The sequence below is a fragment of the Legionella parisiensis genome (genome assembly GCF_001467945.1).
In the GTDB taxonomy this organism is placed as follows: Bacteria; Pseudomonadota; Gammaproteobacteria; order Legionellales; family Legionellaceae; genus Legionella; species Legionella parisiensis.
In genome coordinates, this window is sequence record NZ_LNYQ01000013.1 from 1218847 (window position 1) to 1276517 (window position 57671).

The following is a 57671-nucleotide window of genomic DNA, read 5'->3' on the forward strand; positions in this document are numbered from 1 at the left end:
TGAAACTCATTCAGCGTAGAGCTTATGGTTTTAGGAATTTTGAAAATTACAGGGTGCGTGTTAAGGTGCTCTGCGGGTGATTATAGCTGCCCCCTTAAATGGGAAAGAGCCGATTTTTTAAGGGTTTGGTAAATTGATTGTAACTTATTGATTATACTCGGGTTCTCATGGTGGCCAGAGGCAGAATCGAACTGCCGACACGAGGATTTTCAGTCCTCTGCTCTACCGACTGAGCTATCTGGCCCCGAGGGTTGCTATTAGACTCCGAGAAGCGTTTTGAGTCAAGTGTTGAATGCATTTTTTTTAAAAAAAAATTGTTTTTTATCTCAAGGGGATTTATTTCTTGAATACATACGTTATGTGTTTTTTAAAATCATAGTGTTTTTTTGAATAAGTTATTAATTTTTATCATGACTTTTGTATCTAATAATAGCATCTTGAGTCCATCAAATTCAAAATGATAGGATATCATCCTACTGTATCAAGTTTGTTTCAGGTTCTGAGAAAAGAGAGAAAAAAAAGAAAATTTTTTGCGTCTTATATGTTGTCCAAGGGATTTTGATTTTACGAAAACCTAGAGGTTCTTAGACGCAGTTCATAGAAACAAAAGCAATGCATAAACCCGCAGCACATATTGGGGCCATAAAATTGAATTTTTTACAAACGATTTTAAATTTTATGACCTTCTTTCAGAATTTTGTACACGGGCTTATTGCGTACTAATTTCTAAGCTACTGTAAGTTCTAGTTTTATTATTCAGGACTGTATCCTGCTGGTTTTTCAGAACCATCACCAAAAAAATATTTTTGCATTTCTTCTTTTAAAAATTCGCGAGCTTTAGTTTCCATTAAATTCAGGCGGTATTCATTGATGAGCATGGTTTGATGGCTTAGCCACATATTCCAGGCTTGTTTTGATACCTCATTATAAATCCGCTCACCTAATGCTCCAGGGAAGGGTGGTTTTAATAAGCCTTCGGCGTCTTGGTTTAATTTACTGCAATGTACTATTCTGGTCATGTCTGCCTCTTATTTTCAACATCATAAACTTAGCATAGTTTACGTGTTATTCGGCAAATTTGTACTTAAAATTACTTTTATTTTAGTCTGAACGATGTTTAGCCTGAGCCAACAAAATATGTTGAGACAGAATTTGCTCCTGTTCATTTGTTAATCCGTTAAACTGAACCGCTGTTCGGTAATTATGTTCACTTTGGTATTGGCTGTAGACTACAGTACCTTCAACAATTATGGGAATCATTTTGGGTTTAGTATAGATTACCAATTTTATCTGGGTTTTTTCTTTAATGAGGTCAGGTGTTTTAAATGCCATTCCACCCAGACTAATATTGACCTTACGCAACTGAATGGTATTCGTCATTAGCATTTGTCGTGATAAATAGTCTATTTTTGCATTCAATAAGTTCAGATAATGGGCAATTGTTGGTTCTTTAAGGGCAATAACTTGGGTGAGTTCAGCAAGTTCATAATCAATTTCTTGAAAATAATGTGCCGCTTCAAGATATCGTTGTCCATTTTTGCCTAAAAGTTGATCTACAACTGCGCGATCAGGACACAGCTCTCCAGGTTCCATTGTTCGGTAGTTAAAATAGATATGATCTTCTACCCGAAAATGTTGACGTCTCTCATGTATAGGCATAGTAGCTCCATTAACTGCATTTAGTGAACAAGTCCCATAGACTTGCATGATGTTCCTACTTGTTCCTCTTGCATTATGTCCAATATCGATGAATTAGGTGATGATTTTACTACCCACTCATCTTCTTCCCTTCCTTGTATTGTTTCAGTGATGACTATTGTCTCGGTTTGGCTCAACCCTTTTTGTCGCATACTCGCTGTTAGAAATTGACTCCATGACGTTGAGAACGTTCCTAATTGATGTATTACCTTTTTTGTAATATCGGATAGCTCCTGGCTTTTTTCTAGTGCTTCCAGGTAATTTGTTGCTTCGGCTGCTTTCAGTATGCACTCATCAAGAAAGTTAGTGAATTGTTGATCGGCGATTTTATCGTGTTTTATTGCTTCGCGTACTACGGCATTAAATTCAGATACTCTATCAAGCTTTAAAGCAGCGGTAAAAGCATCATTTAACCTCATTGGAACTTTCGAAGGAGAAATCATTTTTTGTACTTGTTGTTGTGCATCAAAAAGGAATTTTTTAAAGACATGCATGCCAAAACCTCTATCATGGGCTGTGATAATAAACTCTCTAAGTCGATCTTCAGTTTCAATGATGCATTGCAATTTCTCATCAATAGAGGTTGTATCGCACTTCATTTTTTTAGAATAGATTGAAATCGTACTCATAATATTAGTTCTATTGCCCATATTATAAGCATCCTTGATTAGTCCCAAATCAGCAGGATCCAAATAGTTTGTATTGGGATCCAGAACTAATTGATGTTCAGGATGGAGTGCATCTTCTCGTAATGCTGCAAAGTGTACTTTACTTAAGGTTACAGTCTTGGTCGATGTATTGGTAATTGAATCAGCTCCGGTACGCCGTTTAATAAAATCAAGCATGGGTGCAGAAACTTTGTCACTAAAGGTTAGTTGTATCAAGCCATTGCCAAGCTCTTCTACTTTTTTAATTTTATTTTGCTGTCTATGAGTCCAAGGATATTTAAAGGCGCGACCGTCGTCGCTAAATAATATGGGATTATGCAGGAGTTTTTCAAAAATCAAAGCTTGCCTTATTCCGAAAGAATCAATGTCACCTACTGTTTGGGGAAGCATATTATCAATTGCTTCAAGCCGTTCTAGGACTCTTGTTTGCAGTGTTTCTGCATCTTTTTCAAGAACCATTAGATCACTTAGCTCGGAAGTTAATTGGCTTTGTTTTTCTGTACTTAGTGGTTTTTTAAATTGTCGTTTAATTCGGGATGCTTGTTGGTGATGTTGCCATGCGATGTGATTGATATACTGGATAATTTTATCACCAATAGACCGCAATTGCATGATACTTTCAAATTTAGAATGCATGGATGAATCTTCAATAATCGTGCGATTACGTCCCAAGCCATGGCGAGTATGCCTTCTAAGAAAATCACCTGGAATAAGACACATTCTTGAATCAAGAATAAACTTATCAGTATCCATGAGTGATTGGTCAAAGATAAAAAGTGATTTTGCTTTTCTTAATGCCTTATTTTGGCAATTGCCTCCAATTGCATCGGTATCACTACATAGATAAAGTAAACCGAGTACTTTACCAAAATCTTCGATAAAATAATCCGCTTGTATTCCTTCACCTAGAGCTTTGATTGTTGAATAATGTGTATAGGTTTTTCCTGCAAGCCATGCATAAAATGTCTTTCCTGAAGAAAATTCATTCAGTAAACGTATCTCTTCAAAGGGTATAAATAACGCTGGATGTCCATTATGGGAAATTGTAGTCGCGGCAGCTGTATCTAATCCTAATAATCGAGAAATATTGAGTGCCATAGCTTCATGTTGCACTTCTTTGATATTGCCATGTTTGGGTAATTTAATAATGGCTTGTGTGCTGAGTTTATAGTGTTCTCTCTCAGCATGGTAAGCCTCTATACTCAAACCTTCCTCACGTTTAGATAAGCGATGCAACTGTTTTTTTACCGTCTCCAGACTGATTAATGAGATTTTTTCTGTCACCCCACCTACATTTTCTTGTAACATGCAATAGGCGAGAGTTGAGCTATTGTCTAGGGGGATATTGATTCGTTTTAATTCATTGATTTTATTGAGATCCAATAAGATAATTAATCTCTTTTCTAAGTTTTCTCTTTCCGAATCGCCATTGCTTACTCCTGCTATCTCTTCTTGTAGGCGTTGAATCTGTGCGGTGACTTGTAGTGAATTGGATGCATCAAAAACTGCAGCTTCCGGAAAGGTTTGTGCCAGTGCATACAGTTTTTTTCTACTTTTAACTATCAAATCTTCTAGCTGGGTATCAATATCCAGGGGTATATTGGTAGGGCGTTCATAGTAATCATCTTTAGGTAATCGAATAATTTCATGTGCATTTAAGGTATATCGTATGCCTTCCTCTACTTTTTCAAAATCGACACTCTTAAGCAAAGGAGGGGAACTTCCTTTTTCAAAAGCAGAAGCATATTTAATGATGCCACATAATTCTCGCCACTGGTTTGGATCCGTTTCCAGAGTCCCCAAGTCAAACAAGCCATTTTTATGAAGATCAATATGATCTAATAACTTATCAAGATCAGCATAGCTCTCCAGATCATTATCCTTCAGTTCCACTGCAACAGGATTTTTACTTTTTTCTTTTAAAAAACGTTTAATAATCCTGTTTTTTTGCTCCAACTCCATTGGTTATGTCCTTATAAAACCAATTCGACCTGTTTATAAATATAGACAATTTTTATGCTTTTGGTCAAAAAGTACATTAGGGGTTTCCGTATAATAATCAATGCGAGTACTGATGAAAACCAATGAAATTTCAATCTTTTGATTTTAATAATGGTTTGCGCAGCAAATAAGGCAAAAGTTTCTGAGACGATTTAATTGGGTAGTAGTCTCAATAAAAGAGCATAATAATTTCTTTTAAGAGATCGGATACTTCAATTTATTGAAAAGAGGGCGTAGTTATAGAGTTATTATCTTCTGGTAGCTTAAATGCTCCACTCTTAAGATCGCTTTCGAAGTTTTGAAAATCAAAGCAGTATTCTTTGCAAAGTTCTTTTAAATTTTTACGCACTTCTTGGGGCATACTCTGGTTTTGATCAATCGCTTCCCAAGCTTGCTGATAAGGCATTTCAAAATACTTCTTCCAGCCATTGTCATCTAGCTGAGTTGTTATTTTTCCTGCTTGGACTTTCATGGATTTCATTTCATTACCAATATACTCCTCTTTTATACCGCCATTATGAGTTCTGATTTGATTTTTTGCACCATTATAAATTTGGAAATCTGTTCTAATTGTAGCGATGGCATCTAATAAAGTGGATTTACGAGATTTTCCCGTTTTATTTTGGCTCTCAGCAAGAATTAACCCCATTTTACCGTATGAATCTTTTATAGGGTCCATCGGATCGCTTATTTTTTCAGGGGTGATTGGTGTTGATGTTTCCTTTTCGCTTCCTGATAATTTTTTATAAACACGATTGGCAAAATTAGCGAAATCTTTCAATCTGCTCATTTTAAACTCTTTTTAAGTCTCTATTAATATATTTAGCCTATGACAGATATTTGAGTATTAATTAATTGACCGTGTTGGTTTCTTTTACAAAAAATTTACAAATTTTTCTTATTAAAATATAAAAATAAAGTAATTTTAATCTTCTCATAAATGTATAGATTTTTAGAAAGAATTTATTAAATCGAGAGGAGAAATAGGCAATAACTTAAGATTCTTGATTTTTTTTAATTAAGATCATAAATAATTTTTGAGTTTTGGGTCTTCCCTGAGCCCATTACTTTTATTGTATTAACCCTGTAGTTAAGTGTTCCTGGGTACTGATTTTTTCTTGGACTGCTTGAGGTTGTCTAAAAATATCCTGAGCTTTGGGGTAATGCGAGTTTTTCTCACCTCTAAAGAGTGTACTGCCGACTCGACGTATCGATCTTTTTTTAACCTGTGGATCGTCATCTTTGGCACCCTTGGCAAGTTTTGCGAAAAATCTGTAGTTTTCCTTAAGATCAACAGACGTTCTTTTCTTATGCTTTGGTTTATCAGTTTGAGAAGCGGTTTTTTGTTGCCCAGCGGGTGATTCCTCAGAAGCATGGGGTTTTACATCAGCAGATGTTTTGGTGGGAGATGTTGCTCCATCTGATTTTTCAGTACTGTTATTTTTAACCACTATCGTCTCTGTTGACAGAAGCTCTTCATCTTTTTTTTCTGTGGGAGAAGGAACGCTGGCTTCCTCTTCTGTAGGATCTTTCTGTGTTTCTAATACATCAACCTCTTCTTCTTCACTATTGGAGTTTGTGTCGTTTAGAGCTCTTATCTCATCCAAATGTGCTTGGAAATAATCATTAAAGTTATTTGCTTCTGTGGCACCTAGACTATCCAGAATTGTTGCAGGTAAAAACTCCAGTTGAATAAAATGAGTCCGGAACTCTTGATCATTAAAGTTTAATGAAATGTCTATATTATCCGCGGTAGTTACTCTTTTTACTCTGAAAAAACCAAAAGATAGGGTATGGATTATTTGTCTCCACCAACTTGCAGAATCCCAATCTTTTGCTAAAAGTGAGGCTTCAATATCTTGGGAAATTTGGGAAAAATAACTTTCCGAATATTCTTGATAACTTTTTATTGCTAATTTTTCTGCCATTCGATTGAGGCGAGGTTCTTTAGGATCTTGTTCGGAAATGGCAACAAAAACTATGTTCGCTTGTTCCAAAAAAGTTATATCTTCACATTCATTTTTGTTCAATAATTGCTCGATTTCATCTAGTTCGCGCTCAATCCCTAAATGTTTTGCCGGTAATTCCATTTCAAGTTGTTTATAGAAATCATCGATATTATGATTAACAAAGGGAAGTAATCTTTTGAACTGTTCTATTGTAAGCCTTTTACCTTCCTGATAACGCGTCAGCTCGTCAACAAGTATGGATAAGTTAGTAATGGCTCGATTAGGCTTTTCAAAATGGGCGAGTACGCTTCTATGTTTCTCATCCGATTTTTCGGTTATATCACCCAGTTGCGTTACGATGAGGAATTCTTTGAGCGCTTTACCTATTTGATAGGACATCAGTTGTTCTATGTCAATTTGAGTGGTTTTTGCTTTAGGTAGGTAATCCTCACATGCTTCATCAAGGCAGGCGAGATATTGAGGTGGAGCATAGCGTGGACTACTTCGTAGTATACTGGCAAGTGGTTTTGGGGAACGTACGAATGTTTTTCGGTCACTTACCAGTAATTTTTGGTTATGCACCAAAAAATTACTTAATTTAATATCAGGATGATAGGCATTTGCTTCTTTGAGTTTAAGGCAAAAATCATTAATCTGATTGAAGTAATATTTTGTTACGGCTGCAATTTTTTGGTGTGGCTGACCTTTTAGTCTTTTTGCAATATCTAATAAGCTTCCCTGATTTGCAAATTGACTTAAAACTACAGGTTTAAATTCAATTTCCTTCTGGTCTTCACTTTTGAATTGCATCATAAATAAAGCAACGTCATTAGCGAAATATTTGGATACTGGGTAAGTGTGGAGATCTTGTTCAAAGCTCAAATCATTTCGGTCTTCTACCCGAAAAACAAGAGATTCTTTCCAACCCTTCATTCTGAATTTGAAGTTAAAATTATTGACTTGTTTTTCGCCTAAAATTTCGGTCTTATAGTCAGAACTACTTAAATCATTCTCACCTTTAATTGCACTGATTTTATCTTTGGCCAAACTTAGAATTTGCGCATGATCATCGAGATTCTTTTTTAGAATATTCTCTTTTTCAGCTATTACACTAAGATGAGCGCTTATAGCCAAGAATCGTTCTTTTATTTCACTAAAAGGTCTTGCACTTTTTAATAATGCATCTCGTTCTTGCATTAATTCATAAATATCTTTTCCTTCTATTTCTTCTTTTAATCCAGGTGATATGAGGGGTGCGGTTACTTGCGATGCAACAGCTTTTGCAAATTGGATCCCTTTAAAAAAGAACGAACCATCCGGATTTACTCCAAACCTTTCTTGATGAGCTCGCCAACTTTCAGGACCTCTTGCTGCTAGCCATTTAAATTCTCCTTCAAATATAGGTATTGAATTAATATGATAATTGATCTTCTGTAAGTAGAATAAACGCTGGACTACATCTTCTTCAGGTATTTTATTAAATTCATGTATTTGGCGTATTAGCCTCCGGTGCTTTGCGTTAATAGGTTTTACTGTTAATCCCATGTTACTACTCCAACGTCAAAATCAGAAAATAGGTATCGATGTCATTTTAAAAGTGGACAATTATTTTCACTACTGAGATTTCATTTCCTTTGATAAGCTGGAAGCAAAAGCTATTAGTGAGATTTTAAAAACCACTAACATCAGCAATTTTAAAAATTGCGTAAAATTAAAACATAGACCTATGTATCTTTCAATAAGTGTATTTGAATAAAAAGTGAATGAATGCATCGTTCGAATCATTTTCTTTTTTTAGCAAATTTACGAACTGTTTTAAATATAAGAGGACAGTGTGGGATGATGTAATTACTAAGAAAACTACTATCTTAAGTGGTCTATTTTATGATTTAATATTTACTATTTCCAGCGTAAGAAAGGTTTATCATGACTTTTGTAGTAACAGAAAGTTGTATCAAGTGTAAGTATACTGATTGTGTTGAAGTATGTCCTGTTGATTGTTTTTATGAAGGGCCAAATTTTCTGGTGATTCACCCTGAGGAATGCATCGATTGTGCATTGTGTGAGCCGGAATGTCCTGTTAATGCCATTGTTTCTGAAGATGATTTAACTCCTGAGCAGCAGCAATTTAAAGAATTAAATGCTGAGCTTGCAAAAACATGGCCTAATATTACCGCAAAAAAAGATGCTCCGTCTGATGCTAAAGATTGGGAAGAGGTTAAGGATAAACTTCAATATTTACAAAAAGAGTGGTAGAAATCACTTCATTAGCTGAATCATGTCAGCGAATTCTTGGCGAAAAAGGGCGGCTTTCGACTGCTATACCGGGATTTGTAGCACGTAAGCCGCAGTCCGATTTAGCCCTGGCTATTGCTGAAGCAATCGAAGAAAAATCAATTTTAGTTGCAGAAGCAGGTACAGGAACAGGCAAGACTTTTGCCTATTTACTTCCTTGTTTATTAAGTGGGAAAAAAGCCCTGATTTCTACAGCAACCAAAACGTTACAAGATCAGCTTTATCAGAAAGATTTACCAACTTTAGTCAGGGCTTTAGGATTATCTGCCCGCATACAAAATCTCAAAGGAAGATCCAACTATATTTGTCAATATCGTGTTTTATTACATTCCGAGGAAGGGCATTTTCAAAGTCCGCAATGTGCACATGAAGTAGCTCACGTACGCAGTAAATTGTCACAAATGAAAAATGGTGACCGCTCGGAGTTGCCGGAACTAAATGAAGATTCTCCGGTTTGGCATTATGTGACTTCAACAGTAGAGAATTGCTTGGGTATTGAATGTCCAGAGCATGAAACATGCTTTTTACTCAAGGCTCGCAAACGTGCGTTAGATGCTGATGTAGTCGTCATTAATCATCATCTGTTTTTTGCTGACTCACGGTTGAAAGAAGAGGGATTTGGAGAATTATTACCTGGTGTTGACGTGGTTATTTTTGATGAGGCTCACCAACTTGCTGAAACAGCAACTCACTTTAATGGAGAACGAATTGGAACGCGGCAGTTTTGTGACTTATTGGATGATCTCATTAAAGAATGGCCTGTTGTAGACCTTGCAAATCAACCTTTAAAAGCTTTAAGCCATAAAGCAGACAGGTTGATAGATGAGTTATTAAGTACTTTACCAGAAGTTGATGATCGATTTAGTTGGGAGGAAATGAAGCGTAAGAAGTCCTTTCTACGTGTTTGGGGGGATTGGTTGACATTAAAAGACGAGGTCATGGCATGCTTCAATGAATTATCGCTTGCTGAATTTCCTGGGCTTGCGCGCTGCAAAGAACGATTGATGGAGTTTGCCAGAGTTTTATTATTTTTTACTCAAGAAAACAATCATAAAATACTTTGGCTAGAGCGCTTTAAACATACTTTAGTTTTTCATGTTACACCGTATGATATTGCTGAAACATTCAGTGGATTACTCAAACGTCAAGAGTGTACTTATGTTTTTACTTCTGCAACCTTAACTATAGCAGACTCTTTTGATTGTTTTTGTAAGCCATTAGGATTGTATGAGGCAAAAACTTTATTATTACCAAGTCCTTTTGATTATCGGCAACAAGCATTGCTGTATTTACCCAGAGGCTTACCTGATCCCAAAAATTCTACTTATTATGAATTATTAGTATCTCGAGCTGTTCCTTTAATTGAAGCTTTAGGAGGACGTTGTTTTTTCCTATTTACTAGCCATAAAGCGTTAAAACAAGTTGCTCAAATGATGGTCAGTATTTTAAACTATCCGTTATTGATTCAGGGAGCTGAGGCAAAACCCATTTTACTTGAGCGTTTTAGACAATTAGGCAATGCTGTTTTATTGGGAACTGCAACTTTTTGGGAAGGGGTGGATGTTAAAGGGGAAGCTCTTTCTTGTGTTATTATTGATAAATTGCCTTTTTCCAGTCCAGTTGACCCCGTAATTCGCGGTAGAATGGCTTACTTAAAAGAAAGAGGCTTATCGGGTTTTGATGAATTATCTTTACCTGGGGCAGTGATTGCTTTAAAACAAGGAGTAGGGCGGTTAATTCGGGATAATTCGGATAAAGGTGTTTTAATGATCGCCGATCCCCGTCTAACCAGCAGAGATTATGGTGGACGTATCTTAGCCAGCTTGCCTCAGTTACCAAAAACTCGTGATGAGCACAAGGTGCTTCAATTTATTAGAGAATTAGAGCTGGATTATGAAACTGTTAGCGATTGATACATCTACAGAAATAGCCAGTTTGGCTTTGCTTACTGGAGAAGAATTATTTTGTGAAGAACAAAGTAATCAAAAAACACATGCCCAATTTATTTTACCTATGATTGATAGATTGATGGTACATGCTGATTTAAAAATGAGTCAGCTGGATGCCATAGTATTCGGTCGCGGACCAGGTAGTTTTACCGGTTTGCGAATTACGTGCAGCATTGCAAAAGGTCTCGCCCATGCCAATGATTTGCCTTTAATTCCAGTAAGTAGCTTGGTTGCTATTGCTTGGTCTGTTCGCCAGCAGAAGCAGATGCGCAGTTCGCCTGTATTGGCTGTATTGGATGCGCGGATGCGTGAGATGTATTGGGCTTATTTTGCTGAAAATCAATGGACAGCAGAAGAATACGTTACGCCAGTACATGCACTGAGCCTTCCTGAAAAGCAATCAGTAATTCTTGGAGGAGTAGGTATAGACTCATATTGGGATGACTTTACTCCACAAGTTAAAGCACAAATAAGTGATAAATTAACAGTATATCCTTCTGCAGCAGCTATGATCCAGTTTGCCCGGTTTTCTGAGCAAAAGCCTATTACAGCTGCTCAAGCACAACCTGTATATGTACGAAATAAAGTGACTTAGGATTATAGGAGAATTTTGTGGATAAAAAACTATTGGAAATATTGGTATGTCCTTTATGTAAAGGGAAGTTATTGCTAAAGAAGCAAGAACTTATTTGTAAATTTGACCGATTGGCATTTCCTGTTCATGATGATATTCCTGTGATGTTGGAACATGAAGCTCGAGTGATTTCATTAGAGGAAAAGGATAAGTTGTAATCATGGCATCGTAACCTGGGTAAAAGCGTAGCGAAACCTGGAAATCTAACGCCTCGCAATGCTTTTACCTAAACAACAGATTATGATTTTGTAATATATTTTTTACGCCAATACAGTAAAAATGCAGGGAGCATCATGATTAAAATTCCTATAGAGAAGACCAGACGAAAATGCCCGGCACTACCGAAATTCATAAATTCGACGGGTGGTATGAAGCCTACAACTAAAGTCATAGTACATCCGAATAAACCCAGGATACAGGTTAAATAGTAGCCTATTTTTTTTCCTGGTATTGCAAAAGGCCTCTTAAGATGCGCGTATTTGCTTTTTAATCTCCACGCTGCAATAAACATCAAGACATACATCATAATGTAGAGTTCTGTACTTAAAGCAGTAAATAACCAATATATAGCGTTAACACTAGGAAACAAGAGAAAACCACTACACAAAAAAGTAACTAAAATTGCTTGGGTGATTAAAATTCGCGAAGCGACTCCGTGATTGTTCAACTGGCACATGAATTTTGGCAAGAAGTTATGATTGGCAGCCATGAGCAAACCTTTGGCGGGTGAGATAATCCAATTAATCATACTGCCTAAACTTCCTAATAGGAGTAATGCAATAAGTAAAGGTAAGAGCCATTCAAGGTTGTATGCGTGGAAAAAGTTATTAAACGCTTGAAGTACTCCGTCAATTAAACTGATTTTTTCTTTTGGCAGAACAAAAGCAATAGCCAAAGAGCCAAAAATCATTGTGGTTAAAATTAGCAGTACTGAAAAAAACATCGCTCGAGGAAAATTGACTTGTGGATTGTGTACATTGCGGACATGAACTGCTGCGAGCTCCATGCCTAGAAATGAAGTCATAATTGCAGTGAGTGATACCCAGGATTGGCTGTCTTTCCAGTGAGGCAGCAAATGCGATACGCTCAAATCAATTGCTATAGGATTCCCTTTAATAACCCAAACCAGTGCAAGAAAAATAATAAATCCCATAGGAAGAATCATTCCTAATATGGCGCACAGACCCGCAAAATATGCTGAGGCACGTAAACCAGATAAAGCAATAAGAGTTAATGACCAAAATATGACTAGAATTACAGAAATTAAATAATACTTATTCTGGGCGAGTTCGGGATTGATTAAGTAAGCCAAAACTCCTGCAATAAAGGATAAAATAGTTGGATACCAGACTAAGGTATTGATCCATTGCAACCAAATAGTAAAAAAAGCTAAATTTTCACCATATGCATGCTTTACCCAGCTATAAATTCCACCTTCTTCATCAGACCAAGTTGATGATAGCTCCGCTGATACCAAAGCTACAGGAATCAAAAAAACAATTGCAGAAAAGATAAAGAAAAAAATTAATGAAGAGCCGAATAGAGCTGTTGCCGGTAAATTCCTGATGCTGTCAATTGCACCTGTAATCAATAAAACCAAGGCAAATACGGATATTTTTTCAGAAGACCAATTGTTCATTAATTAAAAAGACTTATTAAAAATGCCAGGCATTATATAGGAAGTTGGCGATGGACGTTACTTTTATTTTATCACATAGTGTTAAGTTTGTTGCGTTTATGTAAAAAATTACCGTGAAACACGAATTATATATTCGGCTTGCACGCGGGGAAACTGATTTTTCACTGCATCACTTGTGGTTAATCTTGCCTGGCTTTGGATTAACTCCCGGGCTATTAAATGGCTAAATATGCGACTAACTTCTTAAAATCATGGAGTTACTGAGTTATCCAAAAAAAGTTTAGTGTCATATAAATGAGATTGTTTTATTTGTTTCGTATTCGTAAAGAGAAATTTTCTTTTTTCTCGTATGATTGAGTTTGAAAGTATTTTCTTACAGATTTTAAGAGCATTATCCAATTTGAGAAAAATATCTATTGTTAACTGAAATCAGATTTACACAAAGTTATAACTCTTTTTTTTCTTTATTAAAACCGCCTTTACAAATAGGAGATTGCAAAACAATTTTGCTCCTATCTCCCCACTCCTCTGGAGTAAATAGATGCATGCTTAAGGCATGTAATCCAAGTTCAAATTCTTCTTTGAGCAACTGATTTAATAATCTATGCCGCGCAATTCGCGATAAATCAATAAATCGTGATGAGACCACAGTAATTTTAAAGTGTGTTTGTGCACCTTCAGGAACATGGTGATTAGCTGATTCATCCTCGACATTTAAATAAAAAGGAACTAATTCTTGACTTACTAATTTTTCAATACGATTTTTTCGTGACATATTAAACTCTTACTAAAATTCATAATAAAAAAGCCGCCATGAAGCGGCTTTTAGGAGACGTATAATTAAATTCTGCAGTTTGCAGGTACGTATCGGTTGTTAGCCGCATTATTTACGGCACAAGTCCAGGTAATTGGCGCAGTTGGTGGTGTTCCAGCAACAAGAGCCACTCCATTAGCTTGCGGAGTTAAAGTAAGAACCACGTTTTGTGCAAGTGCTGTATAGGTAATTGTGATTACACCGGTAGCTGGTGTAACAACAACACTTGCCACGTTAGCTGTTGCTGGAGGTGCGGCCCAACCTAAGTCCAAGGTGGCAGCACCAGTTGTAGCATTTTCAGAAATTGTAGTCTTTGCTGAAGAGGCGAGACTTAATCCTTCTGTCACACGAGCTCTAACGACATAATCCTGATAAGCTGGGATAGCAATTGCGGCAAGAATACCAACGATTGCTATTACAATCATTAATTCAATTAAAGTAAACCCTTTCTCTTTCATCATTTGCTCCTAATGATTGGTACAGCGATAAATATGCAAATAAAATGCCATTTATCAAAAATTACAACTCCAGTAGGCCAAAACAATGATACAACCTGCCATGGCTAGAAAAGGAAGTCCTGAAATCCTCTTTACTCTCTTTTCCTTTATAATATTGTAGCAGATGATAGTAGGGTTGCCTAACTTGTAAATCGACTAATCTGATATTTGATCCTGCATTTTTTGTTTTTTTCAAGATGGTTGTATGTTTTAATCACATGAAAAAACGCTTCTAAGAAATTCCAGAAGGTGTTGTAGCCAGGGTGGTATGAGTAGAATCCGGAGTTCTCTACGCTTCACCCAGGCTGAAGTGATGATCGTTTATTTGAGTACCTTGGGTACAAGTTGATTCTTTAAACGAACATAATCAGGTAGTCCGTTCATATAGTCAGGGTAGGCTTCACCTTGAATCAATGGTAGTAAATACTGCTTACAGGCAGCAGTAATGCCCATTCCATCCGCAGAAATGTATTCTGCCGGCATGGCCTTTTCTTGATTAGCTACATCGGCTAATGGGACATGTCCAATAGACCATTGATAAGGTTCATCTTGTTCACGAATGATAATAGGCATGATGGCATTATGGCCTTTTATGGCATATTCTACTGCAGCCTTACCCAAAGCATAAGCTTGATCCAGATCTACTCTTGAGGCGATATGGCGAGCGGCACGTTGTAAATAATCTGCGACTGCCCAATGGTATTTATAATTCAGTTCAGTTTTGATTAACTGAGCAATAATTGGCGCAACACCACCTAATTGGGCATGACCAAATGCATCACGAATTCCTGCTTCACTTATAAATTTACCTTCTGTAGTGCGAATACCCTCTGAAACTACAACAACGCAATAGCCATAAGTTTTAACGCATTCATCCACTTTACTCAGAAACTTTGCTTGTTGAAAAGGAACCTCAGGTAATAAAATAATATGGGGTGGTTCATCCGGTTGTTGGCTGGCTAAGCCGCTTGCTGCTGCAATCCATCCTGCATGGCGTCCCATCACTTCAAGGATAAATACTTTTGTCGATGATGCGGCCATAGAGGCAACATCAAAACCTGCTTCTTTGGTTGAAATCGCTACATATTTAGCCACTGAACCGAATCCTGGGCAGGCATCGGTAAAGGGTAGATCATTATCTACTGTTTTTGGGATTCCAATACATGTAATTGGGTAACCCATTTTTGCGCCTAGTTGCGATACTTTATGTGCTGTATCTTGAGAGTCCCCACCACCATTATAGAAAAAATAACCTATGTTATGTGCTTTGAAAACCTCAATAAGACGTTCGTATTCTTCACCATCGTTTTTGAGTTTGTATCGGCATGAACCAAATGCTCCAGAGGGAGTTTGCAGTAATTTGGCAATATCCGCATCACTTTCAAGTGATGTATCAATTAGTTCTTCACTTAAAGCACCAATAATTCCATTTTTGGCTGCATATACTTTGCCAATGTACTGCGGATATAACTTGGCAGTTTGAAGCACAGCACAAGCTGACGCATTAATTACAGCGGTTACCCCACCTGATTGAGCATATATCGCATTTTTTATAGTCATTCTTTCTCCTGGTTAAAGGTGGCTACTCATCTCCGTAAATCTCTTGCAAGTCTTGCAAAAAAGGATAGGTAATCACTAAATTCTTATTTTTTGATTTTCATACTCATTAATTACTGCATCAATACTTTGAATTAATTCTGCAAAAGGAGTGGCCAATTCTTCAATTGAAGCGGCATGTACAGCCAGTTTTTCTACATGAACTACTTTTTTTTGTAACGTGGGTACACCGGAAAAACAACATGCTCCATGAAGTTTATGTGCTGCCTCCCCTAATTTTTTAATGTTTTTATCATGCATTAACTGGATGAACTCTTCGCGATTTTTATGCAACTCTTCAACAAAGCGTGCGAGAAACTCTTCTGCAAGAGCTTGATTTCCCGATACTTTTTGCACACATAATTGCCAGTCGATTGCCGCATGTTTTGCTTTATCTGTAATACGAAGGATTTGTGTGAGTAATTGTTTTTCATCTATAGGCTTTTGTAAGCAATAATCCACGCCTGCTTTTTTCAGATCAATACTATTCACATCACTGCCATTTGCACTAATTAAAACTATGGGGGTATGGCGGTTAAGTTGTGATTCTTTACGAATGAGTCGCGCTGCTTCTAAACCATTTATTTTCGGCATTTGTAAGTCAAGTAAAATTAAATCATATTTTTTGTCATGACACTCAGATACAGCCATCTCGCCATCATCAACTGAAGTCATGTTTGCATGGGTTCCTAATAAAGAGTTTAAAAGCATTTTATTAACGGGATTATCTTCGGCAATAAGCAAATCTGGGTGCATAAAACGTAATTGTTCCCTCAAGCTATCCAATTCATGATTGACCGGCTTTTCAATATTTTCCAGGCTAGTGAGTGATTCAATAACATCTTGGAGTTTTTGAATGCTAATTGGTTTATATAAAAAGCCTTGACCACCGAGCGCGGTGTAATCATTAATGAGCCATTTGGAAATCAGTACATAAGGAAAATAACTATGTTTAGAGATGATATTTGCGATCTTTTGATCATAGCCTTTATTAATATTAAGAAAAGCAATTTTGCAGTCTTTGTTATTCTCCAGGGCTTTTTCAAGATGGTTCAGTGAATTTACAGAAACGCATTGTATTCCCCAATAGCCTAAGCCATTGCATAGCGCTTCCAAGTGTAGGGAATTATCATCAAAACACAACATTTTGAAATGGGCAAAGGGGTGTATCTGGTTTTTTTCTATTTCATAAGCAACCAGCTTTTCGACTTTGACATGAGCAGTAAAGCTGGAGCCTTTATTGAGCTCACTGGTAAATGTAATCCGACCCTGCATTTCTTCACAGAGTTTTTTGCAAATAACTAAACCGAGGCCCGAACCACCGTAACGACGTGTAATACTTGTATCCGCTTGGTTAAATGCTGTAAACAATTTACCCTGATCTTCTGGGGAAATCCCCAAACCGGTATCAGTAATTGTGATGCATAATGTGTAATCTTTATCAGTTTCCTGTTCTACTTTAGTGCGAACCAGCACATAACCATGATCTGTAAACTTTACGGCGTTAGTCACTAAGTTGGTGATAAATTGTTTTATTCTGAAAGGATCTCCCAAAACAATTTTAGGCACATTAATATCGGTTATAGGGATTAAATCAATTCCCTTTTTATGTGCATTGGGTGCTGCGAGTGTAAGGACTTCATCAATACAATGACGAATATTTAATGGGATGCAATCCAGGTGAAGTTTTCCAGCATCTATTTTGGAAAAATCGAGAATGTCGTTAATTATTCCTAATAAATCCTGTGCAGAAGTTTTTATCGTTTTTACATAATCCAATTGCAATGGATCAAGTTTGCTTTCCAGTAAAACATTGGTGAAACCAATTACTCCGTTCATCGGTGTACGGATTTCATGACTCATATTGGCAATAAATTCTGATTTTTGCCGACTTTTTTCTTCTATTTTTTTCTTCTCGAGTGACAACTCGATATTTTTTTCTTCTAACAGCTCAAGACTTTGCTGTAAATCCTCAGTAGCTACTTCAATATGTTGATTCAAATCACGAATTGTTTCGAGATATTTTTTTTGCAAATGGGCACAACCTTGCTCAATAATACCGAGTTCACCGGGGCTGGTTGTTTTTATTTCTGTTTCGAATTCATTTCGCAAAATCTGTTTCATGCTTCTGCGTAACCGAGAAATAGGTAAATAAATACGCTTGGAGAGAAAATAGTGAATGGTTAATCCCATAAGCAAACCAAATAGCGTAATAAAAATCGTTACTATGAGCATTTGATAGCGCTTTATTATCATTGAGCGTGTATCAATATCAATAGATAACCAACCTAAAATATCGTCTGCACGCGTAGCCATAGGACTTAAGAGGTTCTTGAAGGGGGAATTAGAGTAAAGATTAAATTTAGGAATGGTAACTGGTGCAATAAAATTAATAGTGAAGGGATTAATTTGCTTGCTTTCAATGTAATCCCCTGTAAATTTAGGCGGATTAAATGGTTTATTCAGAGAATGTTTTCCCCCGCGGTAGGCTAGCAATTGCCCATCACCACTGTAAAAGGCAAGAGCTATTACTTCAGGGTTAATAGTAGAGGCATTGATTAAGCCTTGCAGAGTACGATCATCACGTCGGAGCATGGCGTATTGAGCTGCGGGAAGTAATTGGCGGATATAAGCTTCTCCCAGACGCGACATATGCTGTTTTAAGTCATTACCAAATAGTCCATTATAAAAAATAGCGAGAAGCAAGGCGACTAAAAAGGCTGGGATTAGGGTAGTAATTCTCAGTTGATATTTAATACCAATTCTTTTCAAAATAACTCACCAAATAGTTCGGATAATTCTCTTATTTTAGCGCGTGTGCAGTCCAGTGTAACCTGATATGATTTGTACAATAGTCTCCTCTTGAAACTCTAACTTCAGGAAAGAGTTGCTTCGTTGCGAGTACACTCCAAATATTCAAATGTCTTGCTTCACCCAGGCTGCAAAGTCAGTTATTATAGCCCGATTATTTTATTCCTTACAATGTGGAAGAGATTATGACAGTCAGAACCCGATTTGCACCAAGCCCAACCGGATTTTTACACGTGGGTGGAGTGAGAACTGCTTTATTTTCATGGCTTTATGCAAAGCGCCACGGCGGCGAATTCATCTTACGCATAGAGGACACTGATCAGGAACGTTCAACCCAAGAATCGGTAAGGGCTATTTTGGATGGCCTGGCCTGGCTAGGCATGGATTATGACGAAGGCCCATTTTATCAAACCCAGCGTTATGAGCGATACAAGCAAGTGGCACAGCAATTTTTAGATGAGGGTAAAGCTTATCGCTGTGAATGCAGTAAGGAGCGTCTGGAAGCATTACGAGCGGAACAATTAGCTACTAAAGAAAAACCGCGCTATGACGGTCACTGTCGAGATAAAAATTTACCCATATCCGATAAGCCATTTGTGATTCGTTTTAAGAATCCAGCTCAAGGAACTGTAACGTTTCATGATGAAGTATATGGCGAAATCCACGTGGCAAATAACGAGCTTGATGATTTGATTCTGGTACGCTCTGATGGTCATCCGACCTATAATTTTGCTGTGGTTATTGATGATATAGATATGAAAATTACCCACGTGATTCGTGGTGATGATCACATTAATAATACGCCAAGACAAATTAATTTGTTTCAGGCACTTAAGGCTCCCATTCCAGTATTTGCTCATTTACCTATGATCTTAGGAGAGGATGGTAAGCGGTTGTCAAAAAGACACGGTGCTGTGAGTGTATTGCAATTTAAGGAGTTAGGTGTTCTACCTCATGCTTTGTTAAATTATTTAGTGCGTTTAGGCTGGTCAAATGGCGATCAAGAGATCTTTAGCATCAATGAGATGATTGAATGCTTTGATTTAAAAAATGTAAGCCGAGGAGTTTCAAGTTTTAACTATGAGAAATTGTATTGGTTAAACCAACATTATCAAAAAAATGATCCAGTCGAGACTGTGGCTGAATCTTTACGCTGGCACTTTGAACAGGCAGGTGTTGATCTCTCAAAAGGACCTGAATTAACTGATATAGTTGCCATTCAAGCTGAACGATGTAAAACTTTGACTGAAATGTGTCAAATGAGCCTGTACTTTTTTACTGATTCGATTGAATACGATGAAGCTGCGGTAAAAAAGCATTTACGTCCGGTTATTTTAGAGCCATTGACCGCGCTTTATGAACGTTTGCAAGCGGTAAAATCATGGGAAAAAGATCATTTGCAAGAATGCATTAATGATGTCAGCGCTCAATTTGATATTAATATGGGAAAAATAGCTCAACCATTACGAGTAGCGATAACAGGCTCTGGTATGTCGCCGTCTATTGATATGACACTGACTTTATTGGGAAGGGAAAGGGTACTAACTCGCCTTCAAAATGCCTTGGAACAATTGAAAATCAGAGCTCAAGCAACTCATTGATAGGTACTCTCAAGGACTGCAGGTTGATGCATGTAGCCTGCAGACTCTGTGTGTTCGAAAAGTATAGCGGTGGCGCTATATCATGTGCTGTCGAATCGACAAACACTTTTATAAAGAAAGGATGATACCTTATGAAATTGAAATCACAATTATTGGGATTTGTCTTAAGCTCTTTTATGGCTTCGCCAATACTTTATGCTGGCTCGGAGACTTCTTCTGCACTCACAAATCAGTTGCAACAAGAGATTAATGCTTACTATAACAAGTACAGTAAAAAGGAAAAATTTACTGCTATCGCTGCTTCTGTCTTCATTCCTCAGAATCAAATGAATTACAAAAAGGAAATCAAAACAGTGGTGTTTGGTACTATGGGCTATCCTCCTATATCCCAACCTATTACCTCAAATAATTTGTTTGATATTGGCAGCATTACCAAATCCTTTACTGCATTAATTCTTTTGCAATTACAGACCGAAGATAAATTGACTCTAGACGATCCTCTGGGTAAATGGTTACCGCAATATCCTAATTGGAAAAATGTCACTTTGAGACGATTATTAAATATGACAAGTGGCATACCAAATTATTCTGAAGATGATGAATTTTCCAAAGAAATGGAATCACATTTAGATAAAATTTGGACGAATGAGGAGTTGCTTAAATACGCTCACCCTGAAAAACCACTCAAAAAGAAAAAAGGAAATCTTTTTGAATACTCTAATTCCAATTACATTCTTGCTGCATTGGTAATCGAAAAAATTACCAATGATACTTTTGAAAACCAATTAAAATTGCGAATTATCAATTCAAAAAATGGATTAAATGATTCCTTTTATCTTGCCGGGTCCGATGGTCCATCTGTAGGAAAGGCAATTGAAGAGCGCAGGGTACATGGGTATTTATATGATGAGAAAAAAAATAAATTAATTGATACGCTGACCAATGACTTATCCTGGGGTGGGGCTGCTGGTGCGATTGTTGCTACACCCGAAGATGTAGTTCGCTGGGTGCAATTGCTTTATCATGGAACTTTAATTAAGCCCATTTTTAGAGAGCGAATTTTAGCTGAATTAGAATCTGTTGTATCCATGAAAACAGGGAAACCGATTCCGCATGTGAATGAAGATGATCCTTATGGATTTGGCTTGGGAGTAGGAGCCTTTTATGATAAAGATCTCAAGCAAAGTTTTTGGTTTTATAAAGGAAGCACTTTAGGTTTTCGCGTGATGTATTTTTGGCAGCCTTGCAATAATGTTACTACAGTGGTTGCTTTAAATAGCAAAGGAGGAGAAGGGAATCCGGATTCAAAATTAGGCGATGAGATCATCGAAGCGAACCAAAATTTATACAAAGTAATATTGAAAAGCTATCCTGAATTGCAGTGCATCTCGTGATTCTGTTTTACCTTCTCCCTTTTGGGGAGAAGGCCTTTTATGCAAGCTCTTCAAAAAAATTGCAATAAATTAACCTTTCAAATTGTAGTATGCATATAATTCACGTGATACAATTCTACACTTTGGGTTATAAGTAGACATGCGAAGTAAGAATCGATCACATGAGTCTCAATCTCTTGAATCCGGCTCTCAATCACCTGAATCTGAGTATCAATCAACGGAACCTGAGTATCAACCACCGGAATCCTTAACGGTTAATAAAATCACGGATCATTTTTTTATTTCAATTAATAAAAAAATGGGACATTCTTTTATCATGTTGGGAGTATATGATCAAAATAAATTCCGTCATGTACTTTGTCGCGTTGGTAAAGTTGCCGAGGTTGAAGTGGATGAGAATGGTGAAACGGATTATCCTACTAATCTGCAATTTCTTTGCAATGCCCTTTTTTTTGCTAGTAAAGCCTATTTAAAGGATGAAGGCGTTTCCCGAAAAAAAAGAGGTAATGTTCCAATTACTTACCAGGCCTATGATATTTCCTATGAGCAATACATAGAATTTGTGAGAATATTAGAATCTTTGCGAGGTCATGATACATATACATGTTATAAACCTGATTCTGACTCAGCGAAGGATGAAGTTACCTTGACGCTTACCAGTGAAAAAAAATTATCCTCGGTAAATGTAAATAAACTAAATACGGATCTTCTTGAGTTGAATGTAGGTAATACATGTAGGCATGCCGCAATAGAACTTATTGAAGCAATTCAACATGTACCCATATCTCCGTCAGTTTCTTCTTCTTTTTTGACGAATCTACCGTATGAGACGGTATTGGAGTATGGCAGCCCAAGTGAGAACTTACCATTTTATGTACTTCCACCGCCCCCAGCGTCTTTCCAATCGGATAAGGCAAAAGAAAAAGTAATCACAAAGTTATACTCGCGGATGGAAAATATGCTACTCCTCGAGCCTGATTCTCAGTATACTCAGGATAAGTTTCTGAAATTGAAAGAATTGTATTTAAATATCGTAGGATCTCCGAAAGATTTATCGCTTGATCGATTACTAACGAACATCCTTACCTGGAAAGATGATAAAAATAATCAGAAAATATTAAACGTTTTAAGAAAAGAATATTTCTGGGACTCTCTTCCTTTCATTAAAAGACAATCGGCCACTATGAATTTACTTGCAGAAGTGGAAGAAGATCTTACAACGGAAATCAAGAATAGGAAACTAAGTTAGAGAGACTCATTTTAGCAGTGTTCAATCGTGTACAAAAAGCATATTATAAGTAGTTTTTGAGTTTCTTTTAAATATACCACTCGGTATTAACTATGAATCAAAGGAGTGAATATGAAGCTTTATTACACCAAATCAGCGTGTTCCTTAGCTGTACGTATTGTTCTTAATGAGTTAGGCCTTAATTTTCAGGATGAAGAAGTCGATTTGCAAGCAAAAAAAACTCGCTCAGACGAAAATTATTTATCCATTAATCCAAAAGGTGCTGTTCCTGCACTTTGTCTTGATAATGGCGACATACTGACTGAAAATCAGGTGATTTTGCAATATTTAGCAGATACAACACCCGGCCAAAAACTTTTGCCTTCAGTAGGTGATTTAACTAGATACCATACTCTAGAATGGCTCAATTATGTTGCTACTGAATTACATAAAACAGCAGGCATGTTTTTCTATCCTAATCTTAATGATGAAACAAAAAGCATTTTTATGTCCATAATTAATGTCAAATTGAAACATGTAAATGAGCGTCTTGCGAGTGGACCCTATTTGATGGGTAAAGAGTTTACCTTACCAGATGCTTATTTGTTTGTCATAATACGGTGGACCCATTATTTTAAAATGGATCTTTCAGCCTATAAACATATTGAAAAATTCATGAGTATTGTTGCAGAACGCCCTGCTATTGTGACTTCCCTGCAACAAGAAAAACTATAATAAACACTTATCCTCAATATTAAGAACGTTCGTATTGAATACCTCCACATGCATTTAAATTCGAGCGTTCCAAGAAATTTTTGCTCCGGGATAAGGTAATTACAAACTGTAATTATTTTGGGAGGCAAATGTGCCTATAAAAGCTACTTTCCGAGGTGGAATAGATCTTAACTTTTTCCCACAACGTCAATTTGAACCAATCGATGGTGTAGATCCTGAGAAGCAGGCACCAATTATTGCTCGTAATGCAGTACGGCTTTTAATGATGGGGTGGACGGAGCAGTGGACTGAGTTGTTAACTTCTACAATAGCTCATGCTATTTTTGTACAGCGTGATCATGAGTTATTAAGGGAGTTACGTTTCGCTTTCCAACAAGGGTTTTCAGAGCTTTTTGGACAACTTAAAGGGAAAAAATTAACGGACGCACAACAAGAACAAGTTAATCTTTACTTGAGTAATTGTTTAACTTTACTTCCTTACAGCGATTTAACACCTTATGAATCCATAAAAATCCCTCAATGTATTGATGGACATTGGGAGCTTGTCGAATATCAGGTTAAACCAATTGAATTAACTGAACGAACAGGATGGCAGAATTATTTCATCCATGACAGAGATCGTGTTTTTGCTTATGGACTGGAGCCAATTTTTAATCAGAAAGCGGAGTCACATTTAATTTTTATGGGAACAACTTATCCAGCAGGGCAAGGTTTTTTACCTCAAATTAATACGGATTCTAAGGGGTTTTCCACAGTTGGTGAGTCTCTTTATCGAATGGGGCGAAAAAGAATTCATGAATGGCTCAGTTCACAAAAAAATAAAATACATGTATGTGGGGTAAGCTTAGGTGGATCTTTAAGTTTATTGCTCGCTATTGATAAAGGAAAGTATAAACTTGCACGGGTTGACGCATTAAATCCCGCTGGACTTCATGATGCCTGGTTTAAAAGACGTTATGATTATTGGGATAGGTTGATTGAAAAACCGGAAGTTGTTGTGCAAAAACAGGGAAATGATCCCGTGTCGGCTTTTGGAGTTTGGAAGGATGATTGGTATATTATTCAGGTAATTCCTCCCAAAGACAAAAAAGGACCTAATCGTTTTTGTGATCATTTTTTAAATTACGCGGGTTTTGCTGATACAATTTTTACTTATATTGAGGCAGAACAGGATAATGCCAAACGAAAAACACGCAATTTTTGGCTTTATACACTGGGTAGAACCTTAGTTTATAGTCTTTTTTTACTACCGTACACTTACGCAGTTCGACCTTGGATGTATTTTCTTATAAAAAATTGGATGATCTCTATACCTGTATTAGAAATTCTTGTTGGGACTTGTCTGGCATTTGTCGGTATTTTACCTGCTCTTTCTTTTCTGAGCATTGCAGGAGGTTTATTTGCAAGTGCTCTTATATTCTCTTATTTTTTTTCTAATAAACACGGCTCAAATTCTTCTGTCCAAAATGATGAACTTATAGAGAAAGCAGGGCTTGCACAAATGCATAATCCTTTGCTTTCTAGAAATCCAACTATGGATATTTATAATGAGGATAATGCAGTTCATATCGATTTGACCTATCAACAAATACATACCTATTATCAGGTAATGCGTTGTCTGGTAAAAGAAAAGAGTTTTTTACCGGATGCAGAAAGAAAATGCAAACATATTGATAGACTTACCAAAAAAACTTTGCTCGAAGAAAGTGCAGACTCCCAGAAGGCTAATTGTGTCCTGCCATTTTACGTTACTCGAGCAAAAGCGGCCCATATACGGCGCACCTTGACTCTAGTAGAGCAATTAGGGATTGAAAATTCAAACTTAAAGCCGAATTTGGAAAAATGCTATGCTGAATATTATATTGGTAAAGACATGTTTGGTAACCTACCACCTTAGGGGTAGTTAAATCAGTTATAAAAGTAGGCTAGATTAGCCCCTGCATAGGTTCCTAGTCAGTATTAGCCGCCTAGCTGGCTAGTAGACTATTTACTTATAGCGACAATCGGATAAATGCGGTAATAGAAAGCCGGATTATACAGTAATAATCCGAGGCTATATTGGGATATTGCAGCAATAGTATGCTAGTTTTTAAAAAAGCATTAAAAACGAAAAATCAGATGGGCAGCGACTGAGTAAAGAAATGGATAATATGCGTCTGCTGGATTAAGTTGCGATTCTCCGTAGCCAGCAGTAAAAGATCCCGCAATTTCACCCATTATTCGTTCGGTAAAGTTATAATTTAATCCCACACTAAAAGTAGGCCCTGGCCGCCAATTATCAACAACGATATCTTTACGGTGCACACCTGCTACCCCTGCACCAGAAAAAATTTTCATTTGTGAATGGGGAATAGGGACCATGAGCTTTCCCATCAAAGTCAGGACTTCGGTTTGAGAGGTTAAAGTTTCTAAGCCATCATGATCGAAACTGAATAAACTTATAGAGTCGAAATTAACATTCGCTTCCGGAAAGTGAGTGTAATTCATTTCAATCGCAAAGAAGTGAGTAAATTCAAATCCTGCCAAGACACCCCACACGCTGCCGCCCTCTTCAACTTTTATTGGTGTTGAGAGCATAAGAGCAACATTTTGATTTTCTTTAGTGGGAACTAAACCTTTCCACGTAGTTGAGCCAAAACCGCCTATTGCACCTACATAAAAAGGGTGCTGTGGTAGATTACTGTTCTCTGCTAAACAAGAGGATGTAGAAAGAAATAAGAATGAGAAAAAAAATAATTTTGATTTTTTATTATGCACAATAATACTCTACCAAGATTGCTTTAATCATTAGAATTTCTGTTGGGCCGAAGCCCAACTTAATTAAATTTTTCTGACTTTTATAATTTAATAAAATTATTGACAGGATTTCCGAGTGGAACTACATATTCTGCCTCGAGAATCCATCCCACCAAGGCGATAACAATTCCAATTATCAAGACAATCTTGTTTTGTAGTGTAAGGTTGTGCTGCACAAGCTTTATCTAATGAGCCATATACACTCACCATACGTGCATAAAGCATATTCATATCTTGGCACATACCAGCAGGTAAACCTGAAGAGGTGCAATAACATGTTGCAACTAATTTAAATGAGGCACAAAAATTTAAATCATTAGTAGGAACAGCATTACCACAAGGATTACCGTATGAAAAAACAGAGAAACTTAGCAAACACATTAAACCTGCAAAAAATCCTCGTATCATTTTTAACATCCTCTTTTTTATTAAGGCCTGAAATTTTATCTAAGTAACTCTATCAGAAAATTAATCAGGCTGCAAAAGACATTGGATGAAGATGTGATTTTTAATGATGTAAAAGCCAGGGTGTGTTTACATTTCTTCAATCTTGTCTAAATTGTTCTAATTTATCTAGTTAAAATAGTAACCATTTCGGACATATTTAACTTAACTGATGGGTTACAGCTTGGGCAGGATTCGATCCAACCATTTGGGGAGATACCAGACCCAAGACTTGAAGAGAGCCATTGTTGCAGGAACTAAAAAGCTTCGTATTAAAAAAGCATCCACAAAAATAGCAACTGCGATGCCAAGGCCAAATGCTTTGACCATTAATACATCAGCAATCAAGAAAGCACAGCAAATTACGATGACAATTAGTGCAGCACTCGTAATAATACGGCTGCTTTTTTCAATGCCAAAAATAATACTCTTGTTGTTATCTTTAGTTAGCTGATGTGCCTCTTTAATTCGAGTCAATAAAAATACTTCATAGTCCATTGAAAAACCAAAAAGAGCACAAAATATGATGACTAATAAACTAATATCGAGCATTCCTTGCGGCTGGAAGTTAAGAAGTTCAGAAAAATATCCTTCCTGGAATATAAAAACCAGGGCTCCATATGCAGCGCTTAGGCTTAATAAGGTCATTACAATTGCTTTTAATGGCAAAAATAGAGATCTCAACAAAAATAGGAGTATCAGATAAGAAAACACCATTATCCAAAGGATGGCATAAGGGAGATAATGATAAATACTATGAAGCACATCAACATTACTCACTGCTACTCCAGTAACCTGTACCTTTAATCCTGAGCCTAATTTTGTTTGCTGCAGCTTATTAATGAGTTTTTTGGTTTCCTCGGAATCTGCTGGATATTTGCTGATCACATTAATGATGGCCATGTGCTTGGTAGTTGTTGTGTTAAGTAATTGTTTCACGCTCGGATCGAGTAATTTTTTGTCTAAATGATAGAGAGTGTAATACTGTCCTTTTTTTAGATCCGAATTACTGCTGATGATGCCATTGACTTCTTTGACCAGTGAATTTCGTTTTAGTTTATTGACCAAATTATATATTTTATAAAGATTCTGACGCGACAAAATTGATGAGGATGGTGATTCAATAACCAATATGATCGGATTTAATTGTTCAATCTGAAATTGCTTTGCATATGTATCGTAGAATGCTCGATTTTCTGATTTTTCTGGGAACATACGATAATCTGAGATACCAAATTTTGATACTAGTAAAGGGTATCCTAGCACCAATAAAAAAATAAGAATGGGGAAGAAAAAGAGGGCAGGATGCCGAACTACCCGCTCTGCAAGCCAGCGCCAGCAACTGGCATTATTTTTATTCTTAAATAGGCGTACTGAGAGCAAGTTAATTTTTGATTTCAGAACCGCAAGAATTGCTGGTAAAAATATAGTTGATATGAGTACTGCGAAAAAAACAGCAGCCAAACCACCGACTGCAACTGAAAAAAGAATATTGACCGGAAATAAAAATAGTGCACTGAGGCTTACAAAAACTGCTAAACCACTAAAAAAGATTGCTTTACCTGCGGTTTCTTGAGTGGTTGCTATTGCTTCTTCAATATTTAATCCATTCTTTAATTCATCTCTAAATCGACTAATAAAAAATAATGAATAATCCAAGCAAAGACACAGGCCGAGTAATAAAGCAATGTTGATGGTAAAAATAGACAGGGTAAACAGATGCCCTAAAAAATAAAGTGTAGTTAGGATAATTATGGCGCATCCTCCTCCTAAAACAATAGGGAGTGTGGCTGCAATTACCGATCCAAATACAAGAATTAAGGTGATAATCGCTACTGGGGTTGCAATCATATCCGCTTTGAAAAGGTCTGTTTGTGTTTGTTGATTCACATTTTTTACAAAAAGCGGTTCTCCGCCAATTTTCATGGTCATGCGCGACGGTGTTTTTATTGATTCTGTAAATTGTTTTAATAAGTCATCGCTAAGTTGTTTATTGGTTTTGATGATCACTACAACATAAGCTGTATGTTTATCTTTGGAAATTTGATGTTTATCGTCAGGATAAATAATTTCGTGTTTAATTGGGAAATCTTTTAAATCGGATAATGATGCTTTAATTTTTTTCTTAAATTGATCCTTGGTCGCTAAAAGTTTATCGCTATGATACATGATAAGAAATTTATTCTTATCGTTATATCCCAATTTTTTATTCATATAATTTTCTGCACGTGCACTGGCAGAGCTTTCATCAATAAATCCAGTTGTTTTAAATGGATCAATAATATGCGGTAAAAAGGGGATGCAGAGTACTATTGCGAGCAACCATATGCCTATGATTGGCCAACGGAGCTTATTTATAAATCTTCCTAATCGGTACGACAGTGCTTTTTTTTGCATTTTTATCGTCGGAACTCCAAATTCCAGGAACTCATAAAAATAATGACTCTTTAATTATATTAGTATAAATTAATCAGTATGTGTAAATTAATGAGTGAAAAACTATTAGTGCATCAATATCAAGATTTAATAGCACTTTTTTATAATTGCTTTGGTGAGGAGTTCAATACCAGGCTGGTTAAAGGCGATAATGAGCCTATCTACATACCTGCTGGGGAACGGCACCCATACAACGCTATATATTTTGCCCATGGCTTTTTTAGCAGTGCTCTGCATGAATGCTCTCACTGGCTCATTGCTGGAGAAGAACGTAGAAAGCAAGTCGATTTTGGATATTGGTATATGCCTGATGGACGTACAGTAGAACAACAGGCATTATTTCAACAAGTTGAAGTAAAACCGCAAGCAATAGAATGGATTCTTTCAAAGGCTGCGGGGTATAAATTTTATATCAGTATTGACAACTTAAATGGTATGGAATCAGATACTATTGTTTTTAAACAGTCAGTATATAAGCAGGTTGTACATTATTGTAAACATGGCTTATCACTGCGTGCGCAAAAATTTCGTGATGCTTTATGTTCTTTTTATAGCCAACCATCCACTTTAAAAATCGAGGATTTTTCTTTGGACGAATTATAAATTTTATGAGTTCCTGATTTTTATATTAGCAAGATCTCTGGCGAACATAAAGCGTGGTACGTAGATAAAAAAACGGGGGAATCTGGAGATAAACGATTAATTAACCACAGGTTCCTCTGCACTACATTACTGCAGTCGAAGCAACTTCGCACGGCTATATTCCTACCTACTGCGCTTTATGCACAGTATCCAGAATAATTCCTACACCAGAATGGCAGGCCTTTTAACATTAATGATGCAGAACTACACCTAAAGTCCAGTCCAGATTTTGTTCTGAAGGAATATAATTCACGGGTTGATTTACTGCTAAACCATAGCCTTCCACCATCAAAGCATAATAAAAAGAGGGTAAGAGGCAATATGACTCGATGTATTCGTTGTTTGGGAATTGATTGCTGAGATTTTCCCATTGTTGATGACAAATCAGGGTATTTGCCTGTTGTAATAAATCTTGAATGGTCAATTGGTTGTTTTGGAAGTGGAACGGTTTGCTTTCCACAAGATTTGGGAAACCACCAATGGCATACCAGGAATTAATATGACTGGCAGAAAGATCCGGCTGCACTTCATGAGAGACCTTATGCATTTTAATTAAAGGGCTTACTTCTTGTTCACAGGTCAATGCATCACCTTGTCCAGAACTGCCATCAGAAAGAGGATAACCATCTGAGAAGCAGGAGGTTGTATCAAGAAGTTGGTGAGCCATTTCATTTTGTCCAAGACCGAGGAAACTGTGAACAGATAAATTGATGTGGCGACCGTAAAGCTCCAATTCAACCTGCGTTCCTTTATTATCCGTTTTATTGCGTATTGGGAAAACGATTTGCACTGATGCGCCACCAATATCCATAACTCCTACAGGCTCGTTAGAAGGTGATTTGAGGGCTCCTATATGATAGTTTACCGCAAGCCAATCATATAAAGCTTCATCATGTCCCGTAATGGTTTTTGCCTCTACAAGCCGCCATTCAGGTTTCTGATTAAACCACTTTTGTACTTCCTGATAATAAGTTTTTTGTTTGGTTTGCGGCACAAGTCGCATTCCTGCAGTCGCATAAAAATAAACAGGTATGTGCTGAGCAGGGGCTCCGGAAAAAAGCGTTGTCAGATATGCATCTACAGTATATTGATTGGCTTCAATCATTGAAAATCCAGGTTTGATCTTTTTAGACCATATTTCTGTGATCCGAGAAGGTGTGTTCGTTTCATCAAGATCATAAGCAAAAACATGAAGTCTTGACCCCGTACTCCCCGCATCAACAACGGCAATACATTGGTGTTCAGTACATGCTGCTGAGTCGGCATAGATATCAGTAGTTACTACAAAGAGGGAAAAGATTAAGAGAAAAAAACGAAGCATAGTTACAATCTCAATTATAAGTAGGCAAATGATACAGTATGTATCTTTTGTTTTCAATATGGTATTATGCAGAAAAAATGATACACTAACTTCTCATTTTTATGTAGGTATACTTTACCTTCATGCTTTCAGGTAGGATTAAAAACTTAACCCGCTTTTTCGTAAGTTAGTTTTTTCAGGCAGTATTATCATGATGATAAATCAAGAGTATCGCGGTTCTATCTATGCCATTTTATCTGGATTTCTTTATGGGTTTATTGGCTATTTTGGTATAAGCGCAATGAATGGCAATTTATCCGCGAGCACTATGTTGTTCTGGCGTTTTTTAATTTCCAGTATGATTATTTTAATCATCATGTTGCCCAAAATAAAAAAAAAACACGATTCTTATAAAAAGATGTTTCTTGCCTTTTTAACAGGCGCTTTCTTTTATGGTGTATCAACCTGGCTTTATTTTTTAGCATCTCATTACATAGGTTCTGGACTGGCGATGGTTATCTTTTTTACCTATCCAGTACTTATTATGTTGCTCAATTACTTCTTTTACGGGCAATCAATTCCTCAAGTTTATTATTTTGCCATTGTAGTGATTTTAATCGGAATGACGCTTATGGTGAAATTGAATGCACTGTCTTTTGACCTATGGGGTATTTTACTGGGCATTGCTTCTGCTTTTTTTTATGCATGCTATGTAATAGGCAGTAAAAGGAATGAACTCTCTCCAAATATGTCTACTTTTATGGTTTGTTTGGGGTGTATGGTAACCAGTTTATTAGTTTCTCTTTTTAATCACTCTTTCTCGATCCCATCCTCAATGGACGTTTGGTATCATTTATTAGGAATCTCTGTCATTTCAACCGTAGCTCCCATAATTTTGTTGTTGTACAGCTTGAAATACATCAACTCAGAAAAAGCTTCTATTTTATCCGTTTTAGAGCCGGTATTTGTGGCAATTTTTGGTGTATTACTTTTAGGTGAAAAATTGGACCTCTGGGGCGCTGTGGGTATTGTATTCGTATTAACAGGGGCACTTCTTACTTTATTTAGCCATAAAATAACCGTTGGCCAATTGAAGTTTCAGCTCGTGCGTAGTGAAGATGTGAGGTAATTGTTCTCATAATGCATCAGGGGCTTGCCGCCTACTGCTTCCACATAGATCTTCCATACAACTTACTGAAAATTCATATTGGGCACATCTTGGCATGGACTTAAATCTGATTTTATATTCTCCAATAATCTTAACTGGTGACTAGGAGACAGTCTTAGACTTTTGTCCATGCGACAAATTTTACGTCATTTTGTGAACAGTTACCTGCTATTTTTAATACCAACTCCCGTTACAACCGCCGCAGCCGCCACAATCAGTAGCACAAGTCCCGCAACAGGGATTGCCGCCACAGTTGACCAAAAAGGCAGTTGAGCACACCAAGATTACAGCCAGTATTATTTTTTTCATTACCTGTCCTTATTATGGTATGTATATTAACTATACTCTATGTTTTTGAATTTAACCAATTTATACGCAAGTTTTTGTCTTAGCGCTAAACAGATCCTAGATTTCTGCTATCTTAACCTCACTGCTCTGAATTCTTGCGTTCCGATGTCATTTTTACTCAGGTTCGCGAAAGGGAAACAGACCTCAGTTTTCTGCAATGTATAGCCATTGCAATTTCCATAAATTATAAATAAATATTTGATTTTGTGTAGTATTTAAATAGATAGCAAGAGATTTATGGGGTAAGTGGCGATTATTAGCAACGTAGCTTAGCAAATCATCAGAAACACCGGTTATATCCCATTCACAGCCATTAACATAAAACTGATATTCGAATTGTTCATCTGATTTTTGATAAGCAAAACGACATGTTGCATCCCTGTTCAGATCTGATCCTGTTTTTATTTTCTTAATAAAATGTGGTAAATCAATTAGTTTATTTTCTTCTAAAGGCAAAGGTAAATGCATTTCTGCCTCTTGATCGAGGCGTGTTGCAAAGCATCCAAACCAGGATTTCATTATTTTATCGTCACTGATTAATTGGTGTAACAGTTTTTGTGCAGCTTGCCAGGCAGGGCGGGTGATTTCAGAGGTACTGTGCAAATGAGACCAATCAGGGTCTTGATATAATGTATTGAATGTTTCTTTTTCAGCTAAATAATCACCTAGACTATCCAATAATTCTTGTCCTTGATAACTACGATAGCCAAAAGAGTAGGTCATGCAATCCTCGGAAAGGGAAATGCCGTAGTGGCCCACATGGGGTGGAAGATATAACATATCTCCCTCTTCAAGAGTCAAACGCTCTTCGACGTCAAATTGTTCCATAATACGAAGTTCGAGATCTTTGATGTAATTCTCATTATTGCATTTTTTAGTAGTGAGTGACCATTCTCGTCGTCCCTGAGCTTGATATAAAAAAACATCATAATTATCGTAATGAGGTCCGACGCTGCCATGGAGTGCAGCATAGCTAATCATAATATCATCAATCCGCCATTGTGGAATAAAATCAAAATGATCGAGTAAATCATATATCTCAGGAATTAATCTATCTACGCCTTGTACGAGCACGGTCCAATGGGTGGGGGGGAGAAGATTAAAGTCATTTTCAGAAAATGGCCCGCGCTTTAAATGCCAAAAAGGTTCTTCATGGGGTGTTTCGAAGATAAGGCGACTTTCAACATCTTCTTCAAGTGCAAGGCCCGCCAATTCATCAGGAGATAATGGATTCGTGAAATCCGGAATGGCATTACGAATCACTAGAGGTTTTTTTTGCCAATACTCGCTGAGAAAGGTTTTCAAAGAAATTTGCTGAAAATTGATCATAAGTTGTTAATACTCCCAAAAAATATCTGATTACTATAGCCTGGGGGCAGCGAAGTGAAACCCAGGAAAAATAAGCTCAAAATCCCAGGTTACGCTTCGCAGTAACCAGCCTTCAATGAATAAACTTGAGTTGTACTTTTTAACTCGATTGTAAGATACGTTCCAACTCACCCTTTGCTTGCCGTGAGAAGTTGATTAGGTCGCTTTCTTTTTCAAAAAAGTCAAATGATTGAATTAATGTCTCTTCGTCATGTCTTTGGAATGCTATTGTCTTTTTCTGAATGTCCTCATCTTTATAACCCAGGAATTTCATAATTTCCTTGGTCATACTCAAAGAAGAGTCAAATAATTCTCTAATGAAATAATCTACACCTACTCGATATAATTCATAAGCATGGCGACGGTTACGAGCTCGAACAAAAATTTTGAGGTGAGGAAAATGTTGTTTCGCTAACTTGACAATCTTTAGATTTGCATCTGGATTTCCAACAGCAACTATCAGGAGTTTTGCATGTTCAGCACCAGCACTTTTTAATAAATCCAATCGGCTGGCATCTCCAAAATATCCTACATAACCAAATTTTCTGAGTAACTCAATTTGTTCGGCATTTTTTTCTAATACTGTAATTTTTATATTTTCACCATTAAGCAAACGCCCAATAATTTGTCCAAAACGTCCATAGCCGGCAAGAATAATCCCATTTCTTTCATTGATGGAGTCATATTCACGTTCAGGTATGAAGCTCATAAATTTGGGGATAATAAAGCGCTTATAAAGAAGGATTAAAAAGGGAGTAGCGAGCATGGATAATGCAACCACAAGAGTAAAAAAAGCCTCATATTCTGGGCTGATTACTTTAATTATCCCGGCATATTGAAAGAGTACAAAGGCAAATTCACTCCCTTGAGATAAAGCAAAAGCAAAACCTACAGATTGCAACTTGCTTAAGTCAAACAAAAATCCTAGAAAATACAAAATAGCGGCTTTAAGTGTAACTAGGGCAATCACCGTAATGAGAATCAGCATGGCTTTCTGCGAAAAAAGAGAGAAATTCATTGCCATTCCCACAGAAATAAAAAATAATCCAAGCAAGATTCCTTTAAAAGGTTGGATATCAGCATCAACTGCATGTTTGTACTGGGAATTGGCTAATACAACACCTGCAATAAATGCGCCTAAGGCAGGAGAAACACCAATAAACTCCATTAATAAAGTAACCCCAACGACTAAAGCAAGTGAAAAAGCGGTAAATACTTCGCGTAAATTGGTTTTAGCAATAATTAAAAATAAATGTCTGGATAAATAATGACCGATTAAAATAACGGATCCAACTACACCAGCAACAAAAATAGCATATAACCATCTTGGTAGATGCATAATAAATGCTGATTCATGGACATTAACTTGTATGTTTCCGTGTTGTGCGAGTAGCGGGATAATAATTAATATGGGAATTACAGCAATATCTTGAAATAACAATACAGCAAATGAAGTCTCACCTTCTGCTGTTTTGAGCAAGTTTTTTTCTTGGAGCATCTGCAATACAAGAGCTGTTGACGAAAGTGACAGAGCCATGCTTACAGTCAAAGTTGCTCGCCATTCAAAACCGATCAGAACCCCAATCGCTGTTAAGATACTTGTAGTTAGGAGAACTTGTAAACCACCTAATCCTATAATGAGTTTACGAAGCTTCCATAACATGGCTGGTTCCAATTCCAAACCGATGAGAAACAACATCATAACCACACCAAACTCACCAAAATTCATAATTTGTTGGGTGTTCCCAATGAGCTTCAATCCAAATGGGCCTATAAGAATACCAACTATAAGATATCCCAGGACCGAACCCAGTTTGAACCGGCTGGCAATAGGAACCATAATGCAGGCTGAAGCAAGAAAGATGAAAACATTCAGTAATAGGTGACCATTCATAATTTAACTCTAATTGTTATTTTGCATGACAATTTTTAAATTTTTTGCCGCTTCCACAAGGGCAGGGCGCATTACGAGCAACTTTGGGTTTGCTTGTTTTATTTAATTTGTCTTTATGCACTCCATCGATATAGAACCAACGACCATTTTCTTTATGGAATTCACTCAACTCATGAATAAATTTTATTTGGTTATGCTCAGAAAAGCGTGCTTTAAATTCAACAAATCCTTTATCGGGGCCTGACATACTTGTGTCTATTACATCTAAATCAATCCAGGTCACGCGGTTAGCCCATTTCTCTGCTTCCATTTCATTAAAATTTGTTGCCGCTTTGCCTGTCATTGTATTTTTGATGTAATCAATTTTTCCGGTACTGTAAGCAGTATATCTCGAGCGCATCAATTGCTCAGGAGTTTCTGGCAGTTGTTTGTTGTCGATGTATAAACCGCAACAAAATTCATATGTATTTTGTGATCCACAAGGACAAGATGACATGATATGATCCGGCTAAAAGTAAAAATCGGATTTTGGATTATATGCGATATAGCATAAAAGTTTTACTGAATTACACATTATTTAGGGTAAAATAATGAATTCTTATTTATTTACACAAAACATAGAGCAAATCGATCATCAACAGAGTGTCAATCTATTAGAGACGGGCAAGGTCCTTTTTTTTCCCGAATATTTTTTCGCTGATGTAGACCCAATTTTGTTGTCTGAAAACGTGCTGGATGGCAGCCGTAAAAATATAAGTTATGATATTCGCAATAAAAAGTTGAGTGCCTTTAAAAAGGATATTAGCAGTTTGGATTCTAGGCTTAGGCAGATGATGCATGGTTATGCAGAATTTGCACATCAGTTAATTCAAACTGCTCTACCTTCCTATGTACCCCATTTACAATGGGGAAGAACGAGTTTCAGACCTGCGCAAATTAATGGCAGGGTTTCTTCAAAACGTAAAGATGATACTCGATTGCATGTCGATTCATTTTCGGCAAGTCCCGTCCATGGCTTAAGAATTTTACGTGTTTTTTGTAATATTAATCCACATAATGAACCGCGAGTTTGGAATCTTGGCGAACCATTTACGGATGTTCTTAATCGCTTTGCACCTCAAATTGCCCCATACAGTAAAATGAAAGCAAAAATGTTGAAACTTGTTAAAGCAACAAAAACCTTGCGTTCTCCTTATGATCATTACATGTTGCATTTACATGACACGATGAAGTTGGATGATACGTATCAGACAAGTGTTGAAAAAGTACAAATTGATTTTCCTGCTAAGAGCACTTGGATTGTTTTTACCGACCATGTGTCGCATGCAGCGTTGAGCGGCCAGCATTTGTTAGAACAAACTTTCTATTTACCGGTCAATAAAATGACAACTCCAGAGTATTCACCATTAAATCAATGGAAGAAAATTAGACCTGAGTTAAATGTGTGGTAGTATATATGCTGTAATGCACTTTATTTAATTCTCCATTTGTCTCTTGAATCTTTAAAGTAAAAACCATAGGGCTCAATGAAGCGAGTATCAAGCCGGTTTTGACAATAGTTTTTTAGTTATGTAATTATATCAAATGCTATGGGTTATGGCCCTGTGGGAGCTGTTGGTTGAAAATCATTAACAGTATATAAAAATGTTAATGAAATAGTCATATTTAAATAGAATCAAGATTTTTATTAGCTAATGATTCTTTACCTGGATAACAAAAAAGGAGTTTGTTACATGAAATATACATTTCTATCTATATGTTTGATTGCTGCAGGTCTCAATTCTGTTTTTGCAAGCGTCCTTCCTAGCGCCAAAGATGCTCAACTTTGTACGAATGCTTATAATAAACTTTGGCATACTTTTGATAGTGTAAAAGCTGATCATCGTGGCGACCCAGTAGCTCAAGCTGCCATATTTAATGTAGAGTTCCCCAAAGTGCTCGCTCAAGACTTCTCCTTGACCATTAATAACTTACCTATTGAGCCCAACAGTACGGAAACAATAACAGTGAGTGCGCAAGGACTGCCTCAAGTAGTTGTGGCGGCTTCAGAGCAAATTACCTCATGGGGGCAGCATCACATTGCAGGTCCCTTTAGCTTTAAACTCATTTCTGAATCATTACCCTATAAAACACGAGTATATCTCATGACCACAAGAGATATCGATTACACTAATTCTCCAGAAAATAGTGGTTGTGCTGCTTATTTAGCACAAAAAAATATGGTTTGTACGGTTAAAAATACCGGGCTCACAACCAGAAAGGCCATACTTAATAGCATGAACTCTCATGTTGTCACAACTTATGTCATGCCTCCTCCAAATTGCAGTCTATGGATCGCACCTCCTGTTGAAGACTTTCCTACAGAAGCCTAACTTATTACAGTCAAAATTAATTTTTGTATCCGTTAAGTTGGTCATTTATTGAATTCTCAAAGCCCTAATGAGTTTAGGGCTTTGAGGTCTTAACAGACTTCATAGCGATGAGTTTCTTAAATTACTTGCGGTGCTTTAAAAACTTTTCAAGTCCTTTAGATGTTAAAGGTTTACTGAAAAAAAACCCTTGAACTTCGTCACAGTTCTGTTGTTTTAAAAAATCCAATTGTTTTTGACTTTCTACACCTTCAGCAAGAACCTTAAAATTAAAACTACGAGCCATAGAAATAATTGCTTCTATAATTACTTCATCACTACGTGAATTAGCAATATTTTGTATAAAAGACTGATCTATTTTTAAGCAATCAATGTGCAATTGTTTCAGATAATTGATACTGGAGTTTCCTGTTCCAAAATCATCCAAAGCGATTTGGATGCCTAGTTGTTTGAGTTGATTTAGGGCATGCACAATATCTCTATGCGTAATGACCACATTTTCAGAAATTTCAAACTCTATATATTGGGGATCAAGTAAATGCTCTTTTAAAATCTTTTCCACAATATTAATAAAATTGGGTTGTTGTAATTGGCGGCTGGTAATATTAATAGCAACTCGAATGTATGGCAGTCCTTTTTTGTGCCATGATTTTATTTGTCGGCATACTTCATCGATAATCCATTCTCCTATAGGTATAATTAATCCACTTTCTTCTGCTATAGGAATAAAATCCATAGGGAGTAATAATCCTCTTTCTGGATGATTCCAACGAATTAAGGCCTCTACAGATGGTAATTTGGTTTCCTTGTTAAGATTAAATTGCGGCTGATACAGTAAATAAAACTCTTTATTTTTAATGGCATTGTGTAATTCGGATTGAAGTTTAAAACATTCATTAGTATATTCATGCAATTGAGAGGCATAAAATGAATACTGATTTCCTCCGCGCTGTTTGGCTTGATACATCGCTAAATCAGCATTTTTTAATAAATCTCCGGCCGTATCTCCATCTTTAGGATAAATACAGATTCCTACAGCGGTACTAATTATTATATCACGATCTGCTATTTTGAATGATTCCTTCATTGAGTCTAAAATTTTAGTAGCAATATTCCCAATACTTTCATTTTTTGATATATGACAAACCATGACAAATTCATCACCACCAATCCTGGCCAAGGTATCTTCTTTACGAATTAAAGTGGACCATCGCTGTCCAACTAAACCCAATAACTGATCCCCAACTTGATGAGACAAACTGTCATTGACTAATTTAAATCGATCCAAATCGAAATACAGAAGTGCAAATTGCTGTTCATGCTTTTTCGCATACTCAATACTGGCCTGTATTTTATCGATTAACAATGCTCGATTAGGTAATTGGGTCAATGGATCATGTAGTGCCTGATATTTAAGTTGTTTCTCAAGATTTGCTTGTTCTGTAATATCACGAAAACTCCATACGCGGCCAATAGTTTCCTCATTCAGACGGTGCGGAAGAGTATAGCATTCCAGTATTTTACCGTTCTTAAACGTAATAATTTCTCTGCTGATCTCATCAATATTTTTTCTAAGACGCTTAACATCAGCTAAATACTCTTTGGGTTGAATAATTTGGTTAAGCATATAGTATAAAAGGATGCTTCCATCATTAGTCACTAACATGGATTCCGGGATATTCCACATGGATATAAACTTCGAATTACAATCAATCAGCTTGTTATTCAAATCAATTACTAAAATTCCATCCGCAGATGATTCAAATGTAGATCTTAAAAGAGATAACGATTGTTGTAAGGACTCTGTACGTTCCTCGACAGTTTTCTGTAGTATTTTCTGGTGATGCTTGGAGTCATTAGCTAAAATCCATTTTCTTGTTAACGCACAGGCCAGTTGCCTTACTGCAACGACATCAAAAGGTTTTTTCAAAATAAGATAATTATCTCCCATTCCTAGTGTTTTTACTGTTTCCTCCCAACTGTAATCAGAATAAGCAGTACAAATCACTACTTGAATATCAGGATCAATCTTCCACATGTGTTTGATTGTTTCAATACCATCCCAACCGGGAGGCATTCTAATATCGACAAATGCCAATGCATAATGTATCTCTTTTGTCAGGTCTTCTTTAATTTTTTGAAGTGCTTCTTGACCTTGATATGCAGTATTGAAAATAAATTTAGGTAGAAAACACTCAATCTCAGGATTGCAGGACTCCATAAGAGAGGCTTCATCATCAAATAATTGTTTATCTAAATAATTCAATTCTGACCTGGTATTTGAAGAGGTCAAAACTTTAATAAAATCCTGATGTATCGAAGGATTATCATCAATAATCATAATGTGTAGTGGTATATCACTCATCAGGATCTCCATGTTTATCTAAAACTATCGGTAATCGGCAAGGTTAAGGTAAATTCTGCACCGTGACCAATACCCTCGCTTTTAGCTAAAAGGGAACCACCCATTTCGCTAGCTGATAAAACAGAACTGTGCAGACCAAAGCCATGACCATTTTTTTTTGTAGTAAATCCAAAAGCAAAGACACGCTGCAAGTTATCCTGATTAATGCCAACACCATTGTCTTTAATAATTATTTGCACAGAGTTTTTCTTCGTTTTTTGTACAATCAATTTGATTTCTTTAATAGAGGGAATCGTGTGCTCTAGAACAGATTCTTTAGCATTTTGAATTAGATTAATTAATATTTGCAGCAGCTTGGATTTATCGACGCTAACCAAAGGCGCAGGTTTGAACTCTTTAGTGATTTTAATACTTGCATTTTTTGAGGAGCTCAGCGAAATATTTAACGCAGTATCGAGCAACTCTGGAAGATAGATTTTTTCATTCACGCTTGATAATCCGCTAATCGATTTTTGCGTATCTACGATTTGACTTATATGGTGCAAATCATTCTGCAGATTTTCAATTTCAATACTATTCTTTTCATTTTCTTCCAGGATAATTTTTGTCAGTGTGATTAGATATTCAGGGATAACCTTGCCTTTGGGATCATGGGTTAAAAAATAAGCTAAATCCATTTGATGTTTTTCCATCATCTCCATAATTTTCAACAGTTTTTTATGAAAATCGTGTTGGAAACTATTTTTTAATAAAGTAATTGAGACATTGGAGCTGTTTAATATATTTCCAATGTTGTGTAAAATGGCTGTTGCTACCTCGGCCATTCCGGCACGACGCGCAGTAGATGATATTTGTTGATTTAATTCTTTTATTTTTTCTTCGGCTATTTTACTTTTATGAATATCAATAACAATACCAGCAAGCTGTTTATCCCCATTTTGGCATTGAGCAACTATTCGATACCAGTGGTACTTCCCATTAGGATTTCTTATACGTACCTCACATTCATAATCAATATGATCGTTTAAAGCGCGATCAAGCTTCTGAGATAATTCGAACCTATCATGTTCATGAACTAATTCCAGAAACTCTTCAAGCGAAGGTGGTTTATTCATAGCATTTAAGTGGAAAAGATTGAATAATTCATTAGACCAAATTGTACGTCCTGTGTTGCCATCAAAAGACCAATATCCTAATCCTGCGATGTTTTGCGCAAAAGAGAGCTTCTCATTTAAATTCATCATTTCGCGAGAGGAAATTTTTATAGAGCGTTCATGTAAATAACGTTCTTGCTCCACCTCCATATATGCATTATTAACGCGCTGGATAAAGGTTTTCCATTGCTCATCGGATTCAGGCTTTTTATCTTCAGCAAGGTGAGCATGTTCAAGTTGTCGTTTTAATAATTTGTGAATTTCCATATTAGCTTATTTTAGATTATGTTTCATAAATAGTTGTAATCGTCATTGTTTGGTTATGCAATTCGCAATTCCCTACAGAAAAAGGTGATAATTCTCCATACGAGTAAAAACCGATTTGAGTTGAACCTGCAGGCAAAGCAGACATTGTCGATTCGATTTCTTCTTCTGTTCGTTCACCCAAAAGCAGTCTTCTGCCTACACAACTGATATCAATGGCCAAAACTGGCCCTAATTTTTCTAAACTGTCGCTTAGCATCAATTTATTTGCGAGTAAACCGGCTTCATTAGCGCTATCAATTAATCGATCAAAATTTGCTCTCATTAATTGTGCATGCCATCCCATTGGAATGTCTCCTGCAAACACTAGAGATTGTTCTTTTTCATCAATGGCTAAAATAGTGCGTACCAATTGGACATTATCAGGCGACTTAGGGTTATTAATAGCCAAGGGATAAAGCAATCCCGAGGAGGGTAACTCAGAGGCTTTTTCGCCTAAATATTCCTTATAAAGTTGTAATGCAGGTTGATAATCAAGCTCGTATAACACATTCGATTCTGAGCGAGTAATTCGGCGTACGGGACCAAAAATATCCCATCCTCCCATAGAGGCATGGCCAACATGAATATCAGAACCGTAGAATCCTACCGCAACAACATAATGATCAAGGATTTTATCATTTAAAATAGTCCATGTTTTTTTAAAATTACTACCATCACCAGCTAAGCCGCCAGTAATTATCAGTTGAGCAGTGTTATTGGCTGAGTTTAGACCTTGTACTAACTCAGAACCATTCACATGAAGCCCATCAGACAGAATAAAAATGCTGTGGAGATCATCTGCTTTTAACTGTTCGGAGATTAGCCTGCCAGTATTTTGAGAGTCCTTGTTGTGATTTACTTCAGCTTTTGCGATTTTTAATGAGGTTTTTGCAAATTTAACGACTGCAACTGAAATGCTATAGTCAAAAAGATGATTATCTAAAATTTCACCAGCGGTAGAGCAACCAATGACTTTGGATTTTGAGTAGAAATTGCTTAATTGAATTATTGGTTCTTGAAAATCCAGAAATTCTGGAGCTGCAAAAATAAGAACTAATGTATGCTCTGAATCAAGATCAGGAAACTCATTCAAGCTCCATCCTTTATTTTTAAGGAATTGAAAAGTCTTGATTTCCATATCTCTCTCCTGGAAGAAACGTATTGAAGTAGTAGAATAAAAAAACTTTTTTTATTAGTTTAGTATAGTGTGATTTTTACAGTTTATCTTGATCAGTCAATTTATTATCCCTATTTGACCAGGTAAAACTTACCTTCATACCTTCTAGATCAGAATTCTTTTTTTTTGATATCCATGGAGAGGGAATAGCATAGACACACGAATTATAATTATTAGCTCCTTTTATTTCGGGAAAAAATGGATCAAATTTCTATATTGATTTATTGAAACAGTAGATGCCTGCATTTCAATAAGTCGTTCACTATAATGAGGCATACGTTGGTTCGTTAACGTGATGTCAGAAAAAACTTTACGTCTCAAAGTCCCAGGCAAGAATTGTTCTTGTCTTTCAGTATCCTTAACACCGAAATCATATAAAAGTGCCCCTTATAATTACACACTGCTATGAAAAATTCAGGATTTCTGCACGTAAAACAGCCTTAGCTCGTTTATCTTACGAATTAGAAGGATATAGAGTTTTACCCGTATTCAAAGAACCTTGGAGATTAGTTTTGTGATTTGTTTAAATTGATTGACATCAGTTACTCCTCTCTTTAGTATGAATAAAAATAAAGCGCATTGAAAAATATATTAACTTATGATTTGTTATCGTTCTGCAGTAATTTTTGTTTTGGAAAGCTTTTATATGCGAAAATTGATGGAGTAGGCTTATGCTTTATTTAATTGGCGAAAAAGAAGTAAATTATATTTTTGATGGGCGAACCTTCAAAGAAATCACCCATAGAGCAATCAAAACTTATAAAAAGCGTCCAGGTTTTTTTACTCAATATGAAAATGGCTATGAATTTGTGGGCGAGTTAATTGCCCCAGGTCTATATCCCTTAGCGGGTATTGTTACTGCCGGATTTTCTGCATTTGCTGCAATAGCTTCAGCTGTTGTTTGTATTGGGGCTCTGCTTGTTGCTGCTGGCTGTGCATTGTTTAGTACTCCCATGCTTCGAGATAATGCGCTTCAATTTGCTGGTTATGCGTTGTATTTTTCCGGCATTGCTCTTGCAACTGCCGGCATTAGCGCTTTACTGGCAATAATTAGTTTTCCTCATAGTTTGATTTCTATTGCTACTCGTTCTGTTGCTACATTAGTCGCGGGGGGGACGCCGGTTTCTGTTGATGTCGAGGCGTTACACCACGAGGCAGATGTTACCGTAGCGATCAGTGAAGATGAGTGCGTTTTCCGATGCATTTAGTTAGAGGAATGCCCTGCTATGTGTTATCTATATTCAGCGAACATTGGCAGTATTTTCTTGAATTACATTAGGGAAAAATCCAGAGATCCTTTTTTCTGAGCGGTTTGCTCTCGTTCTAAATAATGCATTAACATGTTTAATTCCATTTTTATACGTTTGATTTTTTGCTTTAGTTTATTTTCTATATCTTGGTAATTTTTAAGATCCAAAATGATTGTCTCTTTTTTTTCTTGTTGCTGTGTAATGACATTCAGTCTATTAATCTCAATTGCTGGATTGATGGTAAGGGAGCTCGAGTTGGTTTGATTGATGAGTTCCTCAATTTGATGAATTTGCTGTCCGAGTTCTTGTTTTTTATGTAGTGCTGTATCTAAATTTAAATTAAGCTCATTTAGCTGTTCGTTTAATTTAATCATCAGAGTAGTTAGTGATTTATTCATTGTAAAAAATCTTCAGTTTCCATTTAGTCTTAAAGCTTATAAATTAGGCCTGGATTAATAAATAATAGATTGCATTTTTGTCATAGTTGTCATTTAAAATGCAATTCCGATTAAAACAAACTTATAAAATGAAAACAACTAGGGAATAAAAAAATGGACTAAACAGATCTGTTTTAGTTAAAAAAAGATATTTATTTGTTTGTTAATTGCTCATTCCAAGCGATGTTGTTAGAATACCTAGCCCATGCGTCAATGCTGTTTTGTAAAAGGTTTACTCCATGAAAGAGATCATTCTAACCGCTATATTTGAAGGAACAATCTACAGTATTGAAGAGCGCCAAACCCATTTGCATCGGGTATTACAAGAAGATTGTGATGGGATACGTATTACCTCTGCTGAGGAGATTAGCCAACATAAAGATGCAAACCATTTTAAAATGGGTTTTAATGGATGCGGTGTTGACTATGGAGTAAAGGGACTTTTATTCGGGGCGGGCGTAGAAGAACAGAGTGAGCAAGTTGTAGCGGTAGTCAAAAAACTAATTCAAGATGGGTATAAAGTAAAGTTAAATGGTATTGGTTTAAGCCGGGGCGGGATTGCTGCAATTTTAGCGGCGATTAAATTAGCACATATTGACCCATTTCATTTGGAAACGAATTTACTTCTCTTGGATCCTGTACCCGGTAATTTATTGTATATTCCCTTACTGGATTTTTTCAAATATACCTTGACTAATCGTACACTTGATTTGTCTCACTCTAAAAATTTAAATTACGTTGAGACTCTCTATCCTTATCTCGAAGTCGGAGATGACACCGGAAAACGATTGGATCAGATTCTTGCTAATTTCCATATTCCCATAAGGCCGACTTATCCAAAACATTGTCAAGTTAGAGAAGAGGTTATTTTAGGGGCGCATTTAAAAGCGTTTCAAGATCTTGATAAAGAGCAGGATGCCGGTCAAATAAACTACTATGGCGTTGATGTAATTCCTGTTATCAGAAAACTAAGCAGAGCAATTATGTATCAGTTCCTGAGTCGAGTAGGGAGTTTGGCTGAGGTGGGGGAGAACCTTGCACAAAGTGAGATTATCAAGGAATTTGAGCGAGAACGAGAGAAATGGACAAATATTCTTACTGGGATTATTAGAAATATTATTCCCAAAAGTAGAAAATTACATTCTCAAGATGATTCTAAGATTACAGTCAAGAACTCAGCAAAGTATCTTAACAAAACGCACCGCGAACTGATTGATATGGAATCCCAGGATCCCGAAGAGCTATGCTTAAAAGTAGAACCAGAACGAACTTATTTTGAAAAGGACAGAACTCCCTTAACAAAAGAAGTTCTATTGAATTTGGTTAGCGTCGTCGAAGATAAAATGACTGACACAAGTAAGCAAGGGAGAAAGGGGGTGTTACTTACCAATATTAGGAACGGTTTGGATAAAAATGTGCCTTTTAGTGAGGAGCAATTGAGTTTTATACTCAGGGATATTCTTACAATTGTGTTGCAACGTGACCGATACAGCTATAGTTTTTATGGTACAACAACTTCTGGTTTAGGCTTGGTCAACGCCTTGAATCAACCTGAATTTACTGCGATTCAAGAGCTAATACAATTTGAGGGCAAACCCATTGAATACGCTGATTTAACCGCTTATGTTTTGGGTAGAAATGATCCAGCTCATTTTAATAGCCAAGCTAAAGAATTAAATCTTGCTCACGTAGCGGAACATGAAATTGGAGAAGATGGATACAGAATGTTGGTTTAGAGCACTTGGCTTTTGGAGCAGCTAATCGATTTTTTAGTTATGGCAGGAGCAAAGAAAAAAAGGAATGGAGCTTCGTTTCTATAAAGACAAAAGATAAATTAATATAATAGTTTTATTCTCTTAGTCACAGTAAGGTCATAGTCATGTTTCACTGGTTAAAGGAATGGTGGTACGAACGCATTGTACGACATTCTCTTGTAACAGGCGAAGAGTGGGCTGAAGCATTTCAAAGTTTACCCTTGCTGAATCGTTTAAATGAGCATGAAAAAATAAGGCTCAAACGATTAGCTATTTTATTTCTTTATTATAAATCCTTGGAAGGAGTTGGCGGACTGCGAATAACAGCAGCTATGCAATTAAATATCGCTTTGCAGGCATGTCTTCCAATTCTGAATCTTGGATTCGATTGGTATGACAGTTGGGTTTCCGTCATAATCTACCCCGGAGCATACTCCCATGAGAGCAAGGAAATCGACGAATTTGGGGTAGAGCATTTGGGAAGATCGCATTTAAGCGGAGAATCATGGCAACGCGGACCAGTTATTATCTCTTGGGACGATGCATTACATCATGGTGGTGTGAGTGGGAGAAATGTGGTGATCCATGAGTTTGCTCATAAATTGGATATGCAAAATGGTAGGGCGAATGGATTTCCCCCTCTTCATAAAGGAATGTCTGCGCAGCATTGGGCTGAGGTTTTTAATAGGGGCTATAATGATTTGGTAAGTCGTATTCAACGACATGATTCTATTTCTATCGATCCTTATGCTATTACCTCTCCAGCTGAATTTTTTGCTGTATTTTCCGAATTATTTTTTGAAAAACCTGAAATAATCAAAAATTATTATTCTGAGATTTATGATTTACTCGTTAAATTTTATCGTCAGGATCCATTGAACATTTTGTAGTCTGCAGCGCAGCGTAACCCAGGACTAGGACATGAGTGAATATTTGAACCCCAGGTTACTCTGCACTGCACAAACCTACGTTACTGAACTATTACAATTTACCAACTAAAAGTATATCGTGTTTCTCTAGAACTCCAACCATCCATGATGTGTATTTCAAGCTGTTTTTCAGAGACTAGTTTAAATTCGATTAACGAGCCCCAATAAGGATTATGGAATTCAAAAACTTGTTTGGTCTGTCCTGTCGTTAACTTGCAAGAAACTTGTCGCGGCTCTGGAGCTCCAAGACCGTCACCATAACCTAAATCCAATTGGGTAGATCCCTGTGAGTGGCCTGAAGAAGTCACTTCATTCAGCCAATTACACTCAATTTTAGCAGATAGAGGATGTTGATTTTTGAGTTTTAAACAACTTCTATGTATACTGGTACATGGTTTTGCAAAACTCGCTCCAGCAATTAAACCCATCAAAAGAAAAGTGTAAAATTTAATCATTATTGTGCCTAATCAGTTTTGGGTGAGTTTTTTTTATCATCATTAATAAATTGTTGTCAATGGTTTTAAACAAACAGTCATTTATTGAAAAACCAAAAAATGAGCATAATGATGAGACTAATTATGATGCATGTAGTGATGGGGAAATAAAAAGTAAAGTTATTTTTGTGGATTATGATGTCACCGGGCAATTTACCCAAGCCGATTTTTTTTATAAATGGCCAAAATATACCAATTATTAGTAAAATAACACCTAAGATAATTAGAATTTTTTGGATCATATTTTTTTATTCATGATTCGAAATAGATTGTTTAATATTAACAAGGAAAAAGAATGAAACAAAAAATTTCAATGTATGCCGCTTCGATACCTGTTTTTAAACAGATGCTTACCTCACTCAATGCAATTTTAGAAAAAACGCAGGCTCATATTGATCATAATAAAATGAACCCAGAATCATTCTTACAAGCAAGCCTTTTTCCGAATATGTATCATTTCACACGCCAGGTACAGATTGCAACCGATTTTGCTAAAAGTGTGTCTGCTCGTTTGGCAGGTATGGAGGTTCCTGTTTTTGAAGATAATGAAAAAACTTTTTTTGAGCTGAGTGGTCGTATTGAAAAAACGCTATTCTTTCTTTCTAATATCCTTCCAGAAGATATTAACGGTAATGAAGAGAAAGAAATTATTCTTCGCCCAGGAACTCCAAAAGAGCGGAAACTTATCGGAGAAACTTATCTTTTGCATTACGGGTTACCGCAATTTTTCTTTCATGTTACTACTGCCTATGACATCTTAAGAAGTTTAGGAGTTGATATTGGCAAAGCAGATTACATGGGGACTTTTTAACAATGTAGCCCGGGTTTTGCTTTTGCTGCACCCGGGAAAGTTATTATTCCTCACATTTTACAGCTCTTACTGAGCTGTGAGCCTAATAGACTAAAATTCCAGTGCTTTGAACTTCCTGTTCATCATGCACGACGGAGGGAGCAACCACATCTCTTTTTACTGGAATCCCTGCTTCTTCACCGACCAAACCAGCTTCATAACACAGCAGTTCGCTTGTTTTGAAGAATCGTCGTGTTTGATAACGTGCTTTTTGGATCTCCTCATTTTCAATTTTCCCAATAGTCGGAGCCGTTTCCAAGAGCTCTTTCTCGATTTCTGAAACGTATTGTTTAGATGCTTCATCGAGATAAGCTGCAAGATCTTGTTTGATCTGGATTACAAATTTTTCTATAAGTTCAGTTCTTTTTCTATCTAACCCGACATTATGGTCATTGAATGCATCCAAAGTCTCACTTTCTTCTTCTTCAATAAAAGATAAATTTTCTTTAAGTTCTGCAAGTTGATTTTGAAAGGAATGGATTTCTCTTTGCCGAAGGTAAATTATACCCCTTAACTTAATGCCCTCCATATAGGTGCAATCATTTTCTTTCATACGTTTTTCTGCTGCAGTAATGATTTTTTCAGTATCTAATATTTCTTCTTCTTTGAGGCGAATTAGTTCAGTAACATTCTGCATTCTTGCTTTAATTTTATCAAGATCTCTTTGGATTTTTGATTGTTCATCAATAGAAACAGCAACACTTAGGTCAGGTGCTTTACCCAAAATTGTGCTGAGTCGACTTTGATCTACAGAGTTTAGTTTCCAATTCCACTGCTTCAGCTCGTCGGCATACTCCAATTTTTGTCTTATTAGATCGGGTAGTTCACTTCGATCAATATCTAAATTACTCCAATCATGAGTTAAAAGCTCTTTTAGTCTAAATAATTTCTCAAATGAAGAGCGTTTTCGCACGGGAAGAATTTCAATTACTTCTACATTTGCTAATTTAAGAAGCGCATCTTTATTTTCCTCAAGTTCTGATTGAATTTTCCTGAGTTCACTTCGCTCTGTTTCTACTCGGGTTAGGAAAGAGGATTGATATCCAGTAAATCCTTCTTGTACTGGTGCATCTTCAACTTGTAGTTCTATATAAGATTGTATGCCATCACTACCACTTTGAATACGCAACTGCTTTGGGTTTATTTTTAATAACGTAGCTAATTGGTTCTGTTTTTGTGCAAATAGGCTTTCTTCAACGTCTTGATTAAGTCCATCGGATTTATCCAATTCCTCAATAGAGTGTAAAAGTTGTTTTTTTAATGCATTAAGTTGGCTTAAATAGGGGTAATATGCTTTATATGAGCTAAAACGTACAGTCGCTTCATATAATTCCTGTACAACATGACTTGGATTGCCTTCGCTTTGATGGCTTATTTCAAGTAGTGTTTTTTTCATATGCTCCCAAGTAGGATCATAAGAATTGAAAAAATATGGTGAGGTATTTGTTAGCAATCTACGGAATGAAGTAATCTGGTGTTCTGAAACTGCCTTATCATGGCATTTTTGTCTAAAGTCAAGATCACAATGGGGCGCATTATTTAATGAATCAATGGCATCTAACGCATCATTAATCACATTTCGGGGTGATAAGTGTTTTATTGAAAACAGATATTTATCTTTTAAAATGACTCTGTGATGTTGAAGTGCAGTATAGAGTTTTTGAATTTTGTCTTTGTCCTGAGGTGAGTTAATTAAATCCTCAGACAAAGTATAAATATCCAAAGCAGCTTTTTTGGCTACAGTTCGTTCAAGGAGAGCATCAAAAGGAACTGGATTTTCATGTACCCAAGCAAATTCATTAAGTAAATGTTGGGCCAGCTTTTTCATAATTTCTTCATTATATGACTTTTGCAAGTTACTTAAACTTGGATTTTCAGGTAAGCCTAAGTTTCGATAAAGTGTAGAAAAAGTAAGAACTAAGCCTTGCATTTTAAATTGTTCGACGAGCGGGAGTTTCGTTAAATCAGCACAGTGATCTATAAGTAGGGGACTGATCTGGGTTAGTAATTCCTTAATTTCTTTACTGTCGGCTTTCATTAATTTTTTTTGATAGAATTGAATGATACTTTCAGTAACTTCTTGTTTTTCTTTGCGGTGCAAAACCTTGTTTTTTTGTTCGATTAACTTATTAATTACTGTCCTAACTATTTCAGGGATAAAGGAGGGATTTTTTGATGTATTTTTAGGAAAAAAAATGTTTATGGATTCTGGATAAACAGCGCAAAAATCCCCAATCAAATGAGGCAGAATTTGCTTGCTTTGCGCTAATTCTAAATCACTTTTTTCTTTGCCTGAGGGCTTAGCGTATTCTAGAACTGCTCCCGCTTTATCAGCAATCACCGTTTCAAGATTTTGGTGCATTAATGCTTTTATTCCAGCGGTAAATGGTTTGCTTTTTTGTTGTAGCTTTATTTGAATATTTAATTCTTGTATGAAGTCCAACTGTTTTAAATACTTAAGTCTTAGTGATTGCTCATGACTTATATGAGTTGCTTTTTCTGCTTTAGCAGCCCATCTTTCTTCTCGAGCAGACTCCCACAGTTTGCAGGTAGACTTTTTAAACTGGGAGATACTTTCATTAAGAGAAGTTTGTGATACATTTGGATCTTGTGAGCGAGTCAGTTCATTCAAAAGCATTTCACGCCATTGATAGAATTCGAATTGTATTTTCGGATCATCAGGATAGAGTTCAAGGAGTAAGCTTTCCCATGCTTCAATTTGTTGCATCAAGATTTGTTGTACTTCATCGATGCTCTGAGTATATATTCTGTCAACTGTTTCCTGTAATTGAATTTTCTCTCTTAATACTTCGACTGTATGTTCATTAATGCGTTGCCGTGTCCAAGGAAACGCATAATAAAAAAACTTATTGAGTATATCTTCAGGTGGTTTTACTTGATAAATCGGTAACCATTCACCGGGTTTTCCATTACGAGCAGTACGACCGGGAATCTGAGTGGTCATTCTTACTGTATCAAGATAAGTTTGTATTACAAATAAACCTTTGGGATGATCAGTCTTGATGTCTATTCCTTTTGCGAGCATCGCTGTACCTACAGTAATGGTATTGACTTGACCAGCCTGCTTAATAATCTTATCCAATTCGCCAGGGGTTTCCTTACCTGTAATAATCTGGATTATAAACCCCTGCTTTTTATAAATTTCTAAACTTTTGCCGATTGCCTGTGCTTCATCAAAATCCTCATTAATAATAAGAATAGGTTGAGTTTGAGTGCGACTCCATTCCTCAATGGCAATTTTTCTTTCAGCAATTAAATGTTCATATTCATCGTTAGTCTGAATCTCTTCAGTAGGATCAATCTTCATCATGGTTGGTGTAACAGGACATTTGATTTTGTCAAATGTCTCATGTATTGCTTTGATGCTTTGTTCACGATTTAAAGTAAAAATCGGATCATGATCGATACGTTTATCTCCAGCATGAGGTGCGATACTGAGCGCTTGAGTTCCCAGTGATGTATCTAGGCTTTCGAGCTCATGTTTATCTCCCGGGGTTGCTGAAATACCAAGCAAACGCCCTAAGGTTTTTTGGAAAAATTTAATTAATCCTTGTGCAGATTGGCTGGCAAGTACTGAGGGAACAGGATCAATAACAATATACTGGGCTTGATCTTTAGACTCAGCTCTTAGACGTGCCTGTAAAGCTTGTTGTACCTCTTCGGTGAAAATTGAACCTGTTTTAGGATTACTGCGAATTAGGGGAACACAGGCAATTTTTTTAGTAATTTCGTGGCCTGCTTCATCCTTTTCTTTGATAGGTTGCATTATGAAATGCTTATTTTCAGACAGGGTTGCGGCGATACCGCTGGCATGTAACCATTGTTTCAGTTGTGTGTTACTTGATGCCATTAAATAATTTAGTTTTTCAATATCGCCGTTAAATTGCTCATTAATTTGTTTGTTGAGAAACAATCTGAATTGCTCCAGATCTTCATCTTCATCCCAAACTTTACCTCGTGCGGGATCATCATTACGGAATGCTGGTAAATTGATGAATTGATAGGCTAGTGGATAAATCCATTGTGCAGGGTTGTCAGCATGATTGGATTCGGCTTCTGTAACTAATTTATAAAGTGTTAATTGATCTAAAAGTGCATCATCAGACTCATCTAAAACAATATGTACAGGACCATTTGTTGCAAGTAATTTTTCTTTATTGGCTATTTTAGCAGCTAAATGGAAGCAGGCCATGTCTTCAACGGTGGAGCAGTTGATTCCATCAGGTTGAAATGCTTCAGTAGGGGTATCACCTTGAATGAGTGCGGATGGAATTCCCAAAAAAATAAAAAAAGGTTCACAGTTATTCTCATAATCTCGAGCCAGCAGTGTTGAGTTGGCTGTCCATTGAACAACAGTGCCGCCTTGTGCCCATTGCAGAACAGAAAGCATTGGCGTATTAAGGCTTTTTCCTTCCCCAGTTTTGATACGCATTAATAAATTAGATGACGGATCTTCTAATGCAAGCAACAGGATAAGCATTTGTGTGGTATTCGGAAACAAACCTGTAGTTCTAAAGTAGATTTCTCTTAAATAAGCTAAAAGCTTCAGTTGGGTTACTTCTCTTTGTTCGGGATTAGATTTTGAGCGTAGCTGTTGAAGTAATATGCTCGCATTTTCTTTTAAATCCTGACGTGAGGAGGCAGTTAAATTTTTTAAACCTGTAAAATCTCCAGGCTTTAATGGGTCTGTGTAACCTAATGTTTCAATAAAAGTTAATTGACGTGCTAGTTTCATTTGCAATGCATGAGGAAAATTTGTTTCATGCAATAAATCTCGCAAATTTTCTAAAGCATATTTTATACGATCTGTTGCAAATTGCTGAGATAAATCCCTTTCTTCACCATTTTTAGCAAAAGGATTTGTGTCAAAGCTTAAACAGTAGGCATGAAGTTTTTCAGAGTCATGTGCGCGTAATGCAGTATTAAGGCTTTGTGCATTCGGGTAGGGCGATGTGGCAAATAATTTAAAGACGCGATCGACATCATCGGCAGAACGTCTTCCTAAACCTTTAGTAATTTCCAGCAATGCACGTAAATTTACCGTGGAGTCTTTTTTATTTTTAGCTAATCCAGCTAGAATTGCAGTAATTTTTATCCTGCTTATGGGTTTGATTTGCTCTAATTGCTGCAGAATTTGAGGATAGGTATTGAGATTTGCATGATCTTGAGTAGCTTTATTGAGCAATGCAATGCAAAGTTCAGTTTGTTCTGAATTGTGAGTTAAGAATGATTGAGTATTTTGGACGACTTCTTGAATGTGTTCTGAGTTTGTATCTGGTAATCCCAAAATTTGAATGATTTGCTTAATAATTAATGACTTAGTAAGTTGCGGTAGTTCCGATTTTTTGAATTCATTTAATGCAGCAAGTGGGAAAGGAGTAGGACTTTTCAAGTTATGAGTCATGCTCATTTTGAAAAACATAATTTGGGTATCTAACTCAAGATCTGATAATTTAAAAAGCTCAGTTATACCATTGACCGCCCGTTCAATCGCAGTATTATCTGCATGAGAATGCTCCTCTAAAGCTTGAGTTGTCAGCTTTAAATAGAGATCCAGCTTGTCTGGACTTTCTTTGATGAGCTGATTAACTAAAATTTGTTTTTGTTTATAATTTAGACGAGCTAAAGCTCCTGTGTTAAGTTGTTTGTAGATTTTGTTGAATTGTTGAGGAAGTCGGTCATGTAGATCAATGAGTAAGTTGAGATAATTTGCAATTGATTCAATTTTGTCTTTATAGTTTTGGAGCGTCAGATCAGAAGGGGCATTTTCATCAATTACCGCAGCATCTGCAAGGACGCTTTTGTCAAACTCAGGATCTTGTGTATTCAATTGTAATAATGTCTTTCTTAAAGCAGGCAATACTTTTTTCTGAACCAGTTCTTCTTTAAAAAAGAATGTTAAAGAATGTGTCTCATTAAAAGCTGCCATCCAAGAAAGACAGGTATTCAAATCTAAGTCTTTAACAATGAGTTTGTTCTCAGGATTATCAAAGAATGCCTTCATTGGAGAGACAATTAAGTTATGGACAGGAGCTAAAATAGCAGCTAAAGCTTTCCCCGTAATTTGATCGGTTTCTTTTCTTTTCCCAGTGAGCAAAAAGCTTAAGATATACTCTCCTTTCGTTTCTCTGACGAGACGATACATACCATTGAGCAATATAGGCTTTTTCTCTTCAAAAAATCTAAGTTTTTCAATAACTTGTTCAAACTGAGGATGGGGCTGCTGTAATAAAGTAACTAATTCATCTACTGCATCAAAAAGCGGCATCAATTCTTGATCCAGTTGTTCGCGCAATGCATTGGGAACAATGAAACTTTGCAAATGTCCTTGCAATGCTTTTTTTAATGCTTTTATGTCAAAAATCGCGCTTCTTTTTTTAATCGCGTCGACTAGAGCATCAACTATTAAATCATCGAGCTTGGAAATATCACCATTTCCAAGTACGCACCCCGGGAAAGGGTTTGTTTCAATGAGGAGTGCTTTTAACCAGGTTTCCTGTTTTTCTAAGGTTAAACATTCATCAGGAATAGTTTCTACTGAATTTGCAAGCTTATCCAATAGCACTAGAATTTGCTCTATTTTAGGCAATGCTTGTGATTTTGAGATATTGATTTGGCTCAAAGTACTTAATACGACGCGTTGAAAAACTTCGCCTTTTTTAGCTTGTACGCTTTGAATTGCTAATAATAGATTATCAATATTCTCTTGAGTTAAATTGGGCTCATTAAGTTTTACGAGTAATGTGATAACTTCTGGAGTTAAGGCTTGACGATTTTTTTCTAGTATCGCAGCAAAAGATGCAATAACTGACAGAGAAAACTGATTTACTTCCGGAGCGGGATCTGTTTTTTGAATACGCTCTTGCAATGTATTGAGTAGTTCAAATCCTTCGTTTTCCAAGCATGATGCAAGTGGAGCAATGAAATCTTCTTTAAATTGTTTGTCGGCAAAAGAAGCTTTGAACTCAATACATTGATTCATTAATGCATTGATTTGTGCAAATGAAGGGTTGGGCTTGAATTTAAAGCTTCGTGAAAATGCTTGCAGTAAATCACTTCGATCATTTGGATCTAACTTTTGCAGTGAATCAATGCAACTTTTTAAAGTTTCTTTCCATTGACCGGGACTTAGGAGAGTCTTATCTGCAAAAGCACACGTTAAAATAAACGTGAGTTGATTTTTTTGAACGGTGGACCAAGAAACGAGCTTTTCTATTTCAAGAAGCTGTTCCTGGATGTCAGGCAATCTGATCTCAGCCTTCCAATGTTGACCCATATATCGAAATAACCAGGGTTTAAGTTCAAGGTGTTCGTCGTCAATTTGTTGATAAATGAGTTCAGGATCGGTAATGGTGTCTTCAGGATTTTCAATTTTCATACACGAAGCAACTTGCTTAAATTGCTCCGAAGTAGGCTTTAGCAACATGGCATAATGAACACCTGTTGATCCCCAATTGAGCTCTGTCAAAGAAAGACACTGTTCTTGTGGGTTTTTAGCATGTTCTATAACATCCAACACTCGATTTAAGGTAATAAGCAAATGTCCTTCATGGTTAATCGGACACAAATTGGGTAAAGTCAGATTTTTTTCTGAAATTCGAGGAAGGAAAACTTGAGTATAGGCTTCAAAAAAATTATTAAAATCAAAGCTGCTTCTGTCATGTTTAAGGTGATTAGCAACCAGTTTGTTCCACCATTCTCTTTGTTCTGCTGGAAGTTGGATTAATTTTTGAAGATTTTTAATTCCCCGAGTGCTCAATAATGAATTTTGTACTTCAGGGTTGTTGAGGAAATCAAGATTAATTTTTTTATTCAAACAGGAATGAAACAGTCTCACTAGTAAAGCAGTATGTGATTCACCGCCAAGTATATATTGCTTGCAAAGCAAAGGAATAATGAATTCGTCATGCTGCTGAGCAGATAGAGCAGGCTCAGTCGCTCGGTATAATTGAAGTAATAACGCCTTAACTTCGGTTTCATATACGGATAACAGACCGAGTAATATATTTTTTTGATCAGATGAGTACTTAGTTTCCAGTAGGATGGAAAGAGTTTGTCGAGCCAGATTAGGAAATAGCGTTGTTGCTTCTTCAACTGAAGGTAATGTTAAAGATTCCAGTTTTTTAAGTACAGGGGCTAACGCAGAAGGAAGCCTTCTCGGTGTATCAGTATAACAAAGCGCTTTTTTATCTTTGTTAATATAGAATCCTTTAGGAAGATTACTGGGGATAATACCATCTTTAAAGGCATAACTATGTTCATTTATAACGGCGATAGCTGATTCTTGTAGGTTTTCAATACCTAAAGCCCTAAGCTGTTTGACTAATTCAGGAAGATCAGGCAATTCAATAGGGACTAAAATAAGATCAGGGCTTTTTATAAGTTCACTCTGTTCAAGATGAATGTTTTTTTGAACGCTTGGTGGTTTAGGTAGAAGAATACTTCTTTGAATTTGGATACGTGCACGAACAGCAGGTGACTTAGAGTTCAGAACATACTTTATTGGGTTAATTTTCGGTGTGCTGGATGTACTTTTAAGTAGGGTTTCTGCTGTTTTATCCAATACGGCCCGACGAGCAAGTAGCGCGAGTCGATTAGACGTCTGCTGGCTTTCTGGAATCTTAAAAATAAAGAGACGTTTACGATCGTCGCTAATAAAG

The 57671-nt window shown here is 36.6% G+C and carries 43 protein-coding genes and 1 tRNA gene (1 of these 44 running past the window's edge); 18 read left to right on the forward strand and 26 right to left on the reverse strand.

The features are described from left to right. Nucleotides 1-80 (forward strand): transposase (locus tag Lpar_RS19685; protein ID WP_154696056.1); only part of this gene is annotated, 80 nt, incomplete at its 5' end. A gap of 88 nt (nucleotides 81-168) precedes the next feature. Here Lpar_RS19685 and Lpar_RS11475 read toward each other — a convergent pair. The 6 genes from Lpar_RS11475 to legK7 form a co-directional block, all read right to left on the reverse strand. After that, nucleotides 169-244 (reverse strand) — tRNA-Phe (locus Lpar_RS11475). Between the two features lie 508 nt (nucleotides 245-752). Then, complete coding sequence (locus tag Lpar_RS11480) at nucleotides 753-1019, reverse strand: oxidative damage protection protein (RefSeq protein ID WP_058518063.1); 267 nt, start codon at nucleotides 1017-1019, stop codon at nucleotides 753-755. A gap of 82 nt (nucleotides 1020-1101) precedes the next feature. Next, nucleotides 1102-1659, reverse strand: a complete 558-nt coding sequence (locus Lpar_RS11485; RefSeq protein WP_058518064.1) for a PilZ domain-containing protein — start codon at nucleotides 1657-1659, stop codon at nucleotides 1102-1104. Between the two features lie 20 nt (nucleotides 1660-1679). Then, the gene (locus Lpar_RS11490; RefSeq protein WP_058518065.1) at nucleotides 1680-4328 is read right to left on the reverse strand and encodes a hypothetical protein; all 2649 of its coding nucleotides are present in this window, start codon (nucleotides 4326-4328) and stop codon (nucleotides 1680-1682) included. Between the two features lie 256 nt (nucleotides 4329-4584). After that, nucleotides 4585-5157 carry a hypothetical protein gene (locus tag Lpar_RS11495; RefSeq protein ID WP_058518066.1) on the reverse strand — a complete coding sequence of 191 codons (573 nt, stop codon included), beginning with the start codon at nucleotides 5155-5157 and terminating at the stop codon, nucleotides 4585-4587. Nucleotides 5158-5437: 280 nt separating this feature from the next. Then, nucleotides 5438-7861 carry a LegK7 family Dot/Icm T4SS effector kinase gene (gene legK7, locus Lpar_RS11500; RefSeq protein WP_058518067.1) on the reverse strand — a complete coding sequence of 808 codons (2424 nt, stop codon included), beginning with the start codon at nucleotides 7859-7861 and terminating at the stop codon, nucleotides 5438-5440. Nucleotides 7862-8242: 381 nt separating this feature from the next. Between legK7 and fdxA the strand changes: the two genes are divergently transcribed. Genes fdxA through Lpar_RS11520 form a run of 4 tightly spaced genes read left to right on the forward strand, consistent with a single transcriptional unit; the run spans nucleotide 8243 to nucleotide 11352 of the window. Beyond that, nucleotides 8243-8572: a ferredoxin FdxA gene (fdxA, locus tag Lpar_RS11505; RefSeq protein WP_058518068.1), complete on the forward strand. Its 330-nt coding sequence runs from the start codon at nucleotides 8243-8245 to the stop codon at nucleotides 8570-8572. Then, nucleotides 8566-10524, forward strand: a complete 1959-nt coding sequence (locus Lpar_RS11510; protein ID WP_058518069.1) for a DNA repair helicase YoaA — start codon at nucleotides 8566-8568, stop codon at nucleotides 10522-10524. Before fdxA ends, Lpar_RS11510 begins: the two co-directional genes overlap by 7 nt. Next, the gene (tsaB, locus tag Lpar_RS11515) at nucleotides 10505-11155 is read left to right on the forward strand and encodes a tRNA (adenosine(37)-N6)-threonylcarbamoyltransferase complex dimerization subunit type 1 TsaB (protein WP_058518070.1); all 651 of its coding nucleotides are present in this window, start codon (nucleotides 10505-10507) and stop codon (nucleotides 11153-11155) included. Before Lpar_RS11510 ends, tsaB begins: the two co-directional genes overlap by 20 nt. A 17-nt stretch (nucleotides 11156-11172) precedes the next feature. Next, the gene (locus Lpar_RS11520) at nucleotides 11173-11352 is read left to right on the forward strand and encodes a Trm112 family protein (RefSeq protein WP_058518071.1); all 180 of its coding nucleotides are present in this window, start codon (nucleotides 11173-11175) and stop codon (nucleotides 11350-11352) included. Between the two features lie 80 nt (nucleotides 11353-11432). Here Lpar_RS11520 and Lpar_RS11525 read toward each other — a convergent pair whose 3' ends face one another. The 5 genes from Lpar_RS11525 to letS form a co-directional block, all read right to left on the reverse strand. Next, the gene (locus tag Lpar_RS11525; RefSeq protein WP_058518072.1) at nucleotides 11433-12833 is read right to left on the reverse strand and encodes an APC family permease; all 1401 of its coding nucleotides are present in this window, start codon (nucleotides 12831-12833) and stop codon (nucleotides 11433-11435) included. Nucleotides 12834-13278: 445 nt separating this feature from the next. Continuing rightward, nucleotides 13279-13608, reverse strand: a complete 330-nt coding sequence (locus tag Lpar_RS11530; RefSeq protein ID WP_058518073.1) for a BolA family protein — start codon at nucleotides 13606-13608, stop codon at nucleotides 13279-13281. A gap of 65 nt (nucleotides 13609-13673) precedes the next feature. After that, nucleotides 13674-14105, reverse strand: coding sequence for a pilin (locus tag Lpar_RS11535; RefSeq protein ID WP_058518074.1), 432 nt, complete (start codon nucleotides 14103-14105; stop codon nucleotides 13674-13676). Between the two features lie 360 nt (nucleotides 14106-14465). Further along, complete coding sequence (locus Lpar_RS11540; RefSeq protein ID WP_058518075.1) at nucleotides 14466-15704, reverse strand: 6-phosphofructokinase; 1239 nt, start codon at nucleotides 15702-15704, stop codon at nucleotides 14466-14468. A gap of 75 nt (nucleotides 15705-15779) precedes the next feature. Then, nucleotides 15780-18515, reverse strand: coding sequence for a two-component system sensor histidine kinase LetS (gene letS, locus Lpar_RS11545; protein ID WP_115341244.1), 2736 nt, complete (start codon nucleotides 18513-18515; stop codon nucleotides 15780-15782). A gap of 221 nt (nucleotides 18516-18736) precedes the next feature. On the opposite strand from letS, the gene gltX reads away from it, so the two are divergent. The 5 genes from gltX to Lpar_RS11570 all read left to right on the forward strand — a co-directional run bounded on the left by gltX (nucleotide 18737) and on the right by Lpar_RS11570 (nucleotide 25406). Continuing rightward, on the forward strand, nucleotides 18737-20152 hold the full coding sequence (gltX, locus tag Lpar_RS11550; RefSeq protein WP_058518077.1) for a glutamate--tRNA ligase: 1416 nt from the start codon (nucleotides 18737-18739) through the stop codon (nucleotides 20150-20152). Nucleotides 20153-20283: 131 nt separating this feature from the next. Beyond that, nucleotides 20284-21546: a serine hydrolase domain-containing protein gene (locus Lpar_RS11555; RefSeq protein WP_058518078.1), complete on the forward strand. Its 1263-nt coding sequence runs from the start codon at nucleotides 20284-20286 to the stop codon at nucleotides 21544-21546. Between the two features lie 139 nt (nucleotides 21547-21685). Continuing rightward, on the forward strand, nucleotides 21686-22795 hold the full coding sequence (locus Lpar_RS11560) for a hypothetical protein (RefSeq protein WP_058518079.1): 1110 nt from the start codon (nucleotides 21686-21688) through the stop codon (nucleotides 22793-22795). Nucleotides 22796-22906: 111 nt separating this feature from the next. Next, nucleotides 22907-23509 (forward strand): glutathione transferase GstA, encoded by a 603-nt coding sequence (gstA, locus tag Lpar_RS11565; RefSeq protein WP_058518080.1) that lies wholly within the window; start codon nucleotides 22907-22909, stop codon nucleotides 23507-23509. A 130-nt stretch (nucleotides 23510-23639) separates the two neighbouring features. Next, nucleotides 23640-25406: a hypothetical protein gene (locus Lpar_RS11570; RefSeq protein WP_058518081.1), complete on the forward strand. Its 1767-nt coding sequence runs from the start codon at nucleotides 23640-23642 to the stop codon at nucleotides 25404-25406. Between the two features lie 203 nt (nucleotides 25407-25609). On the opposite strand, the gene Lpar_RS11575 is transcribed toward Lpar_RS11570, so the two are convergent. The 3 genes from Lpar_RS11575 to Lpar_RS11585 all read right to left on the reverse strand — a co-directional run bounded on the left by Lpar_RS11575 (nucleotide 25610) and on the right by Lpar_RS11585 (nucleotide 29146). Beyond that, nucleotides 25610-26266, reverse strand: a complete 657-nt coding sequence (locus Lpar_RS11575) for a hypothetical protein (RefSeq protein WP_058518082.1) — start codon at nucleotides 26264-26266, stop codon at nucleotides 25610-25612. A gap of 96 nt (nucleotides 26267-26362) precedes the next feature. Continuing rightward, nucleotides 26363-26713, reverse strand: a complete 351-nt coding sequence (locus tag Lpar_RS11580) for a hypothetical protein (protein WP_058518083.1) — start codon at nucleotides 26711-26713, stop codon at nucleotides 26363-26365. A gap of 213 nt (nucleotides 26714-26926) precedes the next feature. Continuing rightward, nucleotides 26927-29146 carry an MMPL family transporter gene (locus Lpar_RS11585; RefSeq protein ID WP_058518084.1) on the reverse strand — a complete coding sequence of 740 codons (2220 nt, stop codon included), beginning with the start codon at nucleotides 29144-29146 and terminating at the stop codon, nucleotides 26927-26929. 108 nt (nucleotides 29147-29254) lie between these two features. Between Lpar_RS11585 and Lpar_RS11590 the strand changes: the two genes are divergently transcribed. Beyond that, on the forward strand, nucleotides 29255-29788 hold the full coding sequence (locus Lpar_RS11590; protein ID WP_058519252.1) for an elongation factor P hydroxylase: 534 nt from the start codon (nucleotides 29255-29257) through the stop codon (nucleotides 29786-29788). A 229-nt stretch (nucleotides 29789-30017) separates the two neighbouring features. Here the strand turns inward: Lpar_RS11590 and Lpar_RS11595 are convergent, their stop codons facing one another. Next, nucleotides 30018-31148 carry an acetate and sugar kinases/Hsc70/actin family protein gene (locus tag Lpar_RS11595; protein WP_058518085.1) on the reverse strand — a complete coding sequence of 377 codons (1131 nt, stop codon included), beginning with the start codon at nucleotides 31146-31148 and terminating at the stop codon, nucleotides 30018-30020. A gap of 193 nt (nucleotides 31149-31341) precedes the next feature. On the opposite strand from Lpar_RS11595, the gene Lpar_RS11600 reads away from it, so the two are divergent. Beyond that, nucleotides 31342-32256, forward strand: a complete 915-nt coding sequence (locus tag Lpar_RS11600) for a DMT family transporter (protein ID WP_172465795.1) — start codon at nucleotides 31342-31344, stop codon at nucleotides 32254-32256. A gap of 213 nt (nucleotides 32257-32469) precedes the next feature. On the opposite strand, the gene Lpar_RS19555 is transcribed toward Lpar_RS11600, so the two are convergent. The 4 genes from Lpar_RS19555 to Lpar_RS11615 form a co-directional block, all read right to left on the reverse strand. Further along, nucleotides 32470-32604, reverse strand: coding sequence for a hypothetical protein (locus tag Lpar_RS19555; protein ID WP_259293089.1), 135 nt, complete (start codon nucleotides 32602-32604; stop codon nucleotides 32470-32472). A 183-nt stretch (nucleotides 32605-32787) separates the two neighbouring features. Next, entirely contained in the window at nucleotides 32788-33972 is a 1185-nt protein-coding gene (locus Lpar_RS11605) for a JmjC domain-containing protein (protein WP_058518087.1), read from the reverse strand. 139 nt (nucleotides 33973-34111) lie between these two features. Next, the gene (locus Lpar_RS11610) at nucleotides 34112-35905 is read right to left on the reverse strand and encodes a monovalent cation:proton antiporter-2 (CPA2) family protein (protein WP_058518088.1); all 1794 of its coding nucleotides are present in this window, start codon (nucleotides 35903-35905) and stop codon (nucleotides 34112-34114) included. Nucleotides 35906-35921: 16 nt separating this feature from the next. Beyond that, nucleotides 35922-36401, reverse strand: coding sequence for a YchJ family protein (locus Lpar_RS11615; RefSeq protein ID WP_058518089.1), 480 nt, complete (start codon nucleotides 36399-36401; stop codon nucleotides 35922-35924). A gap of 94 nt (nucleotides 36402-36495) precedes the next feature. Between Lpar_RS11615 and Lpar_RS11620 the strand changes: the two genes are divergently transcribed. Beyond that, on the forward strand, nucleotides 36496-37356 hold the full coding sequence (locus Lpar_RS11620; protein ID WP_058518090.1) for a Kdo hydroxylase KdoO: 861 nt from the start codon (nucleotides 36496-36498) through the stop codon (nucleotides 37354-37356). Between the two features lie 282 nt (nucleotides 37357-37638). Continuing rightward, complete coding sequence (locus tag Lpar_RS11625; protein ID WP_058518091.1) at nucleotides 37639-38277, forward strand: hypothetical protein; 639 nt, start codon at nucleotides 37639-37641, stop codon at nucleotides 38275-38277. Nucleotides 38278-38398: 121 nt separating this feature from the next. Here the strand turns inward: Lpar_RS11625 and Lpar_RS11630 are convergent, their stop codons facing one another. The 3 genes from Lpar_RS11630 to Lpar_RS11640 are packed head-to-tail and all read right to left on the reverse strand — an operon-like array spanning nucleotide 38399 to nucleotide 43237. Then, complete coding sequence (locus Lpar_RS11630; RefSeq protein WP_058518092.1) at nucleotides 38399-40639, reverse strand: EAL domain-containing protein; 2241 nt, start codon at nucleotides 40637-40639, stop codon at nucleotides 38399-38401. Nucleotides 40640-40653: 14 nt separating this feature from the next. Continuing rightward, a complete protein-coding gene (locus Lpar_RS11635) occupies nucleotides 40654-42060 on the reverse strand; it encodes a sensor histidine kinase (protein ID WP_058518093.1) in 1407 nt (468 codons plus the stop codon). 16 nt (nucleotides 42061-42076) lie between these two features. Next, nucleotides 42077-43237: an FIST signal transduction protein gene (locus tag Lpar_RS11640; RefSeq protein WP_058518094.1), complete on the reverse strand. Its 1161-nt coding sequence runs from the start codon at nucleotides 43235-43237 to the stop codon at nucleotides 42077-42079. Nucleotides 43238-43947: 710 nt separating this feature from the next. On the opposite strand from Lpar_RS11640, the gene Lpar_RS11645 reads away from it, so the two are divergent. Beyond that, nucleotides 43948-44484: a hypothetical protein gene (locus Lpar_RS11645; RefSeq protein WP_058518095.1), complete on the forward strand. Its 537-nt coding sequence runs from the start codon at nucleotides 43948-43950 to the stop codon at nucleotides 44482-44484. Nucleotides 44485-44546: 62 nt separating this feature from the next. Here the strand turns inward: Lpar_RS11645 and Lpar_RS11650 are convergent, their stop codons facing one another. Continuing rightward, the gene (locus Lpar_RS11650) at nucleotides 44547-44924 is read right to left on the reverse strand and encodes a hypothetical protein (RefSeq protein ID WP_058518096.1); all 378 of its coding nucleotides are present in this window, start codon (nucleotides 44922-44924) and stop codon (nucleotides 44547-44549) included. A 278-nt stretch (nucleotides 44925-45202) separates the two neighbouring features. On the opposite strand from Lpar_RS11650, the gene Lpar_RS11655 reads away from it, so the two are divergent. Together Lpar_RS11655 and Lpar_RS11660 are read left to right on the forward strand one after the other, a co-directional pair. Beyond that, nucleotides 45203-46699: a hypothetical protein gene (locus Lpar_RS11655; protein ID WP_058518097.1), complete on the forward strand. Its 1497-nt coding sequence runs from the start codon at nucleotides 45203-45205 to the stop codon at nucleotides 46697-46699. A 143-nt stretch (nucleotides 46700-46842) separates the two neighbouring features. Next, a complete protein-coding gene (locus Lpar_RS11660; RefSeq protein ID WP_058518098.1) occupies nucleotides 46843-47607 on the forward strand; it encodes a M90 family metallopeptidase in 765 nt (254 codons plus the stop codon). Between the two features lie 98 nt (nucleotides 47608-47705). Here the strand turns inward: Lpar_RS11660 and Lpar_RS11665 are convergent, their stop codons facing one another. Together Lpar_RS11665 and Lpar_RS18555 are read right to left on the reverse strand one after the other, a co-directional pair. Next, the gene (locus tag Lpar_RS11665; protein WP_058518099.1) at nucleotides 47706-48101 is read right to left on the reverse strand and encodes a hypothetical protein; all 396 of its coding nucleotides are present in this window, start codon (nucleotides 48099-48101) and stop codon (nucleotides 47706-47708) included. A 77-nt stretch (nucleotides 48102-48178) separates the two neighbouring features. Further along, a complete protein-coding gene (locus tag Lpar_RS18555) occupies nucleotides 48179-48382 on the reverse strand; it encodes a DUF2905 domain-containing protein (protein WP_172465769.1) in 204 nt (67 codons plus the stop codon). Nucleotides 48383-48435: 53 nt separating this feature from the next. On the opposite strand from Lpar_RS18555, the gene Lpar_RS11675 reads away from it, so the two are divergent. After that, the gene (locus Lpar_RS11675; protein WP_058518101.1) at nucleotides 48436-48951 is read left to right on the forward strand and encodes a DUF1993 domain-containing protein; all 516 of its coding nucleotides are present in this window, start codon (nucleotides 48436-48438) and stop codon (nucleotides 48949-48951) included. An 82-nt stretch (nucleotides 48952-49033) separates the two neighbouring features. On the opposite strand, the gene Lpar_RS11680 is transcribed toward Lpar_RS11675, so the two are convergent. Further along, nucleotides 49034-57671, reverse strand: partial view of a hypothetical protein gene (locus Lpar_RS11680; protein ID WP_065236073.1) — the 3' portion only. 146 nt of this gene lie beyond the right edge of the window; the window shows 8638 of its 8784 coding nt (coding positions 147-8784); its start codon lies beyond the right edge, outside the window — the gene reads right to left on this strand; the stop codon is at nucleotides 49034-49036.

Bases quoted from the DNA above. Each gene is read 5' to 3' on its own strand.
- Lpar_RS11480 (WP_058518063.1), bottom strand. From the start codon at position 1,019: ATGACCAGAATAGTACATTGCAGTAAATTAAACCAAGACGCCGAAGGC.
- Lpar_RS11485 (WP_058518064.1), bottom strand. From the start codon at position 1,659: ATGCCTATACATGAGAGACGTCAACATTTTCGGGTAGAAGATCATATC.
- Lpar_RS11490 (WP_058518065.1), bottom strand. From the start codon at position 4,328: ATGGAGTTGGAGCAAAAAAACAGGATTATTAAACGTTTTTTAAAAGAA.
- Lpar_RS11495 (WP_058518066.1), bottom strand. From the start codon at position 5,157: ATGAGCAGATTGAAAGATTTCGCTAATTTTGCCAATCGTGTTTATAAA.
- legK7 (WP_058518067.1), bottom strand. From the start codon at position 7,861: ATGGGATTAACAGTAAAACCTATTAACGCAAAGCACCGGAGGCTAATA.
- fdxA (WP_058518068.1), top strand. From the start codon at position 8,243: ATGACTTTTGTAGTAACAGAAAGTTGTATCAAGTGTAAGTATACTGAT.
- tsaB (WP_058518070.1), top strand. From the start codon at position 10,505: ATGAAACTGTTAGCGATTGATACATCTACAGAAATAGCCAGTTTGGCT.
- Lpar_RS11525 (WP_058518072.1), bottom strand. From the start codon at position 12,833: ATGAACAATTGGTCTTCTGAAAAAATATCCGTATTTGCCTTGGTTTTA.
- Lpar_RS11530 (WP_058518073.1), bottom strand. From the start codon at position 13,608: ATGTCACGAAAAAATCGTATTGAAAAATTAGTAAGTCAAGAATTAGTT.
- Lpar_RS11535 (WP_058518074.1), bottom strand. From the start codon at position 14,105: ATGAAAGAGAAAGGGTTTACTTTAATTGAATTAATGATTGTAATAGCA.
- Lpar_RS11540 (WP_058518075.1), bottom strand. From the start codon at position 15,704: ATGACTATAAAAAATGCGATATATGCTCAATCAGGTGGGGTAACCGCT.
- gltX (WP_058518077.1), top strand. From the start codon at position 18,737: ATGACAGTCAGAACCCGATTTGCACCAAGCCCAACCGGATTTTTACAC.
- Lpar_RS11555 (WP_058518078.1), top strand. From the start codon at position 20,284: ATGAAATTGAAATCACAATTATTGGGATTTGTCTTAAGCTCTTTTATG.
- Lpar_RS11560 (WP_058518079.1), top strand. From the start codon at position 21,686: ATGCGAAGTAAGAATCGATCACATGAGTCTCAATCTCTTGAATCCGGC.
- gstA (WP_058518080.1), top strand. From the start codon at position 22,907: ATGAAGCTTTATTACACCAAATCAGCGTGTTCCTTAGCTGTACGTATT.
- Lpar_RS11580 (WP_058518083.1), bottom strand. From the start codon at position 26,713: ATGATACGAGGATTTTTTGCAGGTTTAATGTGTTTGCTAAGTTTCTCT.
- Lpar_RS11585 (WP_058518084.1), bottom strand. From the start codon at position 29,146: ATGCAAAAAAAAGCACTGTCGTACCGATTAGGAAGATTTATAAATAAG.
- Lpar_RS11595 (WP_058518085.1), bottom strand. From the start codon at position 31,148: ATGCTTCGTTTTTTTCTCTTAATCTTTTCCCTCTTTGTAGTAACTACT.
- Lpar_RS11600 (WP_172465795.1), top strand. From the start codon at position 31,342: ATGATAAATCAAGAGTATCGCGGTTCTATCTATGCCATTTTATCTGGA.
- Lpar_RS19555 (WP_259293089.1), bottom strand. From the start codon at position 32,604: ATGAAAAAAATAATACTGGCTGTAATCTTGGTGTGCTCAACTGCCTTT.
- Lpar_RS11605 (WP_058518087.1), bottom strand. From the start codon at position 33,972: ATGATCAATTTTCAGCAAATTTCTTTGAAAACCTTTCTCAGCGAGTAT.
- Lpar_RS11610 (WP_058518088.1), bottom strand. From the start codon at position 35,905: ATGAATGGTCACCTATTACTGAATGTTTTCATCTTTCTTGCTTCAGCC.
- Lpar_RS11615 (WP_058518089.1), bottom strand. From the start codon at position 36,401: ATGTCATCTTGTCCTTGTGGATCACAAAATACATATGAATTTTGTTGC.
- Lpar_RS11620 (WP_058518090.1), top strand. From the start codon at position 36,496: ATGAATTCTTATTTATTTACACAAAACATAGAGCAAATCGATCATCAA.
- Lpar_RS11625 (WP_058518091.1), top strand. From the start codon at position 37,639: ATGAAATATACATTTCTATCTATATGTTTGATTGCTGCAGGTCTCAAT.
- Lpar_RS11630 (WP_058518092.1), bottom strand. From the start codon at position 40,639: ATGAGTGATATACCACTACACATTATGATTATTGATGATAATCCTTCG.
- Lpar_RS11635 (WP_058518093.1), bottom strand. From the start codon at position 42,060: ATGGAAATTCACAAATTATTAAAACGACAACTTGAACATGCTCACCTT.
- Lpar_RS11640 (WP_058518094.1), bottom strand. From the start codon at position 43,237: ATGGAAATCAAGACTTTTCAATTCCTTAAAAATAAAGGATGGAGCTTG.
- Lpar_RS11645 (WP_058518095.1), top strand. From the start codon at position 43,948: ATGCTTTATTTAATTGGCGAAAAAGAAGTAAATTATATTTTTGATGGG.
- Lpar_RS11650 (WP_058518096.1), bottom strand. From the start codon at position 44,924: ATGAATAAATCACTAACTACTCTGATGATTAAATTAAACGAACAGCTA.
- Lpar_RS11655 (WP_058518097.1), top strand. From the start codon at position 45,203: ATGAAAGAGATCATTCTAACCGCTATATTTGAAGGAACAATCTACAGT.
- Lpar_RS11660 (WP_058518098.1), top strand. From the start codon at position 46,843: ATGTTTCACTGGTTAAAGGAATGGTGGTACGAACGCATTGTACGACAT.
- Lpar_RS11665 (WP_058518099.1), bottom strand. From the start codon at position 48,101: ATGATTAAATTTTACACTTTTCTTTTGATGGGTTTAATTGCTGGAGCG.
- Lpar_RS18555 (WP_172465769.1), bottom strand. From the start codon at position 48,382: ATGATCCAAAAAATTCTAATTATCTTAGGTGTTATTTTACTAATAATT.
- Lpar_RS11675 (WP_058518101.1), top strand. From the start codon at position 48,436: ATGAAACAAAAAATTTCAATGTATGCCGCTTCGATACCTGTTTTTAAA.